The sequence below is a fragment of the Ramlibacter sp. PS3R-8 genome, assembly GCF_037572435.1.
Lineage (GTDB): Bacteria > Pseudomonadota > Gammaproteobacteria > Burkholderiales > Burkholderiaceae_C > Ramlibacter.
Genome location: NZ_JBBHGT010000006.1, coordinates 165,484 through 220,935 on the forward strand (window position 1 = coordinate 165,484; position 55,452 = coordinate 220,935).

52 protein-coding genes and 1 riboswitch (1 of these 53 only partly in view) are annotated in these 55,452 nt (G+C 68.1%); of the genes, 24 read left to right on the plus strand and 28 right to left on the minus strand.

Features of this window, described 5'->3' with window-relative positions; translation table 11 throughout:
- Positions 1 to 198: 198 nt before the first annotated feature.
- The gene (locus tag WG902_RS19170) at positions 199 to 1,731 is read left to right on the plus strand and encodes a YifB family Mg chelatase-like AAA ATPase (RefSeq protein WP_340061803.1); all 1,533 of its coding nucleotides are present in this window, start codon (positions 199 to 201) and stop codon (positions 1,729 to 1,731) included.
- A gap of 65 nt (positions 1,732 to 1,796) precedes the next feature.
- On the plus strand, positions 1,797 to 2,984 hold the full coding sequence (locus WG902_RS19175; RefSeq protein WP_340061804.1) for an MFS transporter: 1,188 nt from the start codon (positions 1,797 to 1,799) through the stop codon (positions 2,982 to 2,984).
- Positions 2,985 to 2,998: 14 nt separating this feature from the next.
- Here WG902_RS19175 and WG902_RS19180 read toward each other — a convergent pair whose 3' ends face one another.
- The 4 genes from WG902_RS19180 to WG902_RS19195 form a co-directional block, all read right to left on the minus strand.
- Positions 2,999 to 3,937: a YihY/virulence factor BrkB family protein gene (locus WG902_RS19180; RefSeq protein ID WP_340061805.1), complete on the minus strand. Its 939-nt coding sequence runs from the start codon at positions 3,935 to 3,937 to the stop codon at positions 2,999 to 3,001.
- A gap of 40 nt (positions 3,938 to 3,977) precedes the next feature.
- On the minus strand, positions 3,978 to 6,698 hold the full coding sequence (metH, locus tag WG902_RS19185; protein WP_340061806.1) for a methionine synthase: 2,721 nt from the start codon (positions 6,696 to 6,698) through the stop codon (positions 3,978 to 3,980).
- Positions 6,699 to 6,718: 20 nt separating this feature from the next.
- Positions 6,719 to 6,786, minus strand: a riboswitch (S-adenosyl-L-homocysteine riboswitch).
- 97 nt (positions 6,787 to 6,883) lie between these two features.
- Complete coding sequence (locus WG902_RS19190; RefSeq protein ID WP_340061807.1) at positions 6,884 to 7,333, minus strand: Lrp/AsnC family transcriptional regulator; 450 nt, start codon at positions 7,331 to 7,333, stop codon at positions 6,884 to 6,886.
- A 195-nt stretch (positions 7,334 to 7,528) separates the two neighbouring features.
- The gene (locus tag WG902_RS19195) at positions 7,529 to 8,575 is read right to left on the minus strand and encodes a homocysteine S-methyltransferase family protein (RefSeq protein WP_340061808.1); all 1,047 of its coding nucleotides are present in this window, start codon (positions 8,573 to 8,575) and stop codon (positions 7,529 to 7,531) included.
- Positions 8,576 to 8,633: 58 nt separating this feature from the next.
- Here WG902_RS19195 and recQ point away from each other — a divergent pair, with 58 nt between their 5' ends.
- Positions 8,634 to 10,490, plus strand: a complete 1,857-nt coding sequence (gene recQ / locus WG902_RS19200) for a DNA helicase RecQ (protein ID WP_340061809.1) — start codon at positions 8,634 to 8,636, stop codon at positions 10,488 to 10,490.
- A 151-nt stretch (positions 10,491 to 10,641) separates the two neighbouring features.
- Here recQ and WG902_RS19205 read toward each other — a convergent pair whose 3' ends face one another.
- Positions 10,642 to 12,942: an ATP-binding protein gene (locus tag WG902_RS19205; RefSeq protein ID WP_340061810.1), complete on the minus strand. Its 2,301-nt coding sequence runs from the start codon at positions 12,940 to 12,942 to the stop codon at positions 10,642 to 10,644.
- 135 nt (positions 12,943 to 13,077) lie between these two features.
- Between WG902_RS19205 and WG902_RS19210 the strand changes: the two genes are divergently transcribed.
- The 5 genes from WG902_RS19210 (at position 13,078) to WG902_RS19230 (ending at position 18,480) form a co-directional block, all read left to right on the plus strand.
- On the plus strand, positions 13,078 to 14,277 hold the full coding sequence (locus tag WG902_RS19210; RefSeq protein WP_340061811.1) for a threonine ammonia-lyase: 1,200 nt from the start codon (positions 13,078 to 13,080) through the stop codon (positions 14,275 to 14,277).
- Positions 14,277 to 14,681 (plus strand): PaaI family thioesterase, encoded by a 405-nt coding sequence (locus WG902_RS19215; protein WP_340061812.1) that lies wholly within the window; start codon positions 14,277 to 14,279, stop codon positions 14,679 to 14,681. The genes WG902_RS19210 and WG902_RS19215 overlap by 1 nt, the downstream gene beginning before the upstream one ends.
- A 106-nt stretch (positions 14,682 to 14,787) precedes the next feature.
- On the plus strand, positions 14,788 to 14,940 hold the full coding sequence (locus WG902_RS19220; RefSeq protein WP_340061813.1) for a hypothetical protein: 153 nt from the start codon (positions 14,788 to 14,790) through the stop codon (positions 14,938 to 14,940).
- A 296-nt stretch (positions 14,941 to 15,236) separates the two neighbouring features.
- Positions 15,237 to 17,087 carry a phosphoenolpyruvate carboxykinase (GTP) gene (locus WG902_RS19225; RefSeq protein ID WP_340061814.1) on the plus strand — a complete coding sequence of 617 codons (1,851 nt, stop codon included), beginning with the start codon at positions 15,237 to 15,239 and terminating at the stop codon, positions 17,085 to 17,087.
- A gap of 134 nt (positions 17,088 to 17,221) precedes the next feature.
- A protein-coding gene (locus WG902_RS19230; RefSeq protein ID WP_340061708.1) for an IS3 family transposase occupies positions 17,222 to 18,480 on the plus strand; the annotation gives its coding sequence in 2 pieces (ribosomal slippage) (positions 17,222 to 17,569 and positions 17,572 to 18,480; 1,257 coding nt in all).
- A gap of 31 nt (positions 18,481 to 18,511) precedes the next feature.
- On the opposite strand, the gene WG902_RS19235 is transcribed toward WG902_RS19230, so the two are convergent.
- A complete protein-coding gene (locus tag WG902_RS19235; protein WP_340061815.1) occupies positions 18,512 to 18,691 on the minus strand; it encodes a hypothetical protein in 180 nt (59 codons plus the stop codon).
- A 10-nt stretch (positions 18,692 to 18,701) separates the two neighbouring features.
- The gene (locus tag WG902_RS19240; RefSeq protein WP_340061816.1) at positions 18,702 to 19,001 is read right to left on the minus strand and encodes a hypothetical protein; all 300 of its coding nucleotides are present in this window, start codon (positions 18,999 to 19,001) and stop codon (positions 18,702 to 18,704) included.
- A 118-nt stretch (positions 19,002 to 19,119) separates the two neighbouring features.
- Here WG902_RS19240 and WG902_RS19245 point away from each other — a divergent pair, with 118 nt between their 5' ends.
- The 3 genes from WG902_RS19245 to WG902_RS19255 all read left to right on the plus strand — a co-directional run bounded on the left by WG902_RS19245 (position 19,120) and on the right by WG902_RS19255 (position 21,369).
- Positions 19,120 to 20,079, plus strand: a complete 960-nt coding sequence (locus tag WG902_RS19245) for a LysR family transcriptional regulator (protein ID WP_340061817.1) — start codon at positions 19,120 to 19,122, stop codon at positions 20,077 to 20,079.
- A 192-nt stretch (positions 20,080 to 20,271) separates the two neighbouring features.
- A complete protein-coding gene (locus WG902_RS19250) occupies positions 20,272 to 21,093 on the plus strand; it encodes a metallophosphoesterase (RefSeq protein WP_340061818.1) in 822 nt (273 codons plus the stop codon).
- A 132-nt stretch (positions 21,094 to 21,225) separates the two neighbouring features.
- Positions 21,226 to 21,369 carry a hypothetical protein gene (locus tag WG902_RS19255; protein WP_340061819.1) on the plus strand — a complete coding sequence of 48 codons (144 nt, stop codon included), beginning with the start codon at positions 21,226 to 21,228 and terminating at the stop codon, positions 21,367 to 21,369.
- Between the two features lie 88 nt (positions 21,370 to 21,457).
- Here the strand turns inward: WG902_RS19255 and WG902_RS19260 are convergent, their stop codons facing one another.
- Genes WG902_RS19260 through WG902_RS19295 form a run of 8 tightly spaced genes read right to left on the minus strand, consistent with a single transcriptional unit; the run spans position 21,458 to position 30,707 of the window.
- Positions 21,458 to 23,782 carry a xanthine dehydrogenase family protein molybdopterin-binding subunit gene (locus WG902_RS19260; RefSeq protein ID WP_340061820.1) on the minus strand — a complete coding sequence of 775 codons (2,325 nt, stop codon included), beginning with the start codon at positions 23,780 to 23,782 and terminating at the stop codon, positions 21,458 to 21,460.
- 31 nt (positions 23,783 to 23,813) lie between these two features.
- Positions 23,814 to 24,674: a M14 family murein peptide amidase A gene (locus WG902_RS19265; RefSeq protein ID WP_340061821.1), complete on the minus strand. Its 861-nt coding sequence runs from the start codon at positions 24,672 to 24,674 to the stop codon at positions 23,814 to 23,816.
- Positions 24,667 to 25,812: a dTDP-4-amino-4,6-dideoxygalactose transaminase gene (gene rffA, locus WG902_RS19270; protein WP_340061822.1), complete on the minus strand. Its 1,146-nt coding sequence runs from the start codon at positions 25,810 to 25,812 to the stop codon at positions 24,667 to 24,669. The genes WG902_RS19265 and rffA overlap by 8 nt, the downstream gene beginning before the upstream one ends.
- A gap of 4 nt (positions 25,813 to 25,816) precedes the next feature.
- Complete coding sequence (locus WG902_RS19275) at positions 25,817 to 26,554, minus strand: GNAT family N-acetyltransferase (RefSeq protein ID WP_340061823.1); 738 nt, start codon at positions 26,552 to 26,554, stop codon at positions 25,817 to 25,819.
- Entirely contained in the window at positions 26,551 to 27,597 is a 1,047-nt protein-coding gene (locus WG902_RS19280; protein ID WP_340061824.1) for a TDP-N-acetylfucosamine:lipid II N-acetylfucosaminyltransferase, read from the minus strand. The genes WG902_RS19275 and WG902_RS19280 overlap by 4 nt, the downstream gene beginning before the upstream one ends.
- Positions 27,598 to 27,607: 10 nt before the next feature.
- A complete protein-coding gene (locus WG902_RS19285; RefSeq protein ID WP_340061825.1) occupies positions 27,608 to 28,864 on the minus strand; it encodes an acyl-CoA dehydrogenase family protein in 1,257 nt (418 codons plus the stop codon).
- 20 nt (positions 28,865 to 28,884) lie between these two features.
- On the minus strand, positions 28,885 to 29,670 hold the full coding sequence (locus WG902_RS19290; protein ID WP_340061826.1) for an alpha/beta fold hydrolase: 786 nt from the start codon (positions 29,668 to 29,670) through the stop codon (positions 28,885 to 28,887).
- Entirely contained in the window at positions 29,670 to 30,707 is a 1,038-nt protein-coding gene (locus WG902_RS19295; protein WP_340061935.1) for a peptidase M29, read from the minus strand. The genes WG902_RS19290 and WG902_RS19295 overlap by 1 nt, the downstream gene beginning before the upstream one ends.
- 61 nt (positions 30,708 to 30,768) lie before the next feature.
- Between WG902_RS19295 and WG902_RS19300 the strand changes: the two genes are divergently transcribed.
- From WG902_RS19300 to WG902_RS19310, 3 genes are read left to right on the plus strand one after another with little or no spacing between them, the layout of a single operon-like run.
- Complete coding sequence (locus WG902_RS19300) at positions 30,769 to 31,278, plus strand: flavin reductase family protein (RefSeq protein ID WP_340061827.1); 510 nt, start codon at positions 30,769 to 30,771, stop codon at positions 31,276 to 31,278.
- A gap of 55 nt (positions 31,279 to 31,333) precedes the next feature.
- Positions 31,334 to 31,771: a MarR family winged helix-turn-helix transcriptional regulator gene (locus WG902_RS19305; protein ID WP_340061828.1), complete on the plus strand. Its 438-nt coding sequence runs from the start codon at positions 31,334 to 31,336 to the stop codon at positions 31,769 to 31,771.
- 28 nt (positions 31,772 to 31,799) lie between these two features.
- Entirely contained in the window at positions 31,800 to 32,699 is a 900-nt protein-coding gene (locus WG902_RS19310) for a DMT family transporter (protein WP_340061829.1), read from the plus strand.
- A gap of 92 nt (positions 32,700 to 32,791) precedes the next feature.
- Here the strand turns inward: WG902_RS19310 and WG902_RS19315 are convergent, their stop codons facing one another.
- Complete coding sequence (locus WG902_RS19315) at positions 32,792 to 34,789, minus strand: acetoacetate--CoA ligase (protein WP_340061830.1); 1,998 nt, start codon at positions 34,787 to 34,789, stop codon at positions 32,792 to 32,794.
- Between the two features lie 50 nt (positions 34,790 to 34,839).
- On the opposite strand from WG902_RS19315, the gene WG902_RS19320 reads away from it, so the two are divergent.
- Entirely contained in the window at positions 34,840 to 35,646 is an 807-nt protein-coding gene (locus tag WG902_RS19320; RefSeq protein WP_340061831.1) for a cyclase family protein, read from the plus strand.
- Positions 35,647 to 35,688: 42 nt separating this feature from the next.
- Here WG902_RS19320 and WG902_RS19325 read toward each other — a convergent pair whose 3' ends face one another.
- Positions 35,689 to 36,048: a hypothetical protein gene (locus tag WG902_RS19325; RefSeq protein ID WP_340061832.1), complete on the minus strand. Its 360-nt coding sequence runs from the start codon at positions 36,046 to 36,048 to the stop codon at positions 35,689 to 35,691.
- Positions 36,049 to 36,214: 166 nt separating this feature from the next.
- On the opposite strand from WG902_RS19325, the gene WG902_RS19330 reads away from it, so the two are divergent.
- The 4 genes from WG902_RS19330 (at position 36,215) to WG902_RS19345 (ending at position 39,791) form a co-directional block, all read left to right on the plus strand.
- Positions 36,215 to 36,817: a TetR/AcrR family transcriptional regulator gene (locus WG902_RS19330; protein ID WP_340061833.1), complete on the plus strand. Its 603-nt coding sequence runs from the start codon at positions 36,215 to 36,217 to the stop codon at positions 36,815 to 36,817.
- 194 nt (positions 36,818 to 37,011) lie between these two features.
- Complete coding sequence (locus WG902_RS19335) at positions 37,012 to 37,905, plus strand: alpha/beta hydrolase (protein WP_445263710.1); 894 nt, start codon at positions 37,012 to 37,014, stop codon at positions 37,903 to 37,905.
- Positions 37,906 to 38,023: 118 nt separating this feature from the next.
- A complete protein-coding gene (locus WG902_RS19340; RefSeq protein WP_340061835.1) occupies positions 38,024 to 39,361 on the plus strand; it encodes a solute carrier family 23 protein in 1,338 nt (445 codons plus the stop codon).
- Between the two features lie 10 nt (positions 39,362 to 39,371).
- Positions 39,372 to 39,791 (plus strand): hotdog fold thioesterase, encoded by a 420-nt coding sequence (locus tag WG902_RS19345; RefSeq protein ID WP_340061836.1) that lies wholly within the window; start codon positions 39,372 to 39,374, stop codon positions 39,789 to 39,791.
- Positions 39,792 to 39,824: 33 nt separating this feature from the next.
- Here the strand turns inward: WG902_RS19345 and WG902_RS19350 are convergent, their stop codons facing one another.
- Positions 39,825 to 40,382 (minus strand): cob(I)yrinic acid a,c-diamide adenosyltransferase, encoded by a 558-nt coding sequence (locus WG902_RS19350; RefSeq protein WP_340061837.1) that lies wholly within the window; start codon positions 40,380 to 40,382, stop codon positions 39,825 to 39,827.
- Positions 40,383 to 40,540: 158 nt separating this feature from the next.
- Here WG902_RS19350 and WG902_RS19355 point away from each other — a divergent pair, with 158 nt between their 5' ends.
- From WG902_RS19355 to WG902_RS19365, 3 genes are read left to right on the plus strand one after another with little or no spacing between them, the layout of a single operon-like run.
- Complete coding sequence (locus WG902_RS19355; protein WP_340061838.1) at positions 40,541 to 41,104, plus strand: EF-hand domain-containing protein; 564 nt, start codon at positions 40,541 to 40,543, stop codon at positions 41,102 to 41,104.
- A gap of 60 nt (positions 41,105 to 41,164) precedes the next feature.
- Positions 41,165 to 42,589, plus strand: coding sequence for an FAD-binding oxidoreductase (locus WG902_RS19360; protein ID WP_340061839.1), 1,425 nt, complete (start codon positions 41,165 to 41,167; stop codon positions 42,587 to 42,589).
- Positions 42,590 to 42,643: 54 nt separating this feature from the next.
- Positions 42,644 to 44,014, plus strand: coding sequence for an MmgE/PrpD family protein (locus tag WG902_RS19365; RefSeq protein ID WP_340061840.1), 1,371 nt, complete (start codon positions 42,644 to 42,646; stop codon positions 44,012 to 44,014).
- A 121-nt stretch (positions 44,015 to 44,135) separates the two neighbouring features.
- Here WG902_RS19365 and WG902_RS19370 read toward each other — a convergent pair whose 3' ends face one another.
- The 6 genes from WG902_RS19370 to mnmG all read right to left on the minus strand — a co-directional run bounded on the left by WG902_RS19370 (position 44,136) and on the right by mnmG (position 49,814).
- Entirely contained in the window at positions 44,136 to 45,062 is a 927-nt protein-coding gene (locus tag WG902_RS19370; protein WP_340061841.1) for a ParB/RepB/Spo0J family partition protein, read from the minus strand.
- Positions 45,063 to 45,066: 4 nt separating this feature from the next.
- A complete protein-coding gene (locus WG902_RS19375) occupies positions 45,067 to 45,606 on the minus strand; it encodes an RBBP9/YdeN family alpha/beta hydrolase (RefSeq protein WP_340061842.1) in 540 nt (179 codons plus the stop codon).
- 13 nt (positions 45,607 to 45,619) lie between these two features.
- Positions 45,620 to 46,408: a ParA family protein gene (locus tag WG902_RS19380; RefSeq protein ID WP_340061843.1), complete on the minus strand. Its 789-nt coding sequence runs from the start codon at positions 46,406 to 46,408 to the stop codon at positions 45,620 to 45,622.
- A 15-nt stretch (positions 46,409 to 46,423) separates the two neighbouring features.
- Positions 46,424 to 47,038, minus strand: coding sequence for a LysE family transporter (locus WG902_RS19385; protein WP_340061844.1), 615 nt, complete (start codon positions 47,036 to 47,038; stop codon positions 46,424 to 46,426).
- Between the two features lie 29 nt (positions 47,039 to 47,067).
- Positions 47,068 to 47,742 carry a 16S rRNA (guanine(527)-N(7))-methyltransferase RsmG gene (gene rsmG / locus WG902_RS19390; protein ID WP_340061845.1) on the minus strand — a complete coding sequence of 225 codons (675 nt, stop codon included), beginning with the start codon at positions 47,740 to 47,742 and terminating at the stop codon, positions 47,068 to 47,070.
- Positions 47,743 to 47,861: 119 nt separating this feature from the next.
- The gene (mnmG, locus tag WG902_RS19395; RefSeq protein ID WP_340061846.1) at positions 47,862 to 49,814 is read right to left on the minus strand and encodes a tRNA uridine-5-carboxymethylaminomethyl(34) synthesis enzyme MnmG; all 1,953 of its coding nucleotides are present in this window, start codon (positions 49,812 to 49,814) and stop codon (positions 47,862 to 47,864) included.
- 106 nt (positions 49,815 to 49,920) lie between these two features.
- Between mnmG and WG902_RS19400 the strand changes: the two genes are divergently transcribed.
- Entirely contained in the window at positions 49,921 to 50,502 is a 582-nt protein-coding gene (locus WG902_RS19400) for an NADPH-dependent FMN reductase (RefSeq protein ID WP_340061847.1), read from the plus strand.
- Between the two features lie 23 nt (positions 50,503 to 50,525).
- Entirely contained in the window at positions 50,526 to 50,783 is a 258-nt protein-coding gene (locus WG902_RS19405) for a YkgJ family cysteine cluster protein (protein WP_340061936.1), read from the plus strand.
- Here WG902_RS19405 and WG902_RS19410 read toward each other — a convergent pair.
- From WG902_RS19410 to WG902_RS19425, 4 genes are all read right to left on the minus strand, one after another.
- Positions 50,767 to 52,743 carry an acyltransferase family protein gene (locus WG902_RS19410; protein ID WP_340061848.1) on the minus strand — a complete coding sequence of 659 codons (1,977 nt, stop codon included), beginning with the start codon at positions 52,741 to 52,743 and terminating at the stop codon, positions 50,767 to 50,769. The two genes, WG902_RS19405 and WG902_RS19410, sit on opposite strands and share 17 nt — an antisense overlap.
- Before the next feature lie 192 nt (positions 52,744 to 52,935).
- Positions 52,936 to 54,390, minus strand: coding sequence for an aldehyde dehydrogenase (locus tag WG902_RS19415; protein WP_340061849.1), 1,455 nt, complete (start codon positions 54,388 to 54,390; stop codon positions 52,936 to 52,938).
- Positions 54,391 to 54,409: 19 nt separating this feature from the next.
- A complete protein-coding gene (locus WG902_RS19420; RefSeq protein ID WP_340061850.1) occupies positions 54,410 to 55,201 on the minus strand; it encodes an ABC transporter ATP-binding protein in 792 nt (263 codons plus the stop codon).
- Positions 55,201 to 55,452 carry the 3' end of an ABC transporter ATP-binding protein gene (locus WG902_RS19425; RefSeq protein ID WP_340061851.1) on the minus strand. Its footprint extends 531 nt past the window's final position, so the window shows 252 of its 783 coding nt (coding positions 532–783); its start codon lies off the right edge, out of view — the gene reads right to left on this strand; it ends in the stop codon at positions 55,201 to 55,203. The genes WG902_RS19420 and WG902_RS19425 overlap by 1 nt, the downstream gene beginning before the upstream one ends.

A 55,452-nucleotide genomic window follows, 5' to 3' on the forward strand; every position in this document is an offset into this window, starting at 1 on the left:
TTGTGGGATGCAGCCCCTGATAGCAGGAGGCGTGCCATCCACCAGAAAGAGGGGCGCGGCGTCCGCGCGTCGCGCGGGCGGGCGTTGTAAAGAACGAGATGGCTCGGCCTTGGCATGGCCTGCACCACCCCGGTGCCGGCGCGACGCCCGAACGCGCAGCCGCTTCCATCGCGCACCTGAATAGGGAGGAGCCCCGCCGTGAGCCTTTGTTTGGTGCAAAGCCGGGCCCTGCTCGGCCTGGAGGCCGCCGCCGTGACCGTCGAAGTCCACCTGTCCAACGGGCTGCCCAATTTCAGGCTGGTCGGATTGGCGGACACGGAAGTCAAGGAGGCCCGCGAGCGCGTGCGCTCGGCCCTGCTCACCTGCGGCCTTGCGTTCCCGCACAACAAGCACATCACCGTCAACCTGGCGCCGGCCGACCTGCCCAAGGACTCCGGCCGCTTCGACCTGCCCATCGCGCTGGGCATCCTGGCGGCCAGCGGCCAGATCGACGCGGCCCGGCTGGCCGGCCATGAATTCGCCGGCGAGCTTTCCTTGTCGGGCGAGTTGCGGCCGGTGCGCGGCGCGCTGGCCACCAGCCTGGCGCTGCATGCGGGCGGCGTGGATGCGCGCCTCGTGCTGCCGCCCGCCAGCGCCGAAGAGGCTGCGTTGGTGCCGGGCGCGCACGTGGTGCGGGCGCGGCACCTGCTGGACGTGGTGCGGTACTTCCTGCCGCAGGTGGAAGGGGCCGAAGCGCCGGAGCCCACGGACGGCTGGACGCGGCTGGTGACCGGGACACCCTCCACAGCGGCGGTCTATCCGGACCTGGCGGACGTGAAGGCCCAGGCGGGCGCCCGCAGGGCCATGGAGATCGCGGCGGCAGGCGGGCATTCGGTGCTGCTGGTCGGGCCGCCCGGCGCCGGCAAGTCGATGCTGGCGCAACGCTTCGCCGGCCTGCTGCCGCCGATGACGGTGGCCGAGGCGCTGGAAAGCGCGGCGGTCTCCAGCCTGGCGGGCCGCTTCTCCCTGCAGCACTGGGCGCAGCGGCCGACCTGCGCGCCGCACCATTCGGCCAGCGCGGTGGCGCTGGTCGGCGGCGGCTCGCCGCCGCGGCCGGGCGAGATCTCGCTGGCGCACCACGGCGTGCTGTTCCTCGACGAGCTGCCGGAGTTTCCGCGCCAGGCGCTGGAGGCCTTGCGCGAGCCGCTCGAGACCGGCCGCATCACCATCGCCCGCGCGGCGCGCCGCAGCGAGTTCCCGGCCCGCTTCCAATTGGTGGCGGCGATGAACCCGTGTCCCTGTGGCTGGCTCGGGTCGGGGCGCAGTTGCCGCTGCTCGCCGGAGCAGGTGGCGCGCTACCAAGGCCGCTTGAGCGGACCGCTGCTCGATCGCATCGACCTGCACGTCGAAGTCCCGGCGCTGGCGCCGGCGGAACTGCTCGACGCGCCGGCGGGCGAGCCGACCGCGCCGGTGCAGGCGCGCTGCACGGCGGCACGTGCGCGCGCCGTGCAGCGGCAAGGCGCCGCCAACCACGCACTGCAAGGCGAAGCACTCGACCTGCACGTGGCGCTGGGTGCCGCCGCGGGGGACTTCCTGCGCATGGCGGCGGCGCGCCTCGGCTGGAGCGCGCGCTCGACCCATCGCGTGCTGAAGGTGGCCCGCACGATCGCCGACCTCGCGGCGTCAGCGACCGTCGAGGTTGCGCATGTGGCGGAGGCCGTGCAATACCGCAGGTCCCTTTCGGCCTCGTAGGCCGGGTTGCGCGAAGGCGCACCCCGGCATGGCACGCGAGCCCCGCGATAATGGGCCGGCCGCTGATGACGACCCGCCCGCTCTCCCGCTCCGCCCTCGTGCTGTGGCTTTCGCTCGCCCAGCTGATCACCTGGGGCAGCGTCTTCTACACCTTCGCCCTGCTGCTGGAGCCCGTCGAACGCGAGCTCGGGCTGACGCGGGCGCAATCGTCGCTGGCCTTCAGCTTGGCCCTGCTGGCCGAGGGACTGTGCGCCTATCCGGTCGGCCGCTGGATCGACCGCGGCCACGAGCGCGCCGTGATGACGGGCGGCTCGCTGCTGGTCGCCCTCGGGCTGGTACTGCATGCCTTCGTCCATTCGACGGCGGCTTTCTATGCGACCTGGATCCTGCTGGGCGCGGCGCTCGCCGGCACCTTGTACGCGCCGGTGTTCGCGGTGGTCACGCGGCGCTACCCGGCGGATTTCCGCCGCGCCATCATCACCATCACCTTTCTGGGCGGCCTGGCCAGCAGCGTGTTCATCCCGCTGTCGGCGGCGTTGATCCAGGGCGGTGGCTGGCGCAACGCGGTGCTGGTGCTGGCGGCGGTGCACCTGCTGCTTTGCGTGCCGATCCACGCCCGGTGTTTGCGCGGCGCCCCGGGTCCATCCGCACCAGCGGCGCCCGGGGAGCACTCCCCTGCTTCGCTGCTGCGCAGCGCGCCGTTCCTGCTGATCGGCGTGTTCGTCATCGGGATGATGGGCATCACCGCGGCGATCCCGCCGCACCTGATCAGCCTGCTGCGCGAGGCCGGCCTGCACGAGGCCTGGGTGATCGCCATCCCGGCCACCATCGGCGTGGTGCAGGTGCTTGGACGGCTGCTGCTGTACTTCTTCGAACATCGTTTCGACCTGCACCTGGCGAACCGGCTCATTCCGGTGCTGATCCCGCTGTCGCTGGCGGCGCTGATCGCCGGCGCGGCTTCGCCCTTGGCGGGGGTGCTGTTCGTGGTGCTGTACGGCCTGGGCAACGGGATGCTGACCATCGTCAAGGGCACGGCCATTGCCCAATACGTGAACCGGGACCACGTGGCGTCGCTCAATGGCGCGTTGGGAATTCCAACCGCGATCGCGCGGGCGCTGGCGCCGGTGCTGCTGGGGGTGCTGTGGACGCGGGAGGCCGGCTACCGGTGGGGGCTGGTGATGCTGCTGGGGGTGGCGGTGGTGGCGTGCGTGGCGCTAGTGATGGCGCAGCGGCGCTCGTTGTTGCCGCGCTGAACGGCGCGCGCCGATCACCGGGGTTCGGCTGACGCGCTCACCGCCGGCCTGCGCGACGCAGGAACCCCAGCTTTGCGCTTGTCGTCCACGTACTCCTCCAGCGCCCGCGCGCAACTGGCGCCGAGCAGCAGCACTGCGGACGAGAAATAGATCCACATCAACAGCACGATCAGTGAACCGGCCGCTCCATACGCCGAGACCACCGCCGCACTGGAGAGATACAACGCCATCAACTGCCGGCCGATGGTGAACAGGATCGCTCCCACGCAGGCACCGAACACCAGGAAACGCAGCTTCGGCTTGCGTCCGCTGGACAGGCGCATGAGACCGACGAAGAGCGCTGCGCCGATCACGAAGCCGACCACTTCGTTCAACACCCGCAGCGCAATCTCGAGCGAGGGTTGCGCACCGACCCAGCCCGAAAACAGCGATAGCAGCGTGGAGAACACCAGCGACACGAGCAGCAGGAAGCCGAACACCAGGATGTAGCCGACGCCGCGCAGCCGCACGCTCGCCGTATGCCGCCAGTTCTGCTTCTTCGCGCCGGCGCCGCCCTGCCGCCACACCAACTCGAACGCGTCTTGCAGTTCGCCGAACACGCCGGTGGCGCCGAACAGCAGCACCACGAAGCCGATGATGCTGGCCGTGATGCCCTGCGACGGTTGCTGGGCGCTCTGCATCGCCTGCGCGAGCAGCGCCGTGCCCTGCGGCCCGATCACGCCGCCGATCTGGTCGAGCAGGCCTTTCTCCAGCACCTCGCGGTCCATCCACCAGCCGAGGATGGCCACGATGGCCAGCAGCAGCGGCGCGAGGCTGAGGATGCCGTAAAACGACATCGCCGCGCTCATGCGCATGCCGCCGGCTTCGCTCCAGAGGGTGAACGCTCGCGCGAGCGGCGCCAGCGGCCGGGCCGCGCGTTTCAGCCTGTCGGGGATGTGGTCGGTGAGCGCCATGCCGGGAGCATGACATGCACGCGCATTTCCGTGTGACGCGTCAGAGGTTCGGCGCCAGCAGCCGCTGCAGGTCCTGCACCGTGGCGCCGCGGCGCTGCGCCAGGTCCGCGACCTGGTCGTCGCCGATGCGCCCGACGTTGAAGTACTGGCTGTCCGGATGGCTGAGATAGAAGCCGCTGACGCTGGCCGCCGGCGTCATGGCCATGCTCTCCGTGATGCCCATGCCGATCTCCTCCGGGCGCAGCAGCGCGAACAGGTCGCGCTTGACGCTGTGGTCCGGGCAGGCCGGGTAGCCGGGGGCCGGCCGGATGCCGCGGTACTTCTCGGCGACGAGGTCTTCCGTGGAGAGGCTCTCGTCGGGCGCATAGCCCCACAGGTCCTTGCGCACGCGCTGGTGCAAGGCCTCGGCCAGGGCTTCGGCCAGCCGGTCGGCCAGCGCCTTGAGCATGATCGCGGAGTAGTCGTCGTGGTCCGCCAGGAAATACTGCTCCTTCTGGTCCACGCCGATGCCCGCCGTGACCGCGAAGGCGCCGAGGTAGTCCGGCGCGACGCCCTTCGGCGCGACGAAATCGGCCAGCGCGCGGCTCGGTCGGATCACGCCGTCGATCACCTGCTTTTCGGTTTGCTGGCGCAGGCCGTACCAAGTCATCACGGTTTGCGTGCGCGATTCATCCGCATACAACTCGATGTCGTCGTGGTTCACGGTGTTCGCGGGCCACAGGCCCATCACCGCGTTGGCCGTGAGCCAGCGGCCCTCGACCAGGCGCTTGAGCATCCGCTGGCCATCGGACATCACGCGCACCGCCTCCGCGCCCACCACTTCGTCCTTCAGGATCTCCGGGAAGCGGCCGGCCAGGTCCCAGGTCTGGAAGAACGGTCCCCAGTCGATGGTGCGCGCGAGTTCCGCCAGGTCGTAGTTCTTGAACACGCGCCGGCCGATGAACTTGGGCTGCGGCGGCGTGTAGTGCGACCAGTCCACCGGCGTCTTGTTGGCGCGCGCCTTGGCCAGCGGCCACAGCGGCACCTGCTTCTTGCTGGCGTGCTGCTGCCGCACCCGGTCGTAGTCGGCGTTGACGTCGGCGATGTACTTCGCCGCCTGGTCGGACAGCAGGCTCTGCGCCACGCTCACGCTGCGCGACGCATCCGGCACATAGACCACCGGGCCTTCGTAGTGCGGCGCGATCTTGACGGCGGTGTGCACGCGGCTGGTGGTGGCGCCGCCGATCAGCAGCGGGATCTTCTTCACGCGGAAGTGGTCGTCCTTCTGCATCTCGCTGGCGACGTACTGCATCTCCTCCAGCGACGGCGTGATCAGCCCCGACAGGCCGACGATGTCGGCGCCCTCGACCTTGGCCCTCGCCAGGATCTCGTGGCACGGGACCATCACGCCCATGTTCACCACCTCGAAGTTGTTGCACTGGAGCACGACGGTGACGATGTTCTTGCCGATGTCGTGCACGTCGCCCTTGACGGTGGCGATGACGATCTTGCCCTTGGCGCGCACGTCCTCGCCGGCGGCTTCCTGCTGCTTTTTCTCTTCCTCGATGTAGGGAATGAGGTGGGCCACGGCCTGCTTCATCACGCGCGCCGACTTCACCACCTGCGGCAGGAACATCTTGCCGGCGCCGAACAGGTCGCCGACGATGTTCATGCCGTCCATGAGCGGGCCTTCGATGACGTGCAGCGGCCGGCCCTTGATGGCCAGCACCTTCTGGTACATCTCCTCGGTGTCGACGACGATGTGGTCCGTGATGCCGTGCACCAGGGCGTGCGCCAGGCGCTGCTCCACCGGCAGCGCGCGCCATTCGTTCTTCTTGCCCTCGTCCTTCGACGCGCCCTTGGCCTGCTCGGCGATCTCGACCAGGCGTTCGCCGGCATCGGGACGGCGATTGAGCACGACGTCCTCGACGCGCTCGCGCAACTGCGGCTCCAGCTCGTCGTAGACGCCGACCATGCCGGCGTTGACGATGCCCATGTCCATGCCCGCCTGGATGGCGTGGTACAGGAAGACGGTGTGGATCGCCTCGCGCACCGGGTCGTTGCCGCGGAAGGAGAAGCTGACGTTCGACACTCCGCCGCTGACCTTGGCGCCCGGCAGGTTCTCCTTGATCCACTTCACCGCGTTAATGAAATCGACCGCGTAGTTGTCGTGCTCCTCGATGCCGGTGGCGATGGCGAAGATGTTCGGGTCGAAGATGATGTCCTCGGCCGGGAAGTTCACTTCGTCCACCAGGATGCGGTAGGCGCGCTGGCAGATCTCGATCTTGCGCTGGTAGGTGTCGGCCTGGCCTTTCTCGTCGAAGGCCATCACCACGGCGGCGGCGCCGTAGCGGCGCACCAGCGTGGCCTGGCGGCGGAACTCCGCTTCGCCTTCCTTCATGCTGATCGAGTTGACGATGCCCTTGCCCTGGATGCAGCGCAGCCCGGCCTCGATCACCTCCCACTTGGACGAGTCGACCATGATCGGCACGCGTGCGATGTCCGGCTCGCTGGCGATCAGCTGCAGGAAGCGCACCATGGCCGCCTTGCTGTCCAGCATGGCTTCGTCCATGTTGATGTCGATGACCTGGGCGCCGTTCTCGACCTGCTGGCGCGCGACTGCGAGCGCCTGCTCGAACTGGCCGGCCAGGATCAGCTTGGCGAAGGCTTTGGAACCGGTGACGTTGGTGCGCTCGCCGATGTTGACGAACAACGAGCCGGTGCCGATGGCAACGGGCTCCAGGCCGGAAAGCTTCAGGGGGGGTAGGTCTTGCTGCTGCATCTCACTCACCTCGTGGGGGGTCCGGGTGAGCGCGGTTGGAATCCATCTCAAGCCTGGCGGGCGGGCCGCTGCAGCGCTCCTTGAGCTGGGGGGATTTTACAGTGGTGGCGGGGTCGCTTCGCGAACCCGACCTACCAATGCGGTCGTTTTCCCTGTAGGTCGGGTTCGCGAAGCGACCCCGACATTCAAAGCGGCAGATCCGCCTTCTTCAACGTCCGCAGCACGAACGACGACTTGCTGTGCCGGATGCCCTTGATCTTGTAGAGCTTCTCGCGCAGCAGCCGTTCGTAGTCCCGGGTGTCCTTCACCGCCACCCGCAGCAGGTAGTCGTACTCCCCCGACACCAGGTAAGCCTCGATCACCTCGGGGATGGTGGCCAGCACCTCGCCGAACTTTTCCAGCGTGTTGTCGGTATGGCTGTCCAGCGTCAGCTGCACCAGCACCGTGTCGTTCAGGTCCAGCGCCTGGGCGTTCAGCCGGACCGTGTAGCCCTCGATCACCCCGGCCAGTTCCATCTTCTTGATGCGCTCCCAGCACGGCGACGGGCTCAGCCCCACCGCCTGGCCGATCTGCTGCAGGCTGGCGCGGGCGTCCTGCTGCAGGACCTTGAGGATCTTCCGGTCAATGGGGTCCATGCAGGCATCTTATCTGCTGGACCGCGACTTGGCCGAATAGTTTTCTGGAAAACGCGCAGACTGCCATGACTTCGGCAAAAACATCTGGCCCCGCCGGGCGATACTTCCTGCGTTGAGTCGCGACTTACCGGAAGCGGCAGGCAACGAGGGGCCAGCGGGTTACCGCCCGCTGGCCGGCCCGTCCCACCCGGACCGTCAGGCCGCTTCCTTGTAGAAGAAATCGCGCTTGAGCGTGCGCGTGGCCAGCGGCCGCACGGCGTCGCCGATCGCTGCGATGTGCTCCGGCGTCGTGCCGCAGCAGCCGCCGACGATGTTCACCAGCCCTTCGGCGGCGAACTCGCGCAGCAGGCGGGACGTCACGTCCGGCGTTTCGTCGAAGCCGGTCTCCGCCATCGGATTGGGCAGCCCCGCGTTCGGATAGCAGCTGATGAAGGTGTCGCCCGCCACCTTGGCCAGCTCCTGGATGTACGGGCGCATCAGCGCCGCGCCCAGGGCGCAATTGAGGCCCACCGCCAGCGGCTGGGCATGCCGCACGCTGTGCCAGAAAGCCGTGACCGTCTGGCCGCTGAGGATGCGCCCGGACGCGTCCGTCACCGTGCCGCTGATGATCACCGGCAGCCGCTCGCCGCTGGCGGCGAAGTATTCCTCGATGGCGAACAGCGCCGCCTTGGCGTTGAGCGTGTCGAAGATCGTTTCCACCAGCAGCAGGTCCACTCCGCCTTCGACCAGGCCTTCCACCTGCTCGTAGTAGGCGGCACGCAGCTGCTCGAAATCGACATTGCGCGCGCCCGGATCGTTGACGTCGGGGCTGATGCTGGCGGTGCGGGGCGTCGGGCCCAGGGCGCCGGCCACGAAGCGCGGGTGCTCCGGCGTGGAAAACTTGTCGGCGGCCTCGCGCGCCAGCCGCGCCGCGGCCACGTTCATCTCGCGCGCCAGGTGGCCCAGGGCATAGTCGTCCTGGGCGATCGAATTGGCGCCGAAGGTGTTGGTCTCGATGATGTCCACGCCGGCGGCCAGATAGCCCTCGTGGACGTCGCGGATCACGTCCGGCCGCGTCAGCACCAGCAGGTCGCCGTTGTTCTTGACGTCCTTGGGGTGGTCCGCAAGGAGCTTTCCGCGATAGTCGGCCTCGACCAACTTGAAACGCTGGATCATGGTGCCCATGGCGCCGTCCAGGATGACGATGCGCTGCTTCAGCAGGGCGGGGAGGGCTTGGCCGCGGGTATAGATCACAGGCTTCATGGTCCACCCATTCTAAGAAGGACGCGTTGAACCCTCACTGTCCCGGACAATTGCCACCTTGACCACTGCCCTCACCCTCCTCAAGGACGTCTTCGGCTACGGCGCCTTCCGCGGCCCGCAGGCCGAGATCATCGACCACGTCATCGCCGGCGGCGACGCGCTGGTGCTCATGCCCACCGGCGGCGGCAAATCGCTGTGCTACCAGATCCCCGCGCTGGCCCGCCAGCAGGCCGGCCACGGCGTCGCCATCGTGGTGTCGCCCCTCATCGCCCTGATGCACGACCAGGTCGGTGCGCTGCACGAAGCCGGAGTCGAGGCCGCATTCCTGAATTCCACGCTCAGCGGCGAGGCTGCCAATGCCGTGGAAAAGCGGCTGCTGCGCGGCGAGCTGACTCTGCTCTACGCCGCGCCGGAGCGCGTCACCACGCCACGGTTCCTGGAGCTGCTGGACCGCCTGCGCGAGGCCGGCAAGCTGAGCCTGTTCGCCATCGACGAGGCCCACTGCGTGAGCCAGTGGGGCCACGACTTCCGGCCGGAGTACCGCGCGCTGGCCGTCCTGCACGAGCGCTATGCCGGCGTGCCGCGCATCGCCCTCACCGCCACGGCGGACGGCCTCACGCGCGCCGACATCGTGCAGCACCTGCAACTGGAGGAGGCGCGCCAGTTCGTCAGCAGCTTCGACCGGCCCAACATCCGCTACAGCATCGTCGAGAAGACGGACCCGACGCAGCAGCTGCTGCGCTTCATCGAAGGCGAGCACGCCGGCGAGGCGGGCATCGTGTACTGCCAGTCGCGCAAGCGGGTGGAGGAGGTCGCGGAGATCCTGTGCAGGCAGGGAATGGACGCCCTGCCTTATCACGCGGGGCTCGACGCCGAAGTGCGACAGAAGCACCAGGACCGCTTCCTGCGCGAGGACGGCGTGGTGATGACGGCCACCATCGCCTTCGGCATGGGCATCGACAAGCCGGACGTGCGCTTCGTCGCCCACCTGGACCTGCCGAAGAACATCGAAGGCTATTACCAGGAGACCGGCCGTGCCGGCCGCGATGGCCTGCCATCGGACGCGTGGATGGCGTACGGCCTGCAGGACGTGGTGAACCAGCGGCGGATGATCGACGAGAGTCCGGCCGGCGAGGAGTTCAAGCAGGGCCTGCGCGGCAAGCTCGATGCGCTGCTGGCGCTGGCCGAGGCCACCGACTGCCGGCGCGTGCGTTTGCTCGCGTACTTCGGCGAGCAGTCCACGCCTTGCGGCAACTGCGACAACTGCGTGGCGCCACCCGCGGTGTGGGACGGCACCGAGGCGGCGCGCATGCTGCTGTCCACCATCTACCGCGTGCAGCAGGCCAATGGCCTGCACTTCGGCGCCGGCCACATCATGGACGTGCTGCGCGGCAAGGTCACCGACAAGGTCAACCAGTTCGGCCACCAGAAGCTGTCGACGTTCGGCATCGGCGCCGCGCTGTCCGAGCAGCAGTTGCGCGGCGTGCTGCGGCAGTTGATCGCCACCGGGGCGCTGCAGGTGGACGCTTCTTCGTACAACACGCTGCATCTCACGGAAGGTTCGCGCGCCGTGCTCAAGGGCGAGCAGCCGGTGGCGCTGCGGGAGTCGATCAACCAGCCGGCCGGGCGCGTGCGGCGCGAGCGCGGGTCGAGGAAAGGCGCGCCCCCGGCTGCGGCAGCGGGGCTGACCGAGGCCGCGCAGCAGCGGTTTGCCGCGCTGAAGGCGTGGCGGGCGGATGTCGCGCGATCGCACAACCTGCCGGCCTATGTCATCTTTCATGATGCGACGCTGGCCGCGGTCGCGGCGGCGGATCCGCGGTCGGTCCGGGACCTGGAGGGGATCAGCGGGATCGGGGCGGCGAAGCTGGAGAAGTATGGGCCGGGGGTGTTGGACGTGTTGCAGGCGATGGCTTAGAGGGAACTGACAGCCGGACGCAGAAGGCGCAAAAGTCACGCAGAAGACGCAAAAGGACTCCAAGACCCTTCTTGGTTTTTTCTGCGTCTTCTGCGTAGTTTCTGCGTCTTCTGCGTCCGGTTGTCCGGCTGTTCGGCTGTTCGCCTTTGGCTCACTGCACGAACCCGATGCTCCGCGCTTCGCGCACTTCCGGCTTGATGCGATGCTCCGCCTCCAGCTGCTCGAGGAACTCCTCGGGCGAAAGCTGCGCGGCGAGGATCTCCACCTGGCGCTTCACGGCGGCGAAGTCTCCCGGACAGATCTGGTCCAGCTTCGCCAGCCGTGACGCTGCCTCCGGCGACAGCAGCAACGCATCCCCACCCAGCGCCTCCGTCACGAACATCTTCTCGCGCTGCACCGTGGTGAGCGGCTTGAAGCGGATCTTGAACGCGAAGCGGCGCAGCGCCGCCTGGTCGATGCGGTCCATCAAGTTCGTGGTGCAGACGAAGATGCCGGCGAAGCGCTCCATGCCCTGCAGCATCTCGTTGACCTCGGTCACCTCGTAGGTGCGCTGCGCGCCGCGCCGGTCCTGCAGGAAGCTGTCGGCCTCGTCCAGCAGCAGCACCGCCTTTTCGGCTTCGGCTTCGCGGAACATCGCGGCCATGTTCTGCTCGGTCTCGCCGACGAACTTGCTCATGAGGTCGCTCGCCTGCTTGATCAGCAGGGGCTTGTCCAGGCTGCGCGCGATGTGCTCGGCCAGCGCGGTCTTGCCGGTGCCCGGTGCGCCGTAGAAACACAGCGTGCCGTGGCCGCGCGCCTTGAGCGCCTCCACGATGCGCGGCACCTCGAAGCGCGACTCCACATTGAGCATGTCGAGGTCGTACGTGGTGACGCACGGGCGCGCCGCGCCGTCGGAGCTGCGCGTGCCCAGTGCCTTGTCCGCGTTGCGCAACTGGCGGTCGATCAGGTCTTCCATCTGCACGCCTTCTTCCCCGGCGAGGCCGGCGAAGCGCACCGCGGTGCGGATCTGCGCCGGCGTCAGCCCCTTGCGTTCCGTCAAGCGGGTAACGAAGGCGGCGGAAACTTCCGCGCCTTCCAGCGTCTTGCGCACGATGGCTTCGCGCGCCCCGGGCGGCGGCGACTTCAGCTCCAGGTGATAGGCGAAGCGGCGGCGGAAAGCGGGGTCGATCTGCTCGATGCGGTTGGTCACCCAGATGGTCGGCACCGGGTTGGATTCGAGGATCTGGTTCACCCAGGCCTTGCCACTGACGCTGCCGGATGGCGGCGCCACCACCTGCTCGGCCCGCGCCAGCATCTGCGCTGCCTCGCTGGAGATCGGCGGAAAGACGTCTTCGACCTCGTCGAACAGCAGCGCGGCCTGCGAGCTGCCCTTGAGGAACACCTGCGCGATCTGCAGCGAGCGGTAGCGGTCGCGGCCGCTCAGCGAGTTGCCGTCGCGGTCCGCATATTCCACCTCGAACAGCTCCAGCCCCGCAGCCTGCGCCACCACTTTGGCGAGTTCGGTCTTGCCGGTGCCGGGCGGGCCGTACAGCAGCACGTTGACGCCGGCCTCCTTGCGGTCGATGCCGTTGCGCAGCATGGCGCGCAGCACCCGCGCGTCCTCGGCGACGAATTGGAAATCTTCCAGCGTCAGCGAACTCTTGGCCGAGGGACGGGTGAACACCGCCATCAGCTCGTTCTGGTCGCGGTACTCGCGCATCAGCACCGGCGGCAGCTTTTCGCTGACCTTCATCAGGTCCGCCAGGTCGGTGATGTTGTGTTCGGAGATCAGGTTTTCGACCAGGCCGATGCGCTCCAGCCGCGAGCCGGCCCGCAAGGCCTCGCCCACCTCGGCGGCGTTGACGCCGGCCACTTCGGCGATGGCCGCGTAGGCCTCCGGCGCGTTGTTGACCTTGAACTCCACCAGCAGGCTGCGCAGGTCCCGCTGGTACCGCGCCAGCGTGCCGTACAGCAGCAGCGCGCGCTCGGCCTTGTTCAATTGCAGCAGGCTGGCCAGGGCGTCGATGTTCTTTTCCACCAGCGTGGAGTGTTTCTTCAGGGCGTGCGTCAGCCACTCGCCGGTGACCGTCAGCACGGACAGCAGGTCCTTCGGCTGGTCCTTGGCGTATTCATCGAGGTAGAAGAACAGCGTGCCTTCCTCGTACGGGCCGCGCCAGACGCCGTGCCGGTCCAGGAATTCACGCGGCGACAACTGCTCGTGGCCGCGCCAGAACTCGTTGTCCTTGCAGCGGCGGCCCAGGAACTCGCGCAGGCGGTCCAGCGACGGCGCCGGCCACGCCAGGTGCCGGCCGGCGAGGGACAGCAGGCCGTTCAGGTCGCGCCGCACGTTGAACTTGGCGCCCTGCTTGGCGGCCAGCGTCAGCACGAAATGCGAGCACATCAGGTCCAGCACCGGTGCGTCCTTGAGACCCGGCGAGGGGAGTACTTGCAGATCCAGCGAACGCTTGGCCAACGGACCTCCGTCAATGGGGCGTCTTGGGTTAACGCGGGTCGATGCTACATGGAAGACGCCGGTCCGTGCACATGGACAAAGAGGAAGGGTGGCGCCGGCGCACCACCGCCGCACGGCGGCGGTCACAATGCCCCCATGATCGGCCTGCCAGACATCCGCGCCGCCGCCGCCCGCCTGCACGGGCACGTGATGGCGACACCGTGCGTGGAATCCCGCACCCTGTCGGAGATCGCCGGCTGCCAGCTGTTCCTGAAGTTCGAGAACCTGCAGTTCACCGCGTCCTTCAAGGAGCGCGGCGCCTGCAACAAGCTGGCACAGCTCAGCAGCGAGGAGCGGGAGCGCGGGGTGGTGGCCATGAGCGCGGGCAACCATGCGCAGGGTGTGGCCTACCACGCCCAGCGGCTCGGGTTGCGGGCGGTGATCGTCATGCCGCGCTTCACGCCGATGGTGAAGGTGGAGCGCACCCGTGGTTTCGGCGCCGAAATCGTGCTGCACGGCGACACCCTGGAAGAGGCGCGCAGCCACGCGCTGGGGCTGGCGGACCAGCGCAAACTGGTGTTCGTGCACCCCTACGACGACGAGGCCATCATCGCCGGCCAGGGCACCGTCGCGCTCGAGATGCTGGAGGCCGTGCCGCAGCTCGATACGCTGGTGGTCGCGGTCGGCGGCGGCGGCCTGATCGGCGGCATCGCCGCGGCGGCCAGGTCGCTCAAGCCCGGCCTGCAGGTCGTGGGCGTGCAGACGCTGCGCTTTCCCAACATGTTCAACGCGTTCAAGCAACAGTCGCTGCCGCAGGGCGAGTCCACCATCGCCGAGGGCATCGCGGTCGGCCGTCCGGGCCAGTTCACGCAGGCCCTGGTGGAACGCTACGTCGACGACATCGTGCTGGTGGACGAAGGCGACATCGAGCAGGCCATCGTGCTGCTGCTGGACCTGGAGAAGACCCTGGTGGAAGGCGCGGGTGCGGCCCCGCTGGCCGCGGTGATGAAGGAGCCGGCGCGCTTTGCCGGGCGGAAGGTCGGGCTGGTGCTCGGCGGGGGCAACATCGACCCGATGCTGCTGGCGGCCGTGATCCAGCGCGGCATGGTGCGGGCCGGGCGACTGGCGCGGCTGCGGGTGTGCGCGCGCGACGTGCCCGGGTCGCTGGCGCGCATCACGGGGGTGGTCAGCCAGGCCGGGGCCAACATCGACGAAGTCCACCACCAGCGCGCCTTCACCCTGCTGGCCGCCCAGAACGTCGAGATCGAACTGGTCGTGCAGACGCGCGGCCGGGCCCACGTCCAGGCGCTGCTGGAGGCGCTGACCGCAGCCGGTTACGAGGCGAAGGAGATCTGATGGACCGGGAAACGCTGCAGCAGGCGCTGCCCGACTACTTCGCGCCCTGGGTGCAGGCGCTCGGGTTGCGGGTGGAGGCGTTCGACTCCGACAGCGTGACGCTGCGGCTGCCGCAGGACGCGCAGCTGTCGCGCGTGGGCGGCATGCTCTGCGGGCAGGCCATGATGGCGGCGGCGGACACGGCCATGGTGCTGGCGCTGATCAACCACTTCGGCAGCTTCAAGCCCTGCACCACCGTCCAGATGAACACGAGCTTCCTGAAGCCGCTGTCGGCCCAGGACGCGCTGGTGCAGGCGCGGGTGGTGCGCGCCGGCAAGAGCCTGGCGTTCGGCGAGATCGATATTCGCGGGGCGGAGGATGGCAAGAGCGCCTGCCGGGCGACGACGACATACGCTCTGTTGTGAACGCCGGGGTCGGCGGCGCCGAACCCGGCCTACGTAGGTCGGGTTGCGCGCAAGCGCACCCCGACACCTGCGATAAAATCGCGCCAATCCAGGAACCGAGGAACGCATGACCAGCCCCAACGAGCCCCCGAAGCACGGCGAACACTTCGAACCGCGCGATGCGATCGAAGACGTGGTGCCGATGATTCCCATCGTGCTGCCTGCCGTCGGCGCCGCGCTGATCTTCCTGCTGGCGTTCATCGCCATCTACATGGCCTGACCGGCTCCCTTCCCCCTTTTCCGGATGCCCCCTCGCAGCAATGCCTGGGGGCATCGTCCGTTTGGGGGCCGGCCGAGCTAGAGGCATAAAGGTATGCAAGTTTTGCATGACTTCGCGCGGTCACGGCCCCTGCCTACCCGCCCTGCTCCCTAAAATGGCCTCCCAGCCGACCCAGCGGTGGACTGCCGACACCCGCAGCCGACTGAGGCCGAAGCCTGTTTTGAAAGGGCGTGCATCGGGGCGGCCGCCTCCCTGCTCCTTTTGAAACACGCTTTCAAAACTTAGGAGCTTCGAGGATGAACTCTCCCGTGATGCAGGGCCTGAACCTGCGGACCCCTGGCTTCGTCAAGAACGCCAGGCTGATCGCCTGGGTGGCGGACATGGTGGCGCTGTGCAAGCCCGACCAGGTCTACTGGTGCGATGGCAGCCAGGAGGAGTACGACCGCCTGTGCCAGCTGCTCGTCGACAAGGGCACCTTCAAGAAGCTGGACCCGGTCAAGCGTCCCGGCTCCTTCCTGGCCTGCTCCGACCCCGCGGACGTCGCCCGCGTCGAAGAGCGCACCTTCATCTGCTGGGACAAGAAAGAAGACGCCGGCCCCACCAACAACTGGGTGGCCCCGGCCGAAATGCGCGCCACGCTGCAGCCGCTGTTCGACGGCTGCATGAAGGGCCGCACGATGTATGTCGTGCCCTTCTCCATGGGCCCGCTCGGCTCGCCCATCGCCCACATCGGCATCGAGCTGTCCGACAGCGCGTACGTGGCGGTCAACATGCGCATCATGACGCGCATGGGCAAGGCCGTTTACGACGTGCTCGGCGTCAACGGCGAGTTCGTCCCCTGCCTGCACACCGTCGGCGCGCCGCTGCAGCCCGGCCAGGAGGACGTGCCGTGGCCGTGCAACAAGACCAAGTACATCGTGCACTACCCCGAGACGCGCGAGATCTGGTCGTACGGTTCCGGCTACGGCGGCAATGCGCTGCTGGGCAAGAAATGCTTCGCCTTGCGCATCGCTTCCATCATGGGCCATGACCAGGGCTGGCTGGCCGAGCACATGCTGATCCTGGGCGTGACTTCGCCCGAGGGCAAGAAGTACCACGTGGCCGCCGCTTTCCCGTCGGCCTGCGGCAAGACCAACTTCGCCATGCTCATCCCGCCGCAAGGCTTCGAGGGCTGGCGCGTCACCACCATCGGTGACGACATCGCCTGGATCAAGCCGGGCGCGGACGGCCGCCTGTACGCGATCAATCCCGAGGCCGGCTACTTCGGCGTCGCTCCCGGCACCAACACGCAGACCAACCCGAACTGCATGGCCAGCCTGGACAAGAACGTCATCTTCACCAACGTGGCGCTGACGGATGACGGGGACGTGTGGTGGGAAGGCATGAGCGAGCCGCCGGCACACGCGATCGACTGGCAGGGCAAGGACTGGACCCCGCAGATCGCCAAGGAGACCGGCGCCAAGGCCGCGCACCCGAACGCTCGCTTCACCGTGGCCGCCATCAACAACCCGGTGCTCGACCCGGCCTGGGACGACCCGGCGGGCGTGCCGATCGACGCCTTCATCTTCGGCGGGCGCCGCTCCACCACCGTGCCGCTGGTGACCGAGGCCAACAACTGGGTCGAAGGCGTCTACATGGCGGCGACCATGGGTTCGGAGACGACGGCCGCCATCGTCGGGCAAGTCGGCGTGGTGCGCCGCGATCCGTTCGCGATGCTGCCCTTTACCGGCTACAACATGAGCGACTACTTCCAGCACTGGCTGACGCTCGGCCGCAAGCTGGAAGCGTCGGGCGCCAAGCTGCCGAAGATCTTCACCACCAACTGGTTCCGCAAGGGCGAGGATGGCAAGTTCGTCTGGCCGGGGTACGGCGAGAACATGCGCGTGCTCAAGTGGATGATCGACCGCATCGAAGGCAAGGCCCGGGGCGAGCAGCACGTCTTCGGCATCAGCCCTGCCTACAAGGAACTGAACTGGGAAGGCCTGCCTTTCACGCAAGCGCAGTTCGACCAGGTGATGGGCATCGACCTGCCGGCCTGGCAGAAGGAGATGCAGCTGCACGAGGAGCTGTTCCAGCAACTGGAGCACCGGCTGCCTGCCGAGCTGAAGGCGACCAAGGCGACGATCGAGAAGCGGCTGGCGGCCTGACGCCTCACCCCCGCGGACGCGGGGGGCCCACGGCTGCCAAAAAGGAAAGCCACCCCTGCGGGTGGCTTTTTTCATGAGCCTGACCCGTCCTGTATTGGGTTGACACCTTTCTGTTCATCAGAAAGGAAAGTCAATTGGATCAATGGGTTAAGAGGACGCAGCGGGATTACCCGTTGGCTTTTAAGTTGGCAGTGGTTGACCAGGTCGAAAGAGGCGAACTCACGTACGCCCAGGCGCAGCAGCGATACGGCATCCAGGGGGCATCGACGGTGCTGGTTTGGCTGCGCAAGCACGGGCGACAGGACTGGAAGGCGGCATCATCGGCATCCAAAGGGTTGCAAAAGATGTCCGAGCCGCCGAAGCCGCTGACGCCGGAGCAGCGCATCAAGGAACTTGAGGTGCAGTTGAAGGAGGCGCAGGAGAAGGCGCAGTTCTTCGAAGCAGTGGTGACTGTGCTCAAGCGCGACTACGGAGTCAAAGTCGCAAAAAAGCCTGTGGGCAAGTCCTCGCGCAAAAGCTCGTCCAAGGGCTGAGCGTCTCGAGGGCTTGCCGCTACATGGGGATCAGCCGGCAGGCGCATTACAAGCGCCTGGCCTGCGAGCGTCAGCGCATTGAGCAGCACACCGTCGTGGCGGAGCTGGTGAGCGCGGAGCGCAGGCATCAGCCACGCATTGGCACGCGCAAGCTGCACCACATGCTAAAGCAGCCGCTGCAGCAGGCGGGAATCAAGATGGGGCGCGACGCGCTGTTCAACATGCTGCGTGAGGAGCGCATGCTGGTGCTGCCGCGACGGGCGTTCCACAAGACGACCAACAGCCATCATCACTACCGTCGGCATCCCAATCTGCTCAAGGGTGGCGCCGGCAAGCTGGTGCCCACTGGGTGCGAGCAGCTGTGGGTTGCCGATCTGACCTATCTGCCGACCAAGGAGAAGACGGCCTATTTGAGCTTGGTGACCGACGCCTACTCGCGCAAGATTGTGGGCTGGCACGTTCACGACGGCCTGGAGACGAGGCAAGTCAGCCAAGCGCTGAAGATGGCGTTGCGCCACAGGCAAACCAGCCAGAAGCTTGTGCACCACTCGGACCGCGGGATCCAGTACTGCTCAGCCGAATACCAGAGCATCCACGCCCGCCACGGAATCACCTGCTCAATGACCGACGGCCACGACTGCTACCAGAACGCCTTGGCCGAGCGGGTCAACGGCATCTTGAAGATGGAATTCCTGCTGCAAAGACCAGGCGATCTCCAGCAGGCCCGCACCATGGTGGGCGAGTCGATTCGGCTGTACAACGAGCGCCGCCCGCACCTGTCCCTAGAATGCAAAACGCCCGATGCGGTGCATCGGGCGTCTCTTGCCAGCCAAATGCGGCTGGAATTTAGTCCCGGATAGGCGTCAACCTATATCAGGACGGGTCAGCCGCTCAATCGCGCCAAGGCTTCAGGTGATACACCGCAGGCGCCGGCCCGGCTGCGACCGGCTTCGCCCCGCGAGCCAGCCACCGGCGCTGCCGCTCGAGTCCGCGCCGCTGGGCCACGCGGTGCGACCAGCGGTCCAGCGCGCGCAGCAGCCACCGCGGCAACCAATGGAGGACGGCGATCATCGCCGGCCCGTCAGTCGTTGCGGCCGATGTCCGCTGCGTCGCGGCCCATCGCGCGGCTCAAGTCGGCCATGATGCGGGCGTCGGTCAGCGCCAGGTCCCACAGCCTGCGGTCGGCAGCACGCTGCTTGCGAGCGGCGGACCATCCGGCCAGGACGCTGCGCGCGGCGCCGGCGGCGCGGGTGACCGGCGAGCCGATCGCCGAAAGCGTGTGCAGCGCGGCAATGGTGATGTTGAAGCTGCCGAGGGCGGCGAAACCACGCGCCATGCGGTTCACGCCGCCGTGCTCGGTTGATAAGACGAATCGTGCCATTTGAATTACTCCCTCTTGTGACGCTTGCCGGCGGGTGCCGGGTGCGTGAGAGACATATTAGGGTTACCACTGATATTTCTCTACTTTTTAGTAGTGATGTATATCATTCACCAAACGTATGAAAGCCCCGAACTTCCGGACCCTGGACCTGAACCTGCTGCGAGTGTTCGACGCCGTGATGAGCGAGCGCAACCTCACCCGGGCGGCCCGCAACCTGTCGATGACCCAGCCGGCGGTGAGCAATGCGCTGAGCCGGTTGCGCGATGCCCTGGGCGACCGGCTCGTCAGCCGCAGCGGGTATGGCGTGGAGCCCACACCGCGGGCCCTGGCCCTGTGGCCTGCCATCGCGGAGGCGCTGCGCCAGTTGGAGAACACCATCGCGCCAGGCGAGTTCATCGCCGCCGAGGCCACCAACACCTTCACCCTGGCGATGGCGGACGCCACCGCCGCCGAACTGATGCCTGGCCTGGTGGCCATCATGGAACGCGACGCGCCCGGCATCACCATCCGCGTGGTGCCGCTGACCACGCGGGATCCGCGCAAGCTCCTGGACGATGGCTCGGTGGACCTGGCCGTCGGCTTCTTTCCCGCCGTGCTGGCCGACCTGACGGCGCAGGCCCAGGCCGGGCCCCTGACGGCCTTCGACCACCAGCGCCTGTACGACGGCCGCTACGTCTGCGTGATGCGCCGGGACCATCCGCTGGCCAAGGGGCCGCTGACGCTCAAGCGCTACTGTGACGCCCGCCATCTGCTGGTCAGCTTCTCGGGCCGCCCGTTCGGCTTCATCGACGAGGCCGTGGCCTCGCTGGGCAAGAAGCGGCGCGTCGTGATGACGGTCAACCAGTTCTTCACCGCCGGCCGCGTGGTGGCGGCGTCCGACCTGCTGACCGTGCTGCCGGAGCACTTCATCAGCACCACCGGCCGCGCGCACGAGCTGCTGCAGCGCGAACTGCCGTTCGACGTGGTCCCGGTGCACGTCGACGCGCTTTGGCATCGCCGCCAGGGACAGCGCGGCGACCACACCTGGCTGCGCGCGGCGCTGGCCAACGCGGCGCGGACGGCTTTCGCGCGGACCTGAAGCCGTAGGAGTCTGCGCGGCAGAGAGACGGGCCTGCGCCGGAACTTGGAGCGTGCCAGGCTAGGCGCAGGCGACGCCGTGTGGTCGATCCACACAGGGAGCCTGTAATGACGCATGGCGCGCTCCAAGCCCCGGCCCGAAGGGTTGGGCCGATAAGGGGGCGCAGACTCCTGGCCCTTTACCATCGGCCGGGTGAAGATCCAGCTCATGTCCGACCTCCACCTGGAGGGCAACCCGCATTTCGTCCCGCGGCCGGCACCCGGCGCCGAGCTGCTCGTGCTCGCCGGCGACATCGGCTCGTACCAGGCCGGCTCCCAGCTTCAGGACAGCGACTTCGGACTCGGCCGCTTCTCGCCCGCGCACGGCTGGCCGACACCCGTGCTCTACGTGCCCGGCAACCACGAATACGACGGGCTGGACTTCGACGAGACGCATGCACGGCTGCGGGACACCTGCGAGCGCCTGGGCATCACCTGGCTGGAGCGCGAGGTGCTGGTGATCGACGGCATCCGCTTTGTCGGAACGACGCTGTGGACGGACTTCGATGCATTGGCGCGCCAACCGGGCATGCCAACGCCCACGCCGGGCGAGGCGCTCAAGCTGCGGCAGAAAGCCTTTCGGGCCGCCAACTTCTATTTGCACAAGGCTGCGGGCATGCGACGCGGCGAACCGCTGCTGGCTGAACAGTGGCGCGAGTTGGGGCTGGACTGCGAGCAGTGGCTGCGCGACGCGCTCGCCCAGCCCTTCGACGGCACCACGGTGGTGGTGACGCACTTCGCGCCCAGCCTGCGCAGCGCCGACCCGCGCTACGGCGCGACCCCGGCGACGGCCGGTTTCTGCAATTCACTGCAGGACCTGATGGCGCAGGCGCAGTTCTGGCTGCATGGCCACCTGCATTGCCAGCACGATTACGTGGAGAGCGGCTGCCGCGTGGTGGCCAACACGCTCGGCTACGCGCGCAAGGGCGAGCAGGAAGGATTTCGGGAAGCTTTCGTTCTCACGGTGCGCGCATAGAGACGATAGTTCTCACTCGAAATTTCAAGTCGCACGTAATTGGGAACAACTGGGACAGGGGCTTTACAACAGCGGTACGTCAGCGCCGACGAAGGCGCGCACACTTCATGGCAACGGAAACCGAGGGAGGCCATGATGAAACCGCTGTGGGCGCCGACCTTGTTGTGGATCGCCGCCGTGGTCGCGGCCGTCCTGCTGGCGCTCGCCACACCGGACACGGTGGAACTCGACGCCGGCCACATGACGTTCCCGGCGAACGCGGTGGTGCCGCGCTGACGACGCCGGGGTGCGCTGCGCGCAACCCGGCCTGCCGCCGCTCGAACGCAGGCCGGATCGCGGCGCCAGCCGCACTCCGGCGTCCCGTTCAACCGTTCAGGATCCCCCACACCTTCGGCGCCGTCAGCGGCATCTGCAGGCCGCGCGTCGCATCTTTCCTGCCCGCCCGCGCGAGCGCATCGGCCACCGCGTTCACCACGCTCGGCGTCGCGCCGATGGTGCCCAGCTCGCCCACGCCCTTGACGCCCAGCGGATTGTTCTTGCTCGGCACCGTCTGGTTCATCTCGGTGCGGAACTCGCACTGCAAGAGGTCGAAGCGCGGCGCTGCATAGTCCATCAGGCTGCCCGTCAGCGGTTGGCCGCTTTCGCGGTCGTACACCATGTGCTCGCACAGCGCCTGGCCGATGCCCTGCAACGCACCGCCATCGAGCTGGCCGCGCACGATCATCGGGTTCACCACCCGGCCGATGTCGTTGACGCTGGCGTACGCCACCACCTGCACCTCGCCGGTGGCCGGATCGATCTCCACCTCGGCAACGTGGCAGGCGTTCGGCCAGCTCGGCCCCGCCACCGCGCTGGTGTGGTCGATGAAGATGCGGCGCTCCGGCTGGCGGCCGGCCAGCTCGAAGAGATCGATGCCGACGTCGGTGCCCTTGACGCTGAAGCGTCCGCGTGCGTACTGCAGGTCGTGCGGCGACGCTTCCAATGCCTGGCCGGCGAGCTGGCGCGCCTGGTCCAGCGTCTTTTCCGCCCCCAGGTGCAGGGACGAGCCGCCGGTGAACAGCGAGCGCGAACCGGCGCTGCCGAAGCCGTCGCCGCGGTCGGTGTCGCCCAGCACCACGCGCACTTTGTCCAGCGGCACGCCGAACACGTCCACCACCAGCTGCGCCAGCGTGGTGGCGATGCCCTGCCCCATCTGGTTGACCGCAGAGAAGACTTCGATGACGCCGTCGGCCTTCACCTCCACCGTCACGCGTTCTTCCAGCACGTTGCCGCCGGTCCATTCCAGGAAGGTGGCGATGCCCAGCCCGCGCAGCTTGCCGCGCGCCTTGCTGGCGGCGGCGCGCGCCTCGAAGCCGCTCCAGTCGGCGTGCGCCAGGCCCTCGTCCATGATCTTCTCGAACTCGCCGACGTCGTAGGTCTGCCCCATCGGGTTCTTGTACGGCATCTGCTCCGGGCGGATGAAGTTGCGGCGGCGCAGTTCGATGCGGTCGATGCCGGTCTGCCGCGCCGCCTCGTCCATCAGGCGCTCGATGATGTAGATCGCCTCCGGCCGCCCGGCGCCGCGGTATGCGCTGGTGGGAGACGTGTTGGTGAGCACTGCCTGGAAGTGGTAGTCGATCACCGGCACGTGGTACACGCTGGTCGATACCCACGGGCCGATCAGCAGCGGGATCAGCATGCCGGTGGCCAGCGCATGGCCGCCCACGCTGGCCAGCGTGCGCAGCCGCACCGCCAGGATCCTGCCTTGCGCATCCAGCGCCATCTCGGCCTGCGCCTGCTGGTCGCGGCCATGCGCGGCAGCCAGGAATTCCTCGCTGCGGTCGGCGATCCACTTCACCGGGCGCTTGAGCGTCCACGCCATCCAGGCGGTGGCCGCGTCCTCCGGATAGATGCCGGTCTTCATGCCGAAGCCGCCGCCGACGTCGCCCACCGTCACGCGCACCTGCTCGCGCGGGATGCCGAGCACGTCGTTGCAGATCGAGTTCTTCACGCCCGAAGGCATCTGGCTGCTGATGCGCAGCGTGAGGCGGCCGTCGTCGGCCACCCAGGCCAGCACCGAGCGCGGCTCGATCGACAGCGCCACCACGCGCTGGTTCACCACCTTCAGCTGGACGACGTGCGCGGCCTGGTCGAACGCCGCCGCGGCTTTCTGCGCGTCACCGTGGCGCAACTGCGCCGCGATATTGCCGGGCGCCTGCGCGTAGACCAGCGGCGCGCCCGGCGCGGTGGCGTCCTCGAGGTCGACGACGTGCGGCAGTTCCTCGTACTCTACCCACACGGCTTCGGCGGCGTCACGCGCCTGCTGCATCGTCTCGGCCACCACCAGCGCCACCGCTTCGCCGGCGAAGCGCACCTCGTCGACCGCCAGCACGTGGCGCTCCGCGGTTGCCGGTTTCGTACCGTCCGGCAGCATCGGCAAGGTGGGCAGCGGCTTCACTCCGGCAGCGACGAGCTGCGCCCCTGTCATCACCTCCACCACGCCAGGCATGGCGGCGGCGTTGGCGGTGTCGATCGAGGTGATGCGCGCATGCGGATAGGGCGAGCGCACGAAGACCATGCGCAACTGCCCGGCAGGCGCGAGGTCGTCGGTGTACTGGCCCAGGCCCTTGAGCAGGCCCTCGTCTTCGATGCGCTGCACGGAGCGGCCGCTGCCGAAGCGCTGCGTGATATCCAGGGTGTCGGTCGTCATGCGGCGAGTCTCGCCGATTTCCGCTTTCCCGTCAGCGCGCTGCCGCCGCGTCGCCCTGGATCTTGGCCGAGGTCCAGCGCAACAGGTCCAGCCACATCTGTCGCGTCTCCGCGTCCAGGGGCGTGCGCTGGGCGTTCGGCAATTCGATGGTGACCACGGGTACGCCCTTGTGCACGCCGCCGTAGTTGCCCAGCGAGCCGGGGAAGATGCCCACCTGGTCCAGGTACAGCCGGCCCAGCCGCGACGGCGGGACCGACGGACCGTCGAAGTCCAGCACGCCGTACGGCGCGTGGATGGAGACGATCAGGTGCGGCTTGAACTTCTGCATCTCGTCGTGCAGGAAGCGGGTCTCGGGCTCGGACAGCGGCTTCGGCCCCGGCCAGCGCCGTGGGTCCTTCCTGGTCCGCTGCTGCCAGTAGGTCTGCGCGTCGCGCTCCCAGTTGGGCGTCGGGAAATTGCGGTTCAGGTCGACGCCCTTCGAATTCACCCGCTTGGGCGGATGCGCCAGCAAGCCGTCCGGGTTGACCACCGGCGCGAAGCGCCAATGCACGGGCTGCGGCAGGTCGACCTTTTCATCGGAAGCGAGCCGGAGCCAGTGCAGGGCCACGGCGGCGGACGACAGCTCGTCCCCATGGATCGCTCCCACGACCAGCACGCGCAGCCTGGCGTCCGGCGGCTTCACGTCCCGCACGTACAGCGGCGTGCCCTGCACCGAGCGGGCGCCGCTATCGACCAGGCGGGCCTGCTCGCACAAGGATTTGCTCACGTTCGGCAGCTTGCCGACGAAGCGATCGCAGGGCCCGGGCATGGCGGCACCGAAAGCCCCCGGCGCAGCCATCGCCAGGGCGAGAGCGCCCAGGCGGATCGTCTTCAGCACCGTCCCCTCAACCATGCGACAAGCCGCGCACCGTCCGCACGATCCGCTCGATGACTTCGCCCTGGTGCTCCGCCAGGCCCACCCACAGGGGCAGCCGCACCAGCCGCTCCGACAGTTCGTTCGTGTTGCGCAGCGTGCCGACGGCGCGGCTGTGCTCGCGGCCGAACGGCGACGTGTGCAGGGGCACGTAGTGGAAGACGCTGTGGACGTCCAGCGCGGCCAGCCGTTCGATCAACGCCGTGCGCTGCGCCAGGCTGGGCAGCAATACGTAATACATGTGCGCGTTGTGCCGGCAATCCGCCGGGATGATCGGCCGGCGCAGCAGCCCCTCTGCCTCCAGCACAGCGAAGGCCTCGTGATAGGCATTCCACAAACTCATGCGGCGTGCGGTGATCGAATCGGCTTCTTCCATCTGCGCCCACAGGAAGGCTGCGATCAGCTCTCCCGGAAGATAGGACGAGCCCACGTCCTGCCAGGTGTACTTGTCGACCTGCCCGCGGAAGAATCGGCTGCGGTCGGTCCCCTTCTCGCGCAGGACCTCCGCCCGTTCGAGCAGGCGCTCGTCGTTGACCAGCAGCGCCCCGCCCTCGCCCGAGATGATGTTCTTGGTTTCATGGAACGAGAATGTTCCCAACTCGCCCAGCGCCCCGAGCGGCCGGCCCTTGTACGAGGCCATCAGGCCCTGGGCGGCGTCTTCCACCACGGCCAGCCTGCGGCGGCGCGCGATGTCCAGGATGGTGTCCATTTCGCAGGCGACGCCGGCGTAGTGCACCGGCACGATGGCGCGCGTCCGGGCGGTGATCGCCTGCTCGATCTGCGTCTCGTCGATGTTCAGGGTGTCCGGCCGGATGTCCACGAACACGGGCACCGCGCCGCGCAGCACGAACGCGTTGGCGGTGGAGACGAAGGTGTACGAGGGCATGATCACCTCGTCGCCGGGGCGGATGTCCAGCAACATCGCTGCCATCTCCAGGGCCGCCGTGCAGGAGTGGGTGAGCAGCGCGCGCCCCGGCGGCGACTTGGACTCCAGCCAGGCATGGCAGCGCTTGGTGTAGGGGCCGTCGCCGGCCAGCTTGCCGTGGAAGTGCGCCTCGGCGATGTAGAACAACTCCTTGCCCGTCATGTAGGGCCGGTTGAATGGAATCTTCGGCATGCTGCTATCCCCTCTGGCCCGCGGCTGGCGGGGTGGCGAGCCACAGGTGGTAGACGAACTGCACCTGGTGGACCCGGAAGCCGCAAGTTTCGTACAAACCGCAGGCGGCGACATTGTCCTGCTGCGTGACGACATCGGCGAACGCGACACCCCGCGCGGCAAACCATCCCTTCGCGGCCTCGACGAGTTGCCGGCCCAGGCCCCTTCCGCGGTACGCCTCATCCACCGCAACAAGTCCTATCTTGCCGCAGCCCCCTGACTGAGCCATGGTCACCAGGCCGCAGGGAGCGCCGCCCTCGGTGGCCACCAGCACTTCGTCGGCGATCTCGCGCGTGAGCGACTTGCGCAGCCACAGCAGGTAGAGCTCGACGAACTTGGGGTCCGGAAAACGGGGATCGACGTGGAACCGCGAGTACTTCCCGCTCTGGACGGCCAGGCGCTCCAGGTCGGCCTGCGGCATGCCCGCCTCGTACGGTCGCACTGCCGGCAGCGGATGCCGGGTCGGCAGCGCCCCGGCCTCGATGCGGTAAGTGACCTTGCGGTCGACGAGCAGCGCATGCAGTGCCCCGGCATCCTCGGCGGGCAGCGGGCTGTCCGTGAACAGGTAGGCCAGGTGGGTCCCCTCCTCCTGCAGCCGGGCGACGGCCGCGGCCAGCTCGCCCCGGGACGCGCCGTCGGCAACGATCCGGCTGACCGGGACGCCGAGGAACCCGCTGTCCCATGCCAGCGATTCGACGTTCATGCCGCCTCCTCGTCGGCGAACAGCACACCGAGCTGCGCCAGCAGGCGCTCGCGCGAGAAGTGGCGCTGCACCAGGGCGATGTTGCGCTCGCGTTCGGCTGGCGTCAGTTGCTGCAGCGAGAACTGCTCGGCGTCGAAGACCCGGATGCCGATCTCCTCGAGCAGCGGCCAGGTGGTCGTGCTGCGGCGCAGGTAGAGCGTCTTGCCCATGCCCAGCAGCGAGATGATGTTGCCCATGGCCTGCTGGCGCGTGTTGTTGAAGACGGCAATGTCGATCTTCGCCAGGAAGTCACGATAGCCGGCGGCGTCGAGGAAGTCGAGCAGCGGAAAGAAGCGGTCCCCCAGCAAGGCGCGGCCGTGGGCGGCCACGGCCTGGGCATGCGGCTTCGGCCCATAGGACAGCGGCGCATACACCTCGATGTCCTGGTCGCGAAACGGTGCGATGCGTTCCAGCGCCTCGACGTGCAGGTTGCGCGGGTAGGCCGAATTGCCCACCTGGATCGCGGTTGCCGACCCATCGGACGCGGGCAGGTCCGGCAGGGGCTGGTACACATTGCTCATGTACATCAGGCAGTCGACCATCGCCGCCCGCGAGCCGTACCACTGCTTGACCAGCTCGTAGTCGCCGGGAATGTAGGTGACGATGTGGCCGATCCGGCGGATCACGAAGCGGCGCACCCTCTCCTTGAACGCGCCCTTGCGGCTGCGGTGGGTGTCCAGGTACCGGTACAGGTCGTCGCCCCACACCATCCAGTGGCACTTGGGCAGCAGCCACGGCTGCAGCGCCAGGAGGTACAGGAACTTGGCGTCGTAGAGCCCGTGCAGGATGATCTTCTTCGCCTGGTACAGCGTTCCGAGCGCGCGCAGGCGGCCGCCGATGCCGGTGATCGACACCACGCCGTCCTGCGGCGCCGGCCGGAAGTTTTCGCCCTTGCCGGCGACCAGGAACAGGTGGCGGTCCAGCCCGAACTGCTCGCGCACCAGCTGGACGAAGGGCTGGATGAACTTCTCCTGCACGCACAGGTGCACGATGTCCCGGCTCATCGAACCCTTCTCATTCGTCTTTTTCCCCGGCCTCGTACAACGTTTCGCGCCCCATGCGGTCCAGCACCAGTTCCGCCGTCCACGGCAGCATCAGCGATCCGCAGCGGCTGTCGCGGTAGATGCGCTCGAGCGGCAGGTGCTTCATCATGCTCTGGCCGCCGCAGGTGCGGATGGCCAGTCGGGCGATGTCGTTCGCCCCTTCCATCACGGTGTACTGCGCAGCATACAGGCGCATCCGCTCGTCCTTCGACGGGTTCGGCCGGGCCTCGAGCACGGCACGCAGGAAAATCGCGCGCATCTGCTCGAGCTGGATGCGCATCTGCGCCACCGCGATCTGCTTGGTGGGATACATGCGGCGCTTCACCGGCGGCTCGCCGGGCACTTCGCCGCGCAGGTAGCGCACCGTGAAGTCGTACGCCGCGTTGGCCAGGCCCAGGTAGGTGGGCGCGAGCGTGAAGAACATCGCCGGCCAGGTCTGGGCGCCCTTGAAGTACACGCCGCGCGGCATGAGCTGCTCGTCGTCGCTGACGAACACGTCCTTGAACAGGAGGTTGCGGCTGACGGTGCCGCGCATGCCCAGCGGGTTCCAGTCGCCGCTGATGGAGAAGCCTTGGCTGGCCGCCGGCACCGCCAGGTACAGCGTGTCGCGCGCATCCGGCTTCTCGTCACCCTTGTCCTCGGTGCACAGCACGCCGTAGTAATCGGCTGCGCCCGACAGCGAAGCGAAGATCTTGCGGCCGTTCACCAGCCAGCCGCCTTCGACCTTGCGCGCGGTCGTTCCGAAAGGCGCCTTGCCGGCGGCGGCCGCGCTGCCTTCGGAAAAAGGCTGGGCGTAGATGGCGCCGTCCTGGGTGACGCGACGGAAGTGCAGCTTGCGCCGGGTCTCGTGCTCGGCGCGCTGCGTCTCGGTCATCGGGATGCCTTCGGCCAGCACCCCGGTCCACATCGTGGAGGAGACGTGCATGTTCCACGTGAGCGCCGTGGCGCCGCAAAAGCGGCCGATCTCGGCGCCGACCATCATGTAGCTGGCGTAGTCGGCGCCGAGGCCGCCCTCCGCTTCCGGCACGCAGATCCCCAGCAGACCGGCGGCGCGCAGGTCTTCGTAGTTGGCAAACGGGAAACTGGCCTCCTCGTCCCACTGCGCGGCACGCGCGGCGAACTTCTCGCGGCCCAGCCGATGGGCCACGGCCAGCAGCGCGCGCTGTTTCGGCGTGAAGGCGTGGTCGCCCACCGCGGGGGTGAAGTCCAGTCCAGTAGGCGCGTCCATGGCTTGTCCTCGTGCGGGCGTCAGTGCAGCAGTTCCTGCGGCAGGGACAGGAAGTTCAGCAGCATCCCGTCGAATTCGTCGGGCGCTTCCAGGTTCTGCAGGTGGCCGATGCCCTTCATCTGCAGGAAGGTGCTGCGCGGGATGGCATCCGCCATCTTCTTCATGACGGCGGCCGGGGCATTGCGGTCATGCTCGCCGGCGACCAGCAAGGTCGGCACGCTGATGTTGGGCAGGTTGGCGCGACGGTCGAAGGTGACGATGCACTCGAGCGCGCGACGGTAGGTGGCGGCCGGCACCATGCCCATGCAGTGCGTGGCCAGCCGCACGCCCTCCGGCAGCGAGCCGGGCCCCACCATCTGCGGCACCAGCGTCTGCGCCAGGTCGGCCATGCTCTTGCCGGCGTCCAGCGGCGCGGTGCGCTGCGAAATGAATTCGCGCTGCCAGTCGCCGTCCGGCTTGCCGAAGGCCGGCGACGTGCCGCACAGGACGAGGCGATTGACCAGGTCGGGCCGGCGCGCCACGACCTCCTGCGCCACCATGCCGCCCATGCTGTGGCCGACCAGCACCACGTCGGCGACTTTCAGGCTCTCGATCAGCAGCACGCAGCTTTGCGCGAGCCCCTTGAAGGTGTAGGGCTCGATCGGCGCGCTGTGGCCGTAGCCCGGCATGTCCCAGGCGACGGCGCGGTAGCCCGCCACTGCCAGCGACTCGACCTGCGGCGCGAACGACAGGTGGCCGCCGCCGATGCCGTGCAGCATCAGCACGGTGGGGCCGCCGCCCAGGGTGGTGAAGGTGGGAACCACCATTACGGGAGCAAGGCGCCGTTGTCGACCACCGTGTGGCCATCGAGCTGCACGGTGCAGTGCCGCAGCGGCAGGTCGAAGTGGCCGGCCGTGTGCCGGCCCGCGACCTCGTTCGCGCCGGTGGAATAGAGGAAGTTGCCGGCGAACGCGCGCAGCTCGGTTCCGTTGAAGTCGCGCTTGTCGTACAGCGCCATGCTGTCCCAGCGCGCGGCTGCGTTGAGGCCATAGCCGACGTGGCTGACCGCATACGCCTCGCGATCGCCCCAGGCGGCGATGTAGCTGCGCATCAGGTCGGCGTCGACGCCGCGGCCCTCGATGCGCGTGACGTAGTCGTCTTCGACGCGCAGCGTGACCGGCTGGTCGAGATAGCGCTTGAAGGTGAGGTTGACGTCGCCCTGCGCCAGCACCAGCGTGCCGTTGACGCTGTTGGCTGCGGGGAATGCGAGCGCCAGGCCGCCGGGCCAATGCGTCATCGTGCCGGGCCGGGTGGTGTAGCCCCAGTTGCCGCCGCACACGGCGCCCTGCAGCGAGATCACCAGGTCGGTGCCGGCCGGCGACGTGACGCGCATTTCGCGCGCCCCGCGCAGGCGCTTCACGTGCGCCTTGACCAGCGCTTCGATGCCGTCGTCCGGCAGCAGGCGCGCCAGCGCTTCCGGATGCTCGTTGCTGACGTACAGGACGCGCGCGCCGCCCTTGAGGATGGCGGGCAGTTCCGGCGCGTGCATCAGGCCTTCGACCGTGCAGTCCATCACCAGCGTGCTCGCCGCGAGCGCGCAGACGACCGGCTGGATCTGGCGCAGCACCGGCGAAGCCCCGGTGGAGCGCGCCACCGGCAGGCTGGAAGAGAAAGTGCTGGGCAGGACGATATCGAACACCTGCGTTCCCAGCCGCGCGGCGGCCAGGCGGGCAAGCTGGGGAATGACGGGGCGGCTCTGGCTTTCGCTCAGCACCGCGACGGTGTCGCCCTTTTGCAGGGCGCAGCGGGCCAGCACCGCTTCGAACGCGTCCAGCCACGCGGGCTCAATGGGTTCCTGCAGCATGCCGTTCACGCGCCTTTGTTGTGGACCATAATACATGAAAATTCATGCAATCCGGCACCCCATGACCCCGCCGCGCCAGGCCCGGCCGCCCAGCTTCTCGGCCCCCGAATTCCGGGCCGCCCTCGGCATGTTCGCCACCGGCGTGACCATCGTCACCGCGCGCGGGGCGGACGGCACGATCATCGGCCTGACCGCCAATTCCTTCAACTCGGTTTCGCTGGAGCCGCCGCTGGTGCTGTGGAGCCTGTCGCGCGCGGCGGCATCGATGGCGGTGTTCAGCGCCGGCTCGCACTACGCCATCAACGTACTGGCTGCGGACCAGAAGGAACTGGCGGAGCGCTTCGCCAGGCGCGGCGCCGACCGGTGGGCGGGCGTGACCTTCGACGCTGGCGCCGGCGGCGCGCCGCTGCTGCACGGGGCGGCCGCCACCTTCGAGTGCTTCAACCGCAGCCGTTACGAGGAAGGCGACCACGTCATCTTCGTCGGCGAGGTGGAGCGCTGCACCCGCCGCGAGGGGGCGTCGCCGCTGCTGTTCCACGGCGGCCGCTATTACACGGAGCATCCGCTATGAGCTGCCGGGCCGCCCCAAGGCGAATCCCGCAGCGCGTAGCGCGGAGGGTCGTCGAATGAGCGAGGCGCGTGGCCGCTTTGTCGACGAGTACCTGGGCTACCTGCTGGGGCAGGCGAACCACGCCTTGTACAGGGACTTCGACAGCCACGTGCGCGCGGCCGGCCTGAGCTCCGTGGAATGGCGGGTGCTCGCCACGCTGCACGACAGCGCGCCGCTGGGGATCAACCAGCTCGCCCACGACGTGCTGTCCAAGCAGCCCACCGTCACCAAGCTCGTGCAGCGCATGTGCGAGCAGGGGTGGCTGGCGCTGCAGGCGGACCCGGGCGACCAGCGCCGCACGCTGGTGACCGCCACGCCGGCCGGCAAGCGGCTGGTGCGTCCGCTGCTGGAAAAGGCACGGACGCACGAGGCGACGCTGTTGCAGGCCCTTCCGGCCACCGAGCGCACTGCCCTGAAGAAGCTGCTGGCCAAGCTGGCGCAGCGTCCGCGGTGACGGCACGCGGGGCCGCTACCATCGCCCGATGCGCGAACGTCAACAGCATCTCGACTCCCTCGCCGTCTCCCTGCTGCTCGCCTGCTGCCTGTTCTGGGGCTTCCAGCAGATCCTGATCAAGACGACGGTGGGCGAAGTGCCGCCGCTCTGGCAAGCCGCCATCCGCTTCGTCGCTGCGACCGCCCTGCTGTTCGCCTGGTGCGCCTGGCGCGGCGTGAAGCTGTTCGAGCGCGACGGCACCTTGGGCGCCGGCCTGCTCGCGGGTGCGCTGTTCGCGGGCGAGTTCACTTGCATCTACCTGGGATTGCGCGACACGGCGGCATCGCGCTTGACCGTCTTTCTCTACACCTCGCCGTTCGTCGTGGCGCTGCTGTTGCCGCGCATCGTGCCGTCGGAGAAGTTGCGTCCGGTGCAATGGGTGGGCTTGACCATCGCCTTTGCGGCGGTGGCGTTCGCTTTCAGCGAGGGCTTCACGGGGGCCAGCACGGCGCAGCAGCTGCGCGGCGATGCGCTGGCCTTGCTGGCCGGCTTGCTGTGGGGACTGACCACGCTGGTGATCCGCGGCTCGAAGATGTCGAATGCCAGTGCGGAGAAGACGCTGTTCTACCAGGTGGGCGTGACTGCCGTCGTGGCGCCTCTGCTCTCCCTGGGGCTGGGCGAGACCTGGTCGCTGCACTACTCCACGTATGCGTGGGTGTCGCTCGGGCTGCAGACCGTGATCGGCGCGTTCGCCAGCTACCTGGCCTGGATGTGGATGCTGCGGCACTACCCGGCAACGCAGCTGTCCTCCTTCACCTTCCTCGCGCCGCTGTTCGCGTTGGTGCTGGGGGTGGTGCTGCTGGACGAAAAGCTCACGACGCAGCTGCTGGTGGCCCTGGCCGCAGTGGCGGTGGGGATCGTATTGGTGAACCGGAAGAAGGCAGCTTGAAAGCTGCCGGGGTCGGCTGCGCCGAACCCGGCCTACGGGTTCACCGCGTCCTGTAGGTCGGGTTGCGCGCGAAGCCGCACCCCGACATGGCCTCAAGCGCGGCGCCGCGCGAAGTCCACGTACCACTCCAGGCAATGCGGGTTGGCCATGGCGTCGCGGTTGACCACCTTCTCCAGCGGCTGGCCGAGCAGCAGTTTCTTGATCGGCAACTCCTGCTTCTTGCCGGACAGCGTACGCGGAATCTCGGCCACCTGCAGGATTTCGTCGGGCACGAAGCGCGGGCTGAGCGCGGTGCGGATGGCGCCGGCCAGCTTCGCCTTCATCGCGTCGTCCAGCGGCACCCCCGGCCGCAGCACCACGAACAAGGGCATGTAGCTTTCGCGGCCCAGGAATTCCAGGTCCACCACCATCGAGTCCAGCACTTCGGGCAGCGCCTCCACCGCGCTGTACAACTCGCTGGTGCCCATGCGCAGGCCGTGGCGGTTGATGGTGGCGTCGCTGCGGCCGTAGATGATGCAGCCGCCTTCCGGCGTGATCTTCAGCCAGTCGCCATGTCGCCAGACACCGGCGTACATGTCGAAGTAGCTGGAGAGATAGCGCTTGTTGCCTTCGTCGTTCCAGAAATGCAGCGGCATGGAGGGGATGGGTCGCGTGCAGACCAGCTCGCCGACTTCCCCGATGACAGGCTGGCCTTGTTCGTTCCAGGCCTCGACGGCGGCACCGAGTTCGCGGCACTGCATCTGCCCCGGCACCTGCGGCAGCTCGCGGTTGCCGCCGATGAACGCGCCGGCAAAATCGGTGCCGCCGGAGATGTTGCACCACCAGATGTCCGGCACGCCCAGCTTCTGGAACTGCCGGGTGCCCCAGCGCTGCGCGTCCTCGGACAGCGGCGACCCCGTCGTGCCGAGCACGCGAATCGTTTTCAGTCCCGGCAGCTTCGACAGATCCACGTCCGCCTTCATGCAGTTGGCGAAGAAGGCCGCGCCCGCGCCGAAGAAGGTGACGCCCAGGTCCGCCGCAAAGCGCCAGAGCACCGTCCAGTCCGGGTTCTCCTTGCTGCCGCCGGGATTGCCGTCGTAGATGCAGCAGGTGGTTCCACTGAGCAGGCCCGCGAGCTGCGCGTTCCACATCACCCAGCCGGTGGAGCTGTACCAGTGGTAGCGCTCGCCCCAGGAGTTGCGGTCGTAGCTGCAGCCGATGTCGTTGTGCAGGCCCCCGGCGGCCAGCATCACCACCACGATGCCGCCGTGGCCGTGCACGATGGGCTTGGGCAGGCCGGTGGTGCCGCTGGAGTAGACGATCCAGAGCGGATGGTCGAAGGGCAGCCACATCGGCTCGAAGGCATCGACCTGCGGGCCGCTGCTCCCGATGGCGTCCAACCAGTCGGTGAAGGCCGGCAGCGGCGCCGTGTCGAGGCCGAGGTCGCGGCGGATCAGCACGTGCCGCACGCTGGGCAGCGCGGCCTTCAGCTCCGCCACCACCTGGGTGCGATCGAAGGCCTTGCCGCCATAGCGCACGCCATCGCAGGCGATCAGCATCTTGGGGTCGATCTGCTTGAAGCGGTCCAGCACCGCGTGGGTCCCCATGTCGGGCGCGCAGATGCTCCACACGGCGCCCAGGCTCGCGACGGCCAGGAACGCGACCATCGCTTCCGGGACGTTGGGCAGGTAGGCCGCGACGCGGTCACCGCGCTCGAGCCCCTGCGCCTGCAAGTGCAAGGCGAGCGACGCGACCTGGCGCCGCAGCTCGGGCCACGACAGCTCGCGCTGTTCGCCGGCCTCGTTGCGGCTGATGATGGCCGGAAAGCCCGCGGCATGCGCGGGCTGGACATGGCGGAACACCTGCCGCGCATAGTTGACCTGCGCGCCCTCGAACCAGCGGGCGCCGGGCATAACCTCCTGCGCCAGCACCTGGCGGTGCGGCGTGGGCGACTGCATCTCGTAGTAGTCCCAGATGCTCTGCCAGAAGGCCTCCAGGTCGCGCACCGACCATTCCCACAGCGACTGGTAGTCGTCGAACGCGAGCCCATGCTTGTCGCGCAGCCAGTGCTGGTATCGGCGAATCTGGGGAACATACGGTGGGGCGCCCATGCGCGGCAGATTAGCATCGGCCCTGGATGTCGCACCACGGAGGTTTTCCCATGCCGCGCAAGTTCGTCGACCTGTCGATCTACCTGGAAAACGACGTCGTCTCCGACCCTCCCGCGTTCGCGCCGAAGATCGAGTACTTCACGCACGAGAACACGGTGGGGCAGATCGAGTCGTTCTTCCCCGGCCTGCGCAAGGGGGACCTGCCGGATGGCGAGGGCTGGGCGGTGGAGAAGGTCACCTTGTCCACGCACAACGGCACCCACCTGGATGCGCCGTACCACTTCCACTCCACCATGAACAGGAAGCTGGGCGGCCAGGAGAGGTCGATCGCGATCGACGAGGTTCCGCTGGAATGGTGCTTCCAGCCCGGCGTGAAGCTGGACTTCCGGCATTTCGATGACGGCTACGTCGTCACCGCGCGGGACGTGCAGGCGGAACTCGAGCGCGTGGACCACCAGCTCGCCCCGCTGGAGATCGTCGTCGTCAACACGCGTGCGGGTTCGCGCTACGGACATCCGGACTTCGTTTCCGCCGGCTGCGGCATGGGCTACGAGGCCACCATGTACTTGCTGGAACGTGGCGTGCGCCTGACCGGCACGGACGCCTGGAGCTGGGACGCGCCTTTCGTGCACACCGCAAAGAAGTATGGTGCGACGCAGGACGCCTCGCTGATCTGGGAAGGCCACAAGGCCGGCCGCGACATCGGCTACTGCCACCTGGAGAAGCTGCACAACCTGGAGACGCTGCCGGCGCACGGCTTCTACATCAGCTGCTTTCCGCACAAGATCCGCGGCGCGTCGGCGGGGTGGACGCGTGCGGTGGCCATCTTCGACGACGCGCTGATGGCCTCGCGCTGAAGCGCAGCCCGCCCGGTGGTCCGGACGGGCCGCCGAAGCTGCTTACTTCGGGGTGCCGCCCTGGCCGCCCATGCCGGCTTGCACGTCGGCCCACGGCACCATGCCTTGCTTGTTGGGCTTCATCGTGCTCCATGTCTTGCCATGGTAAGTGTCCCACTCCTGGCGGGAAATCATGCCGTCACCATTGACGTCCATGGTCATGGTCTGGTTGGCGGTGGTGCCGGCGGAGGCGCTGTTGCCGCCCGTCCTGGCATCGTTCTTGACGGCGGCATTGGCCTGCGCCTTGCCGCCGGACGCGTTCGGGTCCAGCTGGTTGGCAGGACGGGTCGTGCCGGCCGGGGCCTGCGCCAGCACGGCGCCGCAAGCGATCGCTGCGGCGAAGAAGATCGGGAGCTTTTTCATGGTGTCTCTCTATCGGTTATGAGGCGAAGGTGCCTGCAGCCATGGTGATCGCATCGCCGGGCCGCAGCCTAGGTCACCCAAGGCGTCTGTCGTAGGACACATCCTGCGATGACCGGAAAAGGCTCAGCCTTTTGAACTTTCGCACAAGCGTGCTATATTTCGCGCCATGGACGCCAAGACCCAGAAGAGCGAACTCACCCGCGCGGCAATCGTCGGCGCGGGGCTCGACCTGGCCGCGGCCGAGGGCCTCGAGGCGATCACGTTGCAGGCCGTGGCCGACCGCGTCGGCTTGTCCAAGAGCGGCGTCTTCTCCCGGGTCGGCTCGCGCGAGGCGCTGCAGATCGCGGTGATCGAGGAGTTCGGCCGCCGCTTCATCGGCGACGTGTTCGTGCCCTCCATGCAATTGCCCAAGGGCCTGCCGCGTTTGAACGAGATCATGCGGCGCTGGATCGTTCGCACCCGCGACGTCGAGGCCAGGCAAGGATGCATCTTCACGGCCGGCGCGTTCGAACTGGACGACAAGGACGGGCCGCTGCGCGACTTCCTGCTGGGCGAGGTGACGCGCTGGCGCGCCGCCTTGCGCCGCACCGTGCTGCAGGCCATCGAACAGAAGCACCTGCTGCCGGACACGGAGCCGGAGCAACTGGTGGCCGAGATGTACAGCCTGGCCATGGGCCTGCTGCACGACACCCGCTTCCTGCGCGACCCGCGCGCGGCCGAGCGGGCCCAGCTGACCTGGGCCCGGCTGCTGAAGACCTACCTTCGCTGAACGCTTCCGACGGATGCACTCCCGCCTTTCCACTCGCCCATATTTCGCACGATCGTGCGAAGAAAGGAACTCACCATGATCGCCATCCTCTCCCTCGCCGTCCTCTATGGCGGCTGGCGCGTCGCCAGCGCCGCACTGGATGCCGTGCGCCGCCTGCCGCGCAGCAACGACGACCTCGTCTTCTTCTGAAAGGAATGACCATGGCCAACCCTTCCGCCGTGGACGTGACCGCCGGCTATTACCAAGGCAGCGTGGGCTTGCGCCTGTTCCGCCTGGCCCTCGGCGCATCGCAGAGGCTGTGGCCGGCATTGGCCGTGCGCGCCGCCACCCGCCTGTTCGCCACGCCGCTGCCGCCGAAGTGGCTGCACCGGCAAGGCAGCCTGGGCCCGCGGTGGCGCACCGACGCGTGGGCCTTCGAGGACGCCAGCCTGACGGTCTATTCGCAGCCCGCCGCGCCGCACGGACCGGTGGCGCTGCTGGTGCACGGCTGGGGCGGCCACGCGCGCCAGATGCTGCCACTGGCCGAGTCGCTGGCGCAGCAAGGCATGCGGCCGGTGCTGCTGGAGATGCCCGCCCACGGCCTGAGCGCGGGCACCACCAGCAACCTGCCGCAGTTCGCCCGCGCCATCGACTACGCCGTGGGCCGGCTGGGGCAGGAGGGCCACGTGATCGGCGTGCTGGCCGCGCACTCGCTCGGCGCCAACGCCGCCGCCTACGCCGCCAGCCGCGGCCTGGCCGTCGGCAAGCTGGTGCTGCTGGCGCCGCCGGCCTCGCCGCGCAACTACACCCACTATTTCGCGAAGGTGTTCGGCCTGAGCGAGGCCACCCGAAGCGCGATGCAGCGCCGGCTGGAGGAACGCGAGGGCGTGCTGATGCAGCACTTCGAGCCACGCGCGGTGGCGCCGCGGATCCGCGTGCCGACGCTGGTGGTGCATGACCGTGGTGACCGCATCAACGGTTTCGCCGACGGCCAGGCCTTTGCGCATGCGATCCAGGGCGCGCAGCTGCTGGCCACCGAGGGGCTGGGGCATCGGCGCATCCTGAAGGAGGCGGAGGTGATCGGCAAAGTCGCGGTGTTCGTCAGGTAGCCGATACCGTTCCTGGCAGCCCATTGGCGCCCCCCCTCTCAGCCTCTCGGCCACACGCCTTGCGCGGCTCGACCATTGCCCCTAGCATCGCTCACCCCAACGGAGAAGGAGAGCGGAAATGGGCATGTTCGACTGGACGGAGAGACCAGCCTCGGTGCTGCAGCAAGGGGGCGTGATCGCGCCCGATGAACGACTGCCATGGCCGCAGACCGCGCTCATGGGCGTGCAACACGTCATCGCGATGTTCGGGGCCACGGTGTTGGCCCCGATCCTCATGGGATTCGACCCCAACATCGCCATCCTCATGAGCGGCATCGGCACGCTGCTGTTCTTCGTCATCACCGGCGGCAAGGTGCCCAGCTACCTGGGCTCCAGCTTCGCCTTCATCGGCGTGGTGATCGCCGCCACCGAATATGCGGGCAAGGGCCCCAACGCCAACATCGGCGTGGCGCTGGGCGGCATCATCGCCTGCGGCATCGTCTACGCGATCATCGGCGCCATCGTGCACGCGGTGGGCACCGGGTGGATCGAGCGCTTCATGCCGCCGGTGGTGACCGGCGCGGTGGTGGCGGTCATCGGCCTGAACCTCGCGGGCATCCCGATCAAGAACATGGCCGCCAGCAACTTCGACAGCTGGATGCAGGCCGTCACGTTCGTCTGCGTCGGGCTGGTGGCGGTGCTCACGCGCGGCATGGTGCAGCGCCTGCTGATCCTGGTGGGGCTGATCCTCGCCAGCATCCTCTACGCCATCCTCACCAACGGCATGGGCCTGGGCAAGCCGATGGACTTCTCCGGCATCGCCAACGCCGCGTGGGTCGGCGCGCCGGCGTTCGCCACCCCCGTGTTCAGCGGGCCGGCGATGCTGTTGATCGCGCCGGTGGCGATCATCCTGGTGGCCGAGAACCTGGGCCACATCAAGGCCGTGACGGCCATGACCGGCCGCAACCTGGACCAGTACATGGGACGCGCGTTCCTCGGTGACGGCGTCGCCACGGTGGTCAGCGGCATGGGCGGCGGCACCGGCGTGACCACCTATGCCGAGAACATCGGCGTGATGGCGGCCACCAAGATCTATTCGACGGCGATCTTCCTGTTCGCGGCGGCCATCGCGCTGGTGCTCGGCTTCTCGCCCAAGTTCGGCGCGGTCATCCAGGCCATCCCGCTGCCGGTGATGGGCGGGGTCAGCATCGTGGTGTTCGGCCTGATCGCCGTGGCCGGCGCCAAGATCTGGGTCGACAACCGCGTGGACTTCTCCCAGAACAAGAACCTGATCGTCGCCGCCATCACGCTGGTGCTCGGCACCGGCGACTTCACGCTGAAGTTCGGTGCCTTCGCACTCGGTGGCATCGGCACCGCGACCTTCGGCGCGATCATCCTGTACGCGCTGCTGAACCGGGACCAGTCGCGCGGCGTCTCGGTGGCGGACGCGCCCACGGTGGAGACGCGGGCGCGCTAACATTGCGCGCATGGCCATCTGGAAACGCCCCATCTCCATCGAACTGCTCACCGAGCTGCATCGCGGCACGGCGCCGGCGCATCTGGGCATGGAGTTCGTGGAGGTCGGGGACGACTACATCAAGGGCCGCATTCCGGTCGATGAACGCACGCGACAGCCGTACGGCCTGCTGCATGGCGGCGTCAGCGTGGTGCTGGCGGAAACGCTGGGCTCCTGCGGCGCCGTCTATGCCTGCAAGCCGGGCACGCGCTGCGTCGGCCTGGACATCAACGCCAACCACATTCGCGGCGCCATGGCGGGCTGGGTCACGGGCATCACGAAGCCGGTGCACGTGGGGCGCAGCACGCAGGTGTGGGCGATCGAGCTGTTCGACGACGCCGGCCACCTGACTTGCGTGTCGCGGATCACGATGGCGGTATTGAAGGAGTAGGGCCGGTCACTCCCCCGCCTCCGCGGATGACGGCTATTTGCGCTTCATCTTTTCGCTCTTCCAGTACACGTCATCCCCGCCGTTCATGCGGTTGAACACGCGGGCCAGCACGAACATCAGGTCCGACAGCCGATTCAGGTAATGCCGCGGTGCCTCGCGCACCGTGTCCTGCGCGCCCAACGCCACCACCGCGCGCTCGGCACGGCGCGCGACGGTGCGGCAGACGTGGGCCTGCGCCGCCGCGCGGTTGCCGGCCGGCAGGATGAACTCCTCCAGCTTGGGCAGCGTCGCGTTGTGGTGTGCCAGGGCTTCGTCCAGCGCCAGAACCGCTTCGGCCTTCAGCAGTTCGAAGCCCGGAATCGACAGCTCACCGCCGAGGTTGAACAACTGGTGCTGGATCTCGACCAACAACTCGCGGGCGTCCCCCGGCAGTTCTTCGCACAGCAGGACGCCGATGTGGGAGTTCAGCTCGTCGACATCGCCCATCGCCCGCACGCGCAGGTGGTCCTTCGGGACGCGCGTGTTGTCGCCCAGCCCGGTGGTGCCGTCGTCGCCCGTGCGGGTGGCGATCTGGGTCAGCCGCTTGCCCATGCCGTTCTCCTGTTGCCAGCGATTGTGCGCGAAGCGGAGGCCGTTGGTCCTACGTGGATTTCCGTCCCCTCCGCGCGAACGGGGCGCCACGGCCGGCCGACGATGCAATCAAGGCCGATCGCGTCTTCAGCGGTGGCACAACCATTCCAGGAGTCGTCATGCCGAATTTCTCCCGCCTCGCCGTGGCTGCCGCATGCGCCATGGCCTTTGCCTCGGCCGCCTTCGCGCAGAAGGTGCAGTCCGTCCCCGCGCAGGCTGCGCCCAGCGCCGCTGCGCGATCGGCCCAGTCCGCCCCCAACCCGGCCGGCCTGCGCTCCACGTTCCCGGCCGGCGTGACTTCGGGCAGCGGTGGCGCGGTGTCACCGAACCCGATCGCGCAAAGCACCACGGTCATCCCCGCCAACGGCAATCGCGTGAGCGCCGGCCCCGGCCTGGACAATAACCTTCCAGGAAACGTCAACGGCCCGGACACCGGCAACAACACCGCCGTGATGGGCGCCGGCGCCGGCGTGCGCGGCCCGGGCCAGGCGGTGGGCGGCGCGGGCGGCTTCAGCGCCACGGACACGACGCGCTCGTTCTTCATGGCGGACGCCAACAAGGACGGCGAACTGACCCGCGCCGAAGCGGCGCGGCTGAGCATCATGACGATGACGTTCGAGGAGATGGACCGCAACTTCGACGGCGTCATCAGCCGCTTCGAATACGCCGACTCGGTGCGCTGAGGCCGAAGGGCGGCTGGCGGCGGGGGCGACTACACTGGAGGCTCGCCTCCGGAGACACGCATGAACGCCCCCACCGCCCTGTCGCACCTGGTTCCCGATGTCCAGCAGCGCGACGTCCCCGCCGCGTTGATCGACGCCTTGAAGCAGCGCTTCGGCGACCGGTGCTCCACGGCCATGGTGGTGCGCGAGCAGCACGGACGCGACGAGTCTTCGTTCCAGGTGCCGCCGCCGGCGGCCGTCGTCTTTGCCGAGAGCACGCAGGACGTCGCCGATGCGGTCCGGCTCGCCGGCCAGTACGACGCACCGGTCATCCCGTTCGGCGTCGGCTCCTCGCTCGAAGGCCACCTGCTCGCCGTGCAGGGCGGCATCAGCATCGACGTGTCACGCATGAACAAGGTGGTGGCCGTGAACGCCGAGGACCTGACGGTCACCGTGCAGGCGGGCGTCACGCGCAAACAGGTCAACGAGGAGATCCGCAGCACCGGGCTGTTCTTCCCGATCGACCCCGGCGCGGATGCGTCCATCGGCGGCATGAGCGCCACGCGCGCGTCCGGCACCAACGCCGTGCGCTACGGCACCATGCGCGAAAACGTGCTGGCGCTGGAGGTGGTCACGGCCAGCGGCGAAGTGATCCGCACCGGCACCCGCGCCAAGAAATCCTCCGCCGGCTACGACCTGACGCGCCTGTTCGTGGGCAGCGAGGGCACGCTGGGCGTGATCACGGAAATCACCCTGCGCCTGTATCCCATTCCGGAGGCGATCTCCGCCGCCGTCTGCTCCTTCCCGAGCATCGAGGCCGCGGTGCGCACCACCATCCAGCTGATCCAGCTGGGCGTGCCGATCGCGCGCGTGGAACTGATCGACCACAACTCCGTGCGGATGGTCAACGCGCACAGCAAGCTCGCCCTGCGCGAGGAGCCGATGCTGCTGATGGAATTCCACGGCTCGCCGGCCGGCGTGAAGGAGCAGGCCGAGACGGTGCAGGAGATCGCCAGCGAATTCGGCGGCAACGCGTTCGCCTGGGCCGAGACGCCGGAGGAGCGTACGCGACTCTGGACCGCGCGGCACAACGCCTACTTCGCCGCGGTGCAGTCGCGCCCCGGCTGCCGCGTGATTTCCACCGACACGTGCGTGCCGATCTCGCGCCTGGCCGACTGCCTGCTCGACTCGGTGGCGGAAGCCGATGCCAGCGGCATCCCCTACTTCCTTGTCGGCCACGTCGGCGACGGCAACTTCCACTTCGGCTACCTGCTGGACCCGAACGTGCCCGAGGAGCGCGTGACCGCCGAGGACCTGAACCACAAGCTGGTGTCCCGCGCGCTGGCCCTGGGCGGCACCTGCACCGGCGAGCATGGCGTGGGACTGCACAAGATGGGCTTCCTGGTGGACGAGGCAGGCGCCGGAGCGGTGGACATGATGCGGACGATCAAGCGGGCCCTGGATCCCAAGAACATCATGAATCCCGGCAAGATCTTTTCGTTCTAGCCGTCATTCCCGCGCAGGCGGCAACCCAGGGCTCCCTGCATCGAAACCCAGAACATGGCACGCAACACGCAAGTCCCCGCGGATCACAACGCGCCCCCCATCACCCGCATCCTCGCCGAGTACGTCGCCAACCACCCATCGCGCGGATGGAGCGATGCGGTCGACCATGAAGCGCATCGCACCTTCCTCAACTGGCTGGGGTGCGCGGTCGGTGCCGCCAAGCACGAAGCAGCGGAAGCAGCCCTTGCCGCCGTGAACGAGCTGCAGCCGGCGCCGCAAGCGACGGTGGCCGGTCGCAGCGAGCGCGTGGACATGGCGAGTGCGGCGCTGGTGAACGGCATCACGTCGCACACCTTCGACTTCGACGACACGCACCTCAAGACCATCATCCATCCCGCCGGTCCTGTCGCATCCGCCCTGCTCGCGCTCGCCGAGCACAAGGGCATGGGCGGGCGCGAGGTGGTGGACGCACTGGTGCTGGGGATCGACGTCGCCTGCCGCCTGGGCAACCTGGTGTACCCCGAGCATTACGACCGTGGCTGGCACATCACCGGAACCACGGGCATGCTGGGCGCCGCCGCCGGCTGCGCGCGGCTGCTGAAGCTGGATGCCGACCGGACGCAGATGGCGCTGGGCATTGCCGCGTCGCAGCCGGTGGGCTTGCGCGAACAGTTCGGCACCATGACCAAGCCGTTCCATCCGGGCGGCGCCGCGCGCGCGGGCCTGATGTCGGCGCTGCTCGCGGCCAAGGGCTTCACCGCCAGCCCGCGCGCCCTGGAGGCGCCGCGCGGCTGGGCGCAAGTGGTCTCCACCAAGACCGCGTGGAACGAAGCGACCGACGAACTGGGCAAGCGCTTCGAGATTTCGTTCAACAGCTACAAGCCTTTCGCTTGCGGCATCGTGATCCATCCGAGCATCGATGCGGCCTCGCAGTTGCGCGCGCAAGGCGTGAGGCCCGAGCAGGTCGAGCGCATCGAGTTGCGGGTGCACTCGCTGGTGCTGGAGCTCACCGGCAAGAAGGAGCCCGCCGACGGCCTGCAGGGCAAGTTCAGCGTGTACCACGGCGTCGCGGCGGGCCTGATGTTCGGGCGTGCGGGTGAGGACGAGTACCACGATGAGATCGTGACGCGTGCCGACATGGTGGCCCTGCGCCGCAAGGTGGTGGCGACTGTGGACGACAGCATCGACGAGGCGAGCGCCGACGTCACCGCGGTGCTCACCGATGGGCGCAAGGTGCATGTGTTCGTGGAACACGCCATCGGTTCGCTGCAGAACCCGATGACGGATGCGATGCTGGAAGGCAAGTTCACGCAGTTGTCCGAGCCGGTGCTGGGAAGCGCGAAGACCAAGCAGCTGATCGCGGCTTGCTGGGGGCTGGGGAAGGCGAAGGACCTGCGCGCGCTAACGGCTTTGGCGCGCCCTTGAGAAGGTGGCGGGGTCGCTGTCGCGAACCCGCCCTACGGACCGCGGCCGTCGTCTGAACGGCGGCGTCCACGCCGACCCCGTAGGTCGGGTTGGCGAAGCGACCCCGACACTCCCCCGTCGACTAACCCCGCAACCGCTCGATCAACCCGTTCAATTCGTCGAGCGAGCCGAACGAAATCGACACCTCGCCGAGCTCCTCCACGCGGCCGTGCCGCTTCACGCGCTTCTTCACGCGCACTTCCACTTCGGCGGTCAGCAGGTCGGAGAGTTCTTCCTCGATGCGGCGCAGGTCGCGTGACTTCTCCTTCTTCGGCTTCGGCGAAGTCAGGTTGAATTCCGCGCTGATCTTCTTGACCAGGCTCTCGGCCTCGCGCACCGACAATTTCTTCTGGGCGATCTGGTTCGCGGCGGTGATCTGCGTCGCGCGATCGAGCGGCAGCAAGGCGCGCGCATGGCCCATGTCGATGTCACCCGCCATCAGCATGGTCTGCACGGGTTCGGCCAGGTTCAACAGGCGCAGCAGGTTGGACGCCGCGCTGCGCGAGCGCCCCACGGCCTGCGCCGCCTGTTCGTGCGTCAGCCCGAAGTCCTTGATCAGGCGCTGCATGCCCTGCGCCTCCTCCAGCGGATTGAGGTCTTCGCGCTGGATGTTCTCGATCAGCGCCATCGCCGCCGCGGCTTCGTTCGGCACGTCGCGCACCAGCACCGGCACGCTGTCCAGCCCGGCCAGCTTGGCCGCGCGGAAGCGGCGCTCGCCCGCGATGATCTCGAACTTGCCGGTGTTGTCGCCGTCGTGCAGCTTGCGCACCAGGATCGGCTGCATGATGCCCTGCGCCTTGATCGACTCGGCCAGCTCGTACAGCGCGCCCTCGTCCATGCGCGTGCGCGGCTGGTACATGCCGGGCACCATGTCCGCGAGCATCAGCGACATCGGCTGGCCCGCATCCGCGGTCGGCTTCTCGCCGGGGCCCTCGCCGTGCTCCGCGACCTTGGGTCCCAGCAGCGCTTCGAGGCCGCGTCCCAGGCCCTTCGGTTTCTTCGTCACCATCTCGTCAATCTTTCATGAGGTCCTGCAGGAGGACGTGGCCTTCGGGCCAGCTTGCCAGCGCAGAGTCGGCGTTGATGTGGCCGCAGTCGCCGTAGTCCATGAACTGCGCGTTCCACGCATATCCGAACAGGCGCGCGCGCTCGAATTCGCAATAGGGGTCGGTGCGGCTCGCGACCAGCACCGCCGGAAAAGGCAGCGCCTGCAATTCGATCGGCGACCACGACGGAATCTGTTCGCGTATTTCCGGCCGCTCGACGTCGCCCGGGGCGACCAGCAGCGCGGCTTTCACGCGCTGCGTGTTCTGGGACTTCGCCGCCCACGCGGCGGTGAGGATGCAACCCAGGCTGTGCGCCACCAGCACCGCGGGCTCGTCGCAGGTGAGGACCACGTCCTCCAGCCGCGCCACCCAGTCACCGCGCAGCGGCTTGAGCCAATCGTGCTGCTCCACGCGCCGGTAGCCATGGCGCTGCTCCCACAGCGACTGCCAGTGCTTGGGCCCGCTGCTCTCCCAGCCGGGCAGGATCAGGACGTTGCGCGGTTTCATGGCAGCGCGCAGCTCATTTCATGGTCTCGATGCGGTCCACCATTTCCCTGGCGAACTCGACGAAGGCCTGGCTGCCGCGCGCCGCGGGATCGAACGCCACGCCGGGCAGCCCGTAGCTCGGTGCTTCGGCCAGGCGCACGTTGCGCGGGATCACGGTGTTGAACACCTTGTCGCCGAAGTGCGCCTTGAGCTGGTCGCTCACGTTCTGCTGCAGCGTGATGCGCGGGTCGAACATGACACGCAGCAGGCCGATGATCTCCAGGTCCTTGTTCAAATTGGCGTGCACCTGCTTGATGGTGTTCACCAGGTCCGACAGCCCCTCGAGCGCGAAGTACTCGCACTGCATCGGCACGATCACGCCGTGCGCGGCGCACAGGCCGTTGAGGGTGAGGAGCGACAGCGCAGGCGGACAGTCGATCAGGATGAAGTCGTATTCGCCCGAGACTTCCGCCAGGGCCTGCTTCAGGCGCTTCTCACGACGCTCCACCTCCACCAGTTCCACTTCGGCGCCGGCCAGGTCCCGGTTCGAGCCCAGGATGTCGTAGCTGCAATCGGCTTCCTGTAAGCGCTCACTCTTCACGCGGGCCTCGACCACGCTCACAGACTCCAGCAGCACGTCGTACACGGTGTACTGCAGCTTGCGCTTGTCGACGCCAGAGCCCATGGTGGCATTGCCCTGCGGATCGAGGTCGACCATCAGCACGCGCTGGCCGACTTTGGCCAGGCCGGCCGCCAGGTTCACCGTCGTCGTCGTCTTGCCAACCCCACCCTTCTGGTTGGCGACGCAAAAAATCTTGGCCATTCTTCTCGTCGTTCCTTACTTGGAGACGGCCAGCTTCACGCCGAAGCCGATGAGGAAGAGGCCCGCCGCCTTTTCCAGGATCCGGCCGATGCGTGGGTTGGCGCGCATGCGCTCGGCGAGGAAGTGCGTGAGCAGCACCGCGCCCAGGCCGTACAGGAAAGTGAGGACGGCGACCGTTGCAGCCATCACGCCGAAGGTCACCATGCCGCGGTGCTGGGCGGGATCGACGAACAGCGGGAAGAACGCCATGTAGAAAACGATCGCCTTGGGATTGAGCAGCGTGATGAAGAAGGCCTGCTTGAAGTAGTGGCGCGGCTCGATGTGCAGCACCGGGGCGTCGCCCGGCTTGGCGATCAACATCCGGAATCCGAGCCAGGCCAGGTACGCCGCGCCCACCCACTGCACCGCGTGGAATGCGGCCGGATAAGCGACCAGCAAGGTTGCGACGCCTGCCACCGCGGCCCACATCAGCACCTGGTCGCCGGCGATCACGCCGAAGGTGGCGCCCATTCCGCCGGGGATGCCGCCCTTGCTGGTGGAGGTGATCAGGGCCAGGTTGCCGGGACCGGGGATGGCGAGAAAAATCAGGATCGCGGCGACGAATGCGCCGTAGTCTGCAACGCCAAGCATGGGGGAAAGCCTCCGGGTGAAGGCTGAGTTTAACTTCCGGTGCCCGGCAGACCTGTGGCGCTTTGCGCACGCGGGCCCTTGCGCATCCAGACGAGGCAGCGTTCAGCGTCCAGTTCGGGCACGTTCAACTGTTCCACGTGAAACACTCGAGCTTCGGGGGGCAGCGCCGACACCTCTTCGGCTGGCGATTTGCCCTTCATCGCCATCCAGACGCCCTGCTCGGCCAGCGCGACGGCGGACCACTTCACGAAATCGGGAAGGGATGCGAATGCCCGGGAGCCGATGACGTCATAAGGACCGGCCAGGTTTTCCACCCGGTCGTGCAACCCGCGCAGGTTGGGCAGCTTCAGCTGGGCGGCCGCTTGCTGGATGAAGGCGGCCTTCTTGCCGACCGTGTCCACGCAATCGACCTGCATCTCCGGGCAGCAAATCGCGACGACCACGCCCGGCAGCCCTGCCCCGGAGCCGACGTCCAGGAAGCGGATGGGACGGCCGGCGGCTTGGCGCCGCAGCGGCTGGATGACCGCGAGGCTGTCGAACAGGTGCTGCACGAGCATGTCCTGTGGAGGGACGGCGGTCAGGTTGTAGACCTTGTTCCACTTGGCGATCAGCTCGACGTAGGACAGGAGCTGACGTTGCTGGTTGTCGCTGAGCTCCAGGCCGAGCTGTCGGGCGGCTTCGGCCAGCCGTGTCTCCGATGTCATGGATTCATTCCCTCCCTCTCTGGGGGAGGGAGTGAAACCGTCGGGGTGAGGGCCGGGGGAGCGGCACGCGACTGCCCTCACCCCTGCCCTCTCCCGCCAGCGGGAGAGGGAGCCTGTCTTCATGCTGCCGCCTGCCCCGCCTGGTTGGCAGCTTCCGTGAAGCCCTTGAACTTGTTCTTCTTCAAATGCACGAGCAGAAGCGAAATGGCCGCCGGGGTCACGCCCGAGATCCGGGAAGCCAAGCCCAGCGTTTCGGGGCGGTGCTTGTTCAGCTTCTGCCGGACTTCGATGCTCAGAGCCGGCACCTGCAGGTAGTCCAGCTCGGCTGGGAGCTTCAGGTTTTCGTAGTACGAGGCGCGTTCCACCTCGTCCTTTTGCCGCTCGATGTAGCCGGAATACTTGGCGGCAATCTCGATCTGCTCCACCACGGGCTCGTACAGCGCGCCGAGTGTTTCACGTGAAACATCGCCGGACTGCCAGCGTCCACCTTCCAGGCTCACCAGCGTCTCATACGAAATGTCCGGCCGGCGCAGCAAGTCGCCCAAGTTGTACTCGTGCTCGATGCTCGTCCCCAAGACCCGCTGCGCCTCTTCCGCCGAGACGATGCGCGGATTCACCCAAGTCGCCCTCAGCCGTTCTGTTTCACGTGAAACAGCGTCGCGCTTGCGGCAGAACGCGTCCCACCGGGCGTCGTCCACCAAGCCCAGGCGCCGCCCATCCTCCGTCAGCCGGAGGTCGGCGTTGTCTTCGCGCAGTTGCAGCCGGTATTCGGCGCGGCTGGTGAACATGCGATACGGCTCGGTCACACCCTTGCTGATCAGGTCATCCACAAGGACGCCCAAGTAAGCCTGGTCACGCGTGGGCAGCCAAGCAGACTCGCCTTTCACCTGCAGCGCGGCGTTGATTCCGGCGAACAGGCCCTGGGCCGCGGCCTCCTCGTAGCCGGTCGTTCCATTGATCTGGCCAGCAAAGAACAGGCCGCCGATGGCACGGGTTTCAAAGCTGCTCTTCAATCCCCGCGGGTCGAAGTAGTCGTATTCGATGGCGTAGCCGGGCCGCAGGATGTGGGCGTTCTCCAGTCCTGGCAAGGTCCGCACCAGGCCGAGCTGGATGTCGAACGGCAGGCTGGTGGAAATCCCGTTGGGATAGAACTCGTTGGTGGTCAGACCTTCCGGCTCCAGGAACACCTGGTGGCTGGACTTGTCCGCGAACCGGTTGATCTTGTCTTCCACGCTCGGGCAGTAACGCGGGCCGACGCCTTCGATCTTTCCCGTGAACATCGGGCTGCGATCGAACCCGGACCGGATGATGTCGTGGGTGCGCTCGTTCGTATGCGTGATCCAGCACGGCACCTGGCGCGGATGCATCCCAGTCGTGCCCATGAAGCTGAACACCGGCACCGGGTCCAGGTCGCCGGGCTGCTCCTCGCATCGGGAGAAGTCGATGGTGCGGCCGTCGATGCGCGGCGGCGTGCCCGTCTTCAACCGGCCTTGCGGCAGTTTCAGCTCCTTCAGCCGAGCCGACAGCGACACCGAAGGCGGGTCCCCTGCCCGCCCGGCGGGATAGTTGTTCATGCCGACGTGGATCTTGCCGTCCAGGAAAGTGCCGGCGGTCAGCACCACCGCCCGGCCCCGGAACCGGATGCCGACCTGCGTCACGGCGCCGACCACGCGGTCGCCTTCGACCATCAGGTCGTCCACGGCTTGCTGGAACAAGGTCAGGTTGGGCTGGTTCTCCAGCCGCCGCCGGATGGCCGCCTTGTAGAGGATCCGGTCGGCCTGGGCGCGGGTGGCGCGCACGGCCGGCCCCTTGCTGGAGTTCAGGATGCGGAACTGGATTCCCGCTTCGTCGGTCGCGATCGCCATGGCGCCGCCCAACGCGTCCACTTCCTTGACCAGGTGGCCCTTGCCGATCCCGCCGATCGAGGGGTTGCAGGACATCTGGCCCAGGGTCTCGATGTTGTGGGTGAGCAGCAGCGTGCGGCAACCCATGCGCGCTGCGGCGAGGGCTGCTTCGGTGCCGGCGTGACCGCCGCCAACGACGATGACGTCGAATTCTTCTGGGTAAAGCATCGGGAGGGCGCCGGTCCGGGCGCTGGGGGCCACAAGGGCCGATCAAGGGAAGGGGCGATTTTACGGGTGCACCGAAGATCGTGCGTCGCCGTGTTGCAATGCGCCCATGAAAGTCCTCGTCTTCGCCGGCAGCACGCGCATCGCCTCGCACAACCGCAAGCTCGCGAAGGAAGTCGCCGGCATGGCCCGCCTCCAGGGGGCCGAGGTCACGCACCTCGAACTCGGTGACTACGACGTGCCCATGTACAACGCCGACCTCGAGGCCAAGGGCACGCCCGCCGATGTGATGAAGCTCAAGCAGATGTTCTACGAGCACCCGGCGTGGATCATCTGCACCCCGGAGTACAACGCCAGCTACCCTGCCCTGGTGAAGAACACGCTGGACTGGTTGTCGAGTCCGGTGAAGGGCGACCCCGTGTGGAGCGACGACTTCCGCTTCAGCCGCGGCAAGGTGGTGGGCGTGCTCAGCGCCTCACCCGGCGCGCTCGGCGGCCTGCGCTCGCAGAGCCACCTGATCCCCCTGCTCCTGAACCTGCATTGCTGGGTGGCGCCGCAGACCTATGCGCTCGGTCGCGCGGCCAGTGCGTTCGACGAACAGGGCCACCTGCTGGAAGAAGCGGCGAAGCAGCGCGCGCAGTCCGTCGTCGATCAAGTCCTCTGGGCTGCAGAGCGCTTGCAGCCTCGTTGAATAGCTACAAAAAGATGAGCGGCATGGAGTGTCGGCCCGGTTGTGGCGCATGTTGCATCGCGCCCTCGATCACTTCCCCGATTCCGGGCATGCCGCACGGCAAGCCGGCGGGTGTGCGCTGCGTGCAGCTCGATCCGGCGAACCGGTGCCGCATCTTCGGCAGGCCGGAGCGTCCTGCCTTCTGCGCCGGACTGCGGCCCGCGCCTGACATGTGCGGCGACTCCGCGCCCCACGCGCTGTCCTGGCTGCGCCGGCTGGAGGACGCTACGGCGCCCGGTTGAACATGCGCGCGAACAAGGGCCGCAGCAACGCGGCGCCGCGTTCGTTCAGGTGATCGTCGTCGTAGTAGACCGGCATGCCGTCGCGATCGCCCCAGCACCGGCCTTCGCTGCACAGGTAAGGCAGCGGGTCCAGGATCTGCACCCCGCATTGGTCGCGTGCCGCGTCCTGGGCCTCCCACACCGCGCGATGCCGCGCGTGGTACTCCGCCAGGCTGATGGACACGCGCCGCTGCTGTCCTAGCAGCACGGCCCGCGCCATCGTGCGCGGCACGTCCGCCCCGAGCTCGGGAATCGGACGCAGCAGCCAGGTGGGCCGCTGCTTCGCCAGGCTGCAGGCGGTTTCCACCAGCCGCCTGCGGAAGGCCTGCTCCGGGCCGGCGCCGTTGTCTTCCGGTCCGAAGGCGATCTGTGCTTCTCCCGGTTCGCCGTCGACCCCTCGTTCCATCGGGCCGTGCAAGTAGTACGACCAGCGATTGATCACCAAAATTGGCGCAGCGGGGAGCGTTGCCGACTGCGCCATCACGTGCCGCACGAAGCGCGCGCAAGGCTCCGCGTACACGGGATGCGTGCGGCGCACGCCGGCCAGCGTCGGGCAACTCGCATAGGTCCAGTCCAGCACGTGCCGCGCGGGATCGCCCAGCGCCTGCTCCACCGACCGCACGAAGCTGGCTGCATGGCTGTCCCCGACGACGATCGCCCCGAGGGTCGGACCGCCATACGTGCAACCAGGCACGGGGGCAGGCGGCGTCGCATGGCATTCATTCCTGCGGGGGTTCTGGTCGTGCTCCGCCGCATACACCCGCTCGGCCTGCGCAGGCAGGCGACCCGGCAGGCCCTTGCCGGCATTGACCACGACACCGGCCACGAGCACGACGCCCGCTGAACCGGCCAGCCAGCGGACAGCGCGTTGGCGCGACAACCCGGACAATGCGCGGCGGGTCGGCCGCTCGACCCATTGCCACGACAGGTGGCCGAGCACCAGCGCCACGCCGACTCCAGCGGCCAACGCCATCGGGTCGCGCTGGCGACCCAGGTACACCAGCGCGACGACCGCCGGCCAGTGCCACAGGTACAGCGAATACGAGGCATTGCCCGCCCATTGAGGCAGCCGCGAGCCGGTCCACAGCGAAGCCGGGCGTGCGGCCAGCAGCACCAGCACCGTGCCCAGCACCGGCAGCGTCGCCAGCCACCCCGGCCACGCCGCCGTCGCCGGCACCAACACGACGGTGCCCACGATCAGCGCCAGTCCCGCGAACTCCAGCGCGCGCGCGAGCGCAGGCCGGATGCGGGGGCGCTCCGCCAGCAAGTACACCAGGCCCCCGGCCAGCAGCTCCCAGGCGCGCTGCTGCAGCAGGAAGAAGGATGCGGTCGGCATGCGCGGCGTGAGCAGCACCGACGCGAGCAGCGACACCACCAGCGCTCCACCGATCCACCACGTCACGGTGCGCACGTCGGGCAAGCGGCGCCACAACAGTTTTACCAGCACCGGATACAGCAGGTAGAACTGCCACTCCACCGACAGCGACCAGGTGTGCAGCAGCCACTTCTCGTGCGACGCCGCGTCGAAGTAACCGGCCTCGCTCCAGAACTTGATGTTCGACACGAAGGTCAGCGCCGCCAGCGCGTGCTGCCCGAGCCGGCGGAAGTCCAGCGGCGCGAGGAACACCGCGCCCAGCACCAGCAGCACCGCGCACAGCACCGCCAGCGCGGGCACGATGCGACGCGCACGCGCCAGGTAGAAGGCGGAAATCGAGAACGCGTCTCCCTGCGCCTGCAAGCCGCCCACCACCAGCCGCGTCATCAGGAAGCCGGAGAGAACGAAGAACACATCGACGCCGGCAAAGCCACCCTGGAAGCCGGGCACGCCGAAGTGATACAGCACGACGGCCGCGACGGCCCACGCCCGCAGCCCGTTGATGTCCGGCCGGAAGTCCCGCTCGGTCGGCATGGCTGGGGTCATGCCCCGAGTGTAGAGGGCTAACGCGTCATGGCCGCGTAGGCCGGCGGTGAGCGGTAGGCCGGCGGTGAGCGGTAGGCCGGCGGTGAGCGGTAGGCCGGTGGTGAGCGGTAGGCCGGTGGTGAGCGCGAAGCCGAACCCCGGTGATCCCGCCCGCAATCCCGCCCGCAATCCCGCCCGTCATCCCGTCCGCGATCAGAACGGATAGTGCCGCGGCGTCGTCTGGATCGTGATCCAGCGCAGCTCCGTGAACTCCGCGATGCCGGCGCGGCCGCCGAAGCGGCCCATGCCGCTGCCCTTGACGCCGCCGAAGGGCATCTGCGCCTCGTCGTGCACCGTCGGGGCGTTGACGTGGCAGATGCCCGAGTCGATCTTGCGCGCCACGTTGAAGGCCCGCGCGATGTCGCGGCCGAACACCGCCGCCGACAGGCCGTACTCGTTGTCGTTGGCGCAGGCGATCGCCTCTTCGACGCCGCGCACGCGCACGATCGCCTTCACCGGGCCGAACGTCTCTTCGTGGTAGATGCGCATGGCGGGCGTGACGTGATCGAGCAGCGTCGCCGGCATCAGCGTGCTGTCCGCCTTGCCACCGCACGCCAGCTTGGCGCCCTTGGCCAGCGCGTCGTCGATCAGCGCATTGCAATGCTCCACGGTGCTCATGCCGATCACGCTGCCCAGCACCACCGGCTCCGGCTTGCGCGGGTCGCCGACCGGCAACGACTTGGCCTTGGTGGCGAACTTGCGCACGAACTCGTCGGCGATCTTCTCGTCCACGATGATGCGTTCCGTGCTCATGCAGATCTGGCCGCTGTTGGCGAAGCAGCCGAAGGCCGCCGCGTTCACCGCATCGTCGATTTCGGCATCGTCCAGGATCACCAGCGGCGCCTTGCCACCAAGCTCCAGCACCGCCGGCTTCAGGTACTTGGCGCAAGTCTGCGCGATCAGCCGGCCCACGCGCGTGGAACCGGTGAAGTTGACGCGGCGCACCGCCGGGTGCGACACCATCGCCTCGACCACGGCTCCGGCATCGGCCGGCGCATTGGTCACGTAGTTCACCACGCCGGCCGGAAAGCCCGCTTCGGCAAACGCTTCGATGATCAGCTGGTGGGTGCGCGGGCAATTCTCGCTGCCCTTGAGGATGACGGTGTTGCCGCAGGCCAGCGGCGTCGCGATCGCGCGCACGCCCAGGATGATCGGAGCGTTCCACGGCGCGATGCCCAGCACCACGCCGGCCGGTTGCCGGATGCCCATCGACAGCGAGCCCGGCACGTCGGACGGGATCACCTCGCCGGACACCTGCGTGGTCAGCGATGCGGCTTCACGGATCATGCCGGCGGCCAGCATCACGTTGAAGCCGGCCCACATGCCGGTGGCGCCGGTTTCGGCGGCCACGGCTTCGACGAACTGCGGCAGCTTCGCCTCCAGCTTCTCGGCCGCCTTCAGCAGCAGGTTGCGGCGCTCGCCGGGCCCGGTCTCGCTCCAGGTGCGGAAGGCTTCGGCAGCAGCCTCGGCCGCCATCAGCGCATCGGCGGGCGATGCGGCGGGCGCGCGCGTGGCCACGGTGCCATCCAGCGGGTTGCGGCGCTCGAAGAAGGCGCCCTTCTCCGCGGTGACCTTCAGGCCGTTGATCAACATGGACAGGTCGGACATGGGGTACTCCTTGGGGACATCAAACGGATCGCTGCACGGCGCGCGCAGCGGTGGTGGTGTCGCTGGCCTGCGCACCGAGGTAGGCTTCGCGCACGATGGTGGACCGCGCGAGCAGCTTCGCAGGGCCGCTGGCCACCAGCATGCCGCGCTCCATCACGTAGCCGCGGTCGGACACGGCCAGGGCCTTCTTGACGTTCTGCTCCACCATCAACACGGTGGTGCCGGCGTCGGCGATGCGCCGCGCGATGGCGAGCAGCTCGTCGACCATCCGCGGCGCCAGGCCGAGCGAAGGCTCGTCCAGCATCAGCAGGCGCGGTGCGCTCATCATCGCGCGCGCCACCGCCACCATCTGCTGCTCGCCGCCGCTCATGGTGCCCGCGAGCTGCGAGCCGCGCTCGCGCAGTTTCGGAAAGTCCTGCAGCACCTGCTCGACGCGCTGCTGGCGCTGCGCCTTGGGCGCCAGCCAGGCGCCGAGCTCCAGGTTCTCCAGCACCGTCATCTGCGGAAACAGCTGCCGGCCCTCGGCCACCAGGGCGATGCCGTCGCGCACCACTTCGTGCGTCTTCTCGGCCAGCTCCTCGCCATCCAGCAGCACTTCGCCGCCGCGCGGGATCAGTCCCACCAGCGCGCGCAGCAGCGTGGTCTTGCCGGCGCCGTTGGGACCGAGGATGACGGTGAGGCCCGGCTTGACCTCGAAGCTCACGTCACGCAGGACCAGGAAGGCGCCGTAGCCGGCACTCAGTCCGCGCACCTTCAGGTGGGCGCGCCGCGTGGCGCCGGCGATCTCGAAAGGTTGGTCGCGGTGCCACATCACGCAGCCTCCGCTTCCACCATCTCGTCGCCCAGGTACGCCTCGATCACTTCCGGATTCGCCGTCACCTCGCGCGGCGTGCCGTCGGCGATCTTGCGGCCCTGGTGCAGCACGATCACCCGCTCCACGTGCCGCAGCAGCGTGGTGACGGCGTGCTCGATCCACACCACCGTCAGGTCCAGCTCGTCGCGCAGGCGGCGAATCAGGCGCGCCATCTCCTCGATCTCGGATTCTGTGAGGCCTGCCGCCGG

Bases quoted from the DNA above. Each gene is read 5' to 3' on its own strand.
- WG902_RS19315 (WP_340061830.1), bottom strand. From the start codon at position 34,789: ATGGGCGCCCCACCGTATGTTCCCCAGATTCGCCGATACCAGCACTGG.
- WG902_RS19235 (WP_340061815.1), bottom strand. From the start codon at position 18,691: ATGATCGCCGTCCTCCATTGGTTGCCGCGGTGGCTGCTGCGCGCGCTG.
- rsmG (WP_340061845.1), bottom strand. From the start codon at position 47,742: ATGACATCGGAGACACGGCTGGCCGAAGCCGCCCGACAGCTCGGCCTG.
- WG902_RS19275 (WP_340061823.1), bottom strand. From the start codon at position 26,554: ATGAACGTCGAATCGCTGGCATGGGACAGCGGGTTCCTCGGCGTCCCG.
- WG902_RS19305 (WP_340061828.1), top strand. From the start codon at position 31,334: ATGAGCGAGGCGCGTGGCCGCTTTGTCGACGAGTACCTGGGCTACCTG.
- WG902_RS19255 (WP_340061819.1), top strand. From the start codon at position 21,226: ATGATGAAACCGCTGTGGGCGCCGACCTTGTTGTGGATCGCCGCCGTG.
- WG902_RS19325 (WP_340061832.1), bottom strand. From the start codon at position 36,048: ATGAAAAAGCTCCCGATCTTCTTCGCCGCAGCGATCGCTTGCGGCGCC.
- WG902_RS19355 (WP_340061838.1), top strand. From the start codon at position 40,541: ATGCCGAATTTCTCCCGCCTCGCCGTGGCTGCCGCATGCGCCATGGCC.
- WG902_RS19290 (WP_340061826.1), bottom strand. From the start codon at position 29,670: ATGGTGGTTCCCACCTTCACCACCCTGGGCGGCGGCCCCACCGTGCTG.
- WG902_RS19285 (WP_340061825.1), bottom strand. From the start codon at position 28,864: ATGGACGCGCCTACTGGACTGGACTTCACCCCCGCGGTGGGCGACCAC.
- WG902_RS19320 (WP_340061831.1), top strand. From the start codon at position 34,840: ATGCCGCGCAAGTTCGTCGACCTGTCGATCTACCTGGAAAACGACGTC.
- WG902_RS19220 (WP_340061813.1), top strand. From the start codon at position 14,788: ATGACCAGCCCCAACGAGCCCCCGAAGCACGGCGAACACTTCGAACCG.
- WG902_RS19400 (WP_340061847.1), top strand. From the start codon at position 49,921: ATGAAAGTCCTCGTCTTCGCCGGCAGCACGCGCATCGCCTCGCACAAC.
- WG902_RS19260 (WP_340061820.1), bottom strand. From the start codon at position 23,782: ATGACGACCGACACCCTGGATATCACGCAGCGCTTCGGCAGCGGCCGC.
- WG902_RS19340 (WP_340061835.1), top strand. From the start codon at position 38,024: ATGGGCATGTTCGACTGGACGGAGAGACCAGCCTCGGTGCTGCAGCAA.
- WG902_RS19375 (WP_340061842.1), bottom strand. From the start codon at position 45,606: ATGAAACCGCGCAACGTCCTGATCCTGCCCGGCTGGGAGAGCAGCGGG.
- WG902_RS19280 (WP_340061824.1), bottom strand. From the start codon at position 27,597: ATGAGCCGGGACATCGTGCACCTGTGCGTGCAGGAGAAGTTCATCCAG.
- WG902_RS19380 (WP_340061843.1), bottom strand. From the start codon at position 46,408: ATGGCCAAGATTTTTTGCGTCGCCAACCAGAAGGGTGGGGTTGGCAAG.
- WG902_RS19295 (WP_340061935.1), bottom strand. From the start codon at position 30,707: ATGCTGCAGGAACCCATTGAGCCCGCGTGGCTGGACGCGTTCGAAGCG.
- WG902_RS19345 (WP_340061836.1), top strand. From the start codon at position 39,372: ATGGCCATCTGGAAACGCCCCATCTCCATCGAACTGCTCACCGAGCTG.
- WG902_RS19405 (WP_340061936.1), top strand. From the start codon at position 50,526: ATGGAGTGTCGGCCCGGTTGTGGCGCATGTTGCATCGCGCCCTCGATC.
- WG902_RS19350 (WP_340061837.1), bottom strand. From the start codon at position 40,382: ATGGGCAAGCGGCTGACCCAGATCGCCACCCGCACGGGCGACGACGGC.
- WG902_RS19245 (WP_340061817.1), top strand. From the start codon at position 19,120: ATGAAAGCCCCGAACTTCCGGACCCTGGACCTGAACCTGCTGCGAGTG.
- WG902_RS19225 (WP_340061814.1), top strand. From the start codon at position 15,237: ATGAACTCTCCCGTGATGCAGGGCCTGAACCTGCGGACCCCTGGCTTC.
- WG902_RS19420 (WP_340061850.1), bottom strand. From the start codon at position 55,201: ATGTGGCACCGCGACCAACCTTTCGAGATCGCCGGCGCCACGCGGCGC.
- mnmG (WP_340061846.1), bottom strand. From the start codon at position 49,814: ATGCTTTACCCAGAAGAATTCGACGTCATCGTCGTTGGCGGCGGTCAC.
- WG902_RS19365 (WP_340061840.1), top strand. From the start codon at position 42,644: ATGGCACGCAACACGCAAGTCCCCGCGGATCACAACGCGCCCCCCATC.
- WG902_RS19180 (WP_340061805.1), bottom strand. From the start codon at position 3,937: ATGGCGCTCACCGACCACATCCCCGACAGGCTGAAACGCGCGGCCCGG.
- WG902_RS19190 (WP_340061807.1), bottom strand. From the start codon at position 7,333: ATGGACCCCATTGACCGGAAGATCCTCAAGGTCCTGCAGCAGGACGCC.
- WG902_RS19210 (WP_340061811.1), top strand. From the start codon at position 13,078: ATGATCGGCCTGCCAGACATCCGCGCCGCCGCCGCCCGCCTGCACGGG.
- WG902_RS19385 (WP_340061844.1), bottom strand. From the start codon at position 47,038: ATGCTTGGCGTTGCAGACTACGGCGCATTCGTCGCCGCGATCCTGATT.
- WG902_RS19415 (WP_340061849.1), bottom strand. From the start codon at position 54,390: ATGTCCGACCTGTCCATGTTGATCAACGGCCTGAAGGTCACCGCGGAG.
- WG902_RS19300 (WP_340061827.1), top strand. From the start codon at position 30,769: ATGACCCCGCCGCGCCAGGCCCGGCCGCCCAGCTTCTCGGCCCCCGAA.
- WG902_RS19195 (WP_340061808.1), bottom strand. From the start codon at position 8,575: ATGAAGCCTGTGATCTATACCCGCGGCCAAGCCCTCCCCGCCCTGCTG.
- metH (WP_340061806.1), bottom strand. From the start codon at position 6,698: ATGCAGCAGCAAGACCTACCCCCCCTGAAGCTTTCCGGCCTGGAGCCC.
- WG902_RS19370 (WP_340061841.1), bottom strand. From the start codon at position 45,062: ATGGTGACGAAGAAACCGAAGGGCCTGGGACGCGGCCTCGAAGCGCTG.
- WG902_RS19240 (WP_340061816.1), bottom strand. From the start codon at position 19,001: ATGGCACGATTCGTCTTATCAACCGAGCACGGCGGCGTGAACCGCATG.
- WG902_RS19330 (WP_340061833.1), top strand. From the start codon at position 36,215: ATGGACGCCAAGACCCAGAAGAGCGAACTCACCCGCGCGGCAATCGTC.
- rffA (WP_340061822.1), bottom strand. From the start codon at position 25,812: ATGCCGAAGATTCCATTCAACCGGCCCTACATGACGGGCAAGGAGTTG.
- WG902_RS19175 (WP_340061804.1), top strand. From the start codon at position 1,797: ATGACGACCCGCCCGCTCTCCCGCTCCGCCCTCGTGCTGTGGCTTTCG.
- WG902_RS19215 (WP_340061812.1), top strand. From the start codon at position 14,277: ATGGACCGGGAAACGCTGCAGCAGGCGCTGCCCGACTACTTCGCGCCC.
- WG902_RS19310 (WP_340061829.1), top strand. From the start codon at position 31,800: ATGCGCGAACGTCAACAGCATCTCGACTCCCTCGCCGTCTCCCTGCTG.
- WG902_RS19410 (WP_340061848.1), bottom strand. From the start codon at position 52,743: ATGACCCCAGCCATGCCGACCGAGCGGGACTTCCGGCCGGACATCAAC.
- WG902_RS19360 (WP_340061839.1), top strand. From the start codon at position 41,165: ATGAACGCCCCCACCGCCCTGTCGCACCTGGTTCCCGATGTCCAGCAG.
- WG902_RS19335 (WP_445263710.1), top strand. From the start codon at position 37,012: ATGACCATGGCCAACCCTTCCGCCGTGGACGTGACCGCCGGCTATTAC.
- WG902_RS19265 (WP_340061821.1), bottom strand. From the start codon at position 24,674: ATGGTTGAGGGGACGGTGCTGAAGACGATCCGCCTGGGCGCTCTCGCC.